The following is a 57,671-nucleotide window of genomic DNA, read 5'->3' as shown; positions in this document are numbered from 1 at the left end:
GATTTTGATGGCAGGTTTGCAAGGGGCCGGTAAGACCACCACCTCGGGCAAACTGGCCAAATTGCTCAAAGAGCAAAAGAAAAAAGTATTGCTTGCCAGTGCTGACGTGTACCGCCCGGCCGCGATCACCCAGCTGCAAACCCTGGCCAAGCAGCTTGAAATAGACTGCTTTGACTCTAACCCGCAGCAAAAGCCACTAGAAATCGCTGCGCAAGTCATGGGCCAGGCCAAAAAGAATTACTACGATGTGGTGATTTTCGATACGGCCGGTCGCTTAGCCATTGATGAAGCCATGATGGCCGAGATCAAAGATCTGCATAACTACCTCAAGCCCACCGAAACCCTGTTTGTGGTAGATGCCATGCAAGGCCAGGATGCCGTCAACACCGCCAAAGCCTTTGGTGAGACTTTGCCACTGACAGGTGTGATCGTCACCAAGCTCGATGGTGATGCGCGTGGCGGTGCAGCACTTTCCGTGCGCCACGTCACAGGCAAACCGATCAAATTTATTGGCGTGAGCGAAAAAGTGGATGGCCTGGAACCATTCCACCCTGACCGCATGGCCGGCCGTATTCTCGGCATGGGTGACGTGCTCAGCCTGATTGAAGAAGCGCATAAAAAAGTTGACATGGCTGAGGCGCAAAAAGTCGCCGACAAAATCAAGTCCGGTGCCAAGTTTGACCTCGAAGACTTCAAGGCGCAAATGCTGCAAATGCGCAAAATGGGGGGCATGGCCTCACTCATGGATAAAATGCCCAGCCAGATTTCTGGCATGGCACAAAAAATTAACACCGATGATGTTGATAAATCCATGCGCCGTATCGAAGGCATTATTAATAGCATGACGCCAGAAGAACGCCGCAAACCGGAGTTGATTAAGGCCACACGTAAAAAACGCATTGCCGCCGGCAGCGGTGTGCAAGTGCAGGATGTAAACCGATTGCTCAACCAGTTTGAAGAAACCCAAAAAATGATGAAGATGTTCAGCAAAGGCGGGATGGCAAAACTCATGCGAGGCATGGGCGGCATGATGGGTGGAAAATTCCCCGGAATGTAAAGCGGCAAAACGGGATGAATAAAAAAATAAACTTTTTATACAAAAAAAGCCAAAACAGCATTGACCAAATTTAATTCATCCCCCATAATCGCGTTCTTTCAAATTTGACGCAAAACACAGCGGCAAACAAGAAACAGATGGGGTGTTAGCTCAGCTGGTAGAGCAGCGGACTTTTAATCCGTTTGTCGTGGGTTCGATCCCCGCACACCCTACCAAATTATAAAAGACGGCTTGCAGGAATGTGAGCCGTTTTTTCTTTTCTCTATTCCGAATGATTAAACACAGCGCGGACTGATTGTCCGTTGGTACTGTGTTCGACTCATAGAGGGCCACTTAATGATGAGAGTCAAGGTTAACGCCGTGGGTCTCTTTTGTTTTGTAGTGCTTGTTGAAGGCATCAATTTAATGCATCGTTAGCAAAAGTTCAGAAGAGGCTGATAATGTCAGATAGTCATGTGCACCTTGTTTTAAAACGATCTGAGCAACTTGATGGAGAGATTATTTCTAGATTTACACCATACAAGTCTACAAATAATAAAGATCAAATCACACAAATCTGTAGTGATCTTTCCTTTCAGCATGCCAAATCATTACGCGTTTAGTATGATTTAGAGCTGGATGGGACTGCTACAGCAATACTGCGGATGCAGTTTGAGTCAGTCGTTAGGATGGTGTGGCTTCATTTCTCGGCGCCGAATAGCTTCATTGAAAGCTATGCAGGAAGCATTTTTGTTGATAATCCACCAAAGGAATTTCCTTCAGTTGCAGAGATGATAGCGAAAATAAAAAAGTGTGGTGTTAAAGGTCCAGGAGAAACTCTTGAAGAGTTCAAAGATATTGCATGGAAGGGTATGAATAATCATATCCATAATGGTTATTTAGCTCTCTCACGTCATGTTAATAGCTACCCTGAAAAATTGGTAATTCAAATTATCAGAAATTCAAACGCTCTTAATTTGATGGCGGCGATGGTTTTGGCAAGAATTAAACAGAGCAAAGATGACGTGAATTTTGTCAAGAATTTACAGTTAAGCTATCAAGACATAATGCCCGAGTTACGATTTAACTAATTTGAATATCAAAGAACATATGAATATTAAAGATTTAACAACAGTTCTATTCAGTATTGCTGCGATAGGGATTATTCTGCAATTACTATGTTGTATTCCTTTCAACAAGAGGGACTACTTCAAACAAGGTTCCTATATAGAAGTAATGAGAAATATAAAGAAAGAAAATACTCTTTTAGGGAATTTTGTTTACTTTCTTTCATACATGAACATTTTTGTTGTTATTGCAATGTTTGCATTGAGTTTTGTTAAATAAAACCACCCCCCTGATAACTTAGTCTCTAAAAATTCACGGCAATATTTCGTCGGGTTCTCAAGCCGCAACTAGCCCAATTTTCTGAAACTCACCACTTCGAAGCCACAAACCCTGCCCAAACTCGCGCGCCTTGAGCCATAGCCAAGCAATCAGTGGCTGGATGATACGACGATAATCCTAGTGACAATCGTTGACCATTATGTTGGCTTGGCGTGGGAAGTCGTATTTTTCGAGGCGGTAGTTTTAGTGTTGATGCTTAGTTCCGCTTGTTAGATGGGCAGTACATCGTGAAAGACTCAGGTTAACGCCTTGGGTCATTTTTTGTTTTGAGGTTGCAATGGGTAACTATGTTGTGGAACTGCTTAAGACTCGTCAGCTGAATGAGTGCAGCCCTCAAAAGCATGGACGTTGCCAAAGATATAGTTGAATAACCGGCAATGATCCAATGCACGATTGCTTTAGCCTACCTTTATCACTAGAATGAATTTTCCGAGTATCTCGAGGTGACAACATGGCGATTAATAAACGAATAGTTTCAGTTTTATTCTTTGGTGCGCTTTATTTGGGTGCCTCAACCAGCGTGATTGCTGAAGATAAATGGGCGGATGGCCATGTAGACGAACATGAACACCATCATGGGAAAGATGGTCATGCCGACGAGCACGAGCATCATCACGGCAAGGATGGTCATAAAGACGAGCATGAGCATCATCACGGTAACGACGGCCACGCCAACGAACACGAGCATCATCATGGAAAAGATGGCCATGCTGATGAGCATGAACATCACCATGGGGCGGGTAGCAAAGATGAGTCACATGAGCATCATCACAAGACTGGTAAGTAAGTCAGCGCTGTCAGTTTGGTTGGGTTGTAGCAGGGGCACACTTGTGTAATAAATTGAGGTATTAAAAACGGCCTGACGCATGGCAAGCCGTTTTTTTACTATGTAGTATGAAGATTAAACTTGGCTGGCATCAATCAAAAATAGGCATGTTGATTTGACTCTAATGTCAGACCAGGCATGTCTGTTGGCTTCCCAAGCAAGCAAAAAGTAAGCACCAGTCGGTCTCAATGAGTTCTATAGACGCCATGCTGGAGGTATTGCGGCAATATTTTGTATTTGCCAAGGCGGCAAGTTGCTTAGTGGGTTTTGTCGGTATATTTGTGATTTTCAAGCTTGATCACGGCCTTGCCTAGCTCAAGCCTAAGATCGTTTAATTCGTTTTCTTTATGCGTGATTTCAGCTTTTAATCGCACAACTTCCTGCTCGGTTTCTGCTAACAATTTATCCTCGGTCATGTTTTCCATCATTTTCTCCTCATATCGGCAATGATCATCCATTTAAACTCGGCACATCGGGTGCCTTATCTGGCTGGACTGAAAAGCCACGGTCAAATTTCCTGAATATTGAAGATAGCGTGGTTGACCAAGCTTGTTTATCAGAAGAATCCTATAGCGCTGTCGGAATTTCTTGGTTAACGGCAGCGATGAATAGTGGCAAAGCTAGCTCACTTTAGAAGTGAGTCATCGTCTTACAATGCAATCAGCCATATTCTGATAATCCCTGCTTGTCTATCTCTCTATGATCAGGGTGAACGATCAAAGGAACGGTGAAAGGTGAAATGCGATGACTACTGGCGTAATACTCGGCTCCAATGAACAGCCTGTTGACCAGAGTGAATACTTGGTGTTCAGTCCGAACAGAATTCAAGATACCAATATCGGGGATGTTCAAGTGGAGCAGAAAATGAAACCTAGCGATATTTCCAGAAACGATTTGAGTGGCCGCCCCAATATTGAGTTGTAGACAACTATTTAGTTAAGGGTGGAAGTGATAGTCATAGGAGATCAATATGGCGATAAACAGGAAGACTGTTCACCGATTGGATAAGCGGCTACGAGATCAACAAATAGATGCACATCAAAAAGCAGTGATTGATGGCGAGGTAGGAAGCCCTCCCAAGCCAATTAGAAAAATTGTGGACTTGCGCAATGAACCGCAAGTCAGGCCGGGCGAGATGCTTGAGGATGACAAGTTCACTCAAACCTAAGGCTGAAAGAGAAGCCAGTTGACTGGCTCTGCATTGTCCCGGTTTTTATTCCAGAATCTTGCACTCCCCAGCCATGGGGATCTCCGAAATGTTACCTTGCCCTATGCATTGCAGGCGGATACTTTGGCCTGGTTGCAGTTCCGCGGCTTGGTCTTTTTCACTTTGCTGAAATGCAAACTGTGGCTCCTTGCCAGGCTCTGTGCCACCCTCCAGGCTGACGAAGGGCTCCTTGATGAAATTCTTGCTGGTGTCCGCAATGATGCCACTGACATTGAAAGTTGCGTCCTTAAATTTATTGTCCGCGGCAACAGGATTATCGGCGTACTCTTTGGCGATCTCATTTGCTGTAGTTTCAAAGGGCGTTTGCTCCTGGTGCAGTTGATCGGCGGACTGCTCTGCAATTTTCTCCGGTGGCTTGTCGCAGGAGGCCAGGCTTAAAATCGTCAGGCCAGCGATCATGGCGTATAGATAGAGATAAGTTTTTTTCATTACAGACTCCTTTTGTTATGCGTTTTGGTCATCAGGTATTAAAGCTCTTCAAATGGAATAAAGTTTTCAGGGGTGTCAGTCGGAACATCCATAATGCCACTGCCAAAGGGTGGAGTTGATTTATCCAAGCTAACAGCGGCCGGCTTGGTCTCGTTGGGAGGCTGCAAAACGATGACTGATTGCGTAGAGATGTCCCGGGTCATCAATGCCTCCTTGTTTGCCTTCTTTTATTCCACTCTTAAGCCGATTTTCAGTACATAAATGATAGAGGTGACGGTCGCATGACATTATCCGAACCATGCTGATTGTGCTGTCAGAAAATCCCGCAAGCGCCAGTTGCAGGGCTTGCATAGTGCTACGAGTGAGGGGACGATAGAGCGTTGCGAGTCTGTAGTTTAAGATTCAGACACGCTGAACAGCTTGAGTTATAATAACGTTTCCCTGCGCACTACCAATCAGCGCAGCGGTTCTGAAATTCCCCCTCATTATTTGCCCGTTAGTCCAGATTGGTGTTGCTCACGCAACAGACCAACGCCCGATGAATTCATTGCATGAAAATTCATGCAATCTCTATAAGTTGAACAACCTTGTCACAAGAAAACACACCTGCAAACGTCACGTTTGCTGATTTAAATTTATGCGCGCCTGTGCAGCGCGCGATTGCCGATGCCGGCTATACCTCACCCACGCCTATCCAGGCGCAGGCGATCCCTTATGTATTACGCGGTGGTGATTTGCTCGCCGGGGCGCAAACCGGTACCGGTAAAACCGCTGGTTTCACCTTGCCGATTTTGCACCGCTTGTCTGAAGCGCCTTTGACCAACCAGGCCAAAGGCAGGCCACGTTGCCTGATTTTGTCGCCCACCCGCGAGCTGGCGGCACAAATTGGCGAGTCAGTGATCACCTATGGCAAATATTTGCCATTGAAAAGCATGGTGGTGTTTGGCGGCGTCAGCATTAATCCGCAAATCAACCGCTTGAGCAAACCGTTGGATATCCTGGTGGCGACGCCGGGCCGCTTGCTCGACCTGGTGCAGCAAAAAGCGCTGGATTTATCTGGCATTGAAATCCTGGTACTGGATGAAGCCGACCGTATGCTGGATATGGGTTTTATCCACGACATTAAAAAAGTGCTGGCCTTGCTGCCCAAAAAACGGCAAAACCTGTTGTTCTCGGCGACATTCTCTGACGAGATCAAGCAGCTGGCAGATAATCTGCTGAATACGCCTGATCTGGTGGAGGTGGCCCGGCGGAATGCGTCGAACGCGCTGATTGAGCAGAGTGTGCATATGGTGCCGCAGGCGCATAAGCGCGCCATGGTCAGCCACTTGATCAAGCAGAACCAGTGGAGGCAGGTATTGATTTTTACGCGTACCAAGCATGGCGCTAACCGCCTGGCAGAAAAGCTGGTGAAAGACGGCATCCCGGCGATGGCGATTCACGGCAACAAGAGCCAGAATGCGCGTACCGCTGCACTGGCACAATTCAAAGCTGGTGAGATTCCAGCCTTGGTCGCGACCGATATTGCCGCTAGAGGACTTGATATAGACCAGTTGCCGCAAGTGGTGAATTTTGAATTGCCCAATGTGCCGGAAGACTATGTACACCGCATAGGACGTACCGGACGTGCCGGTGCCAGCGGCGCCGCGATTTCACTCGTGGATCGCGAGGAACTCAAATTGTTGAAAGACATTGAGCGCTTGATCAAGCGGGAAATCCCCAAGGTGCCGGTAGAAGGGTTTGTGGCACCGGAAAAGGGTAGTGAACAGCCTGACCGTCCGCCGCGTGGACAGCAGCCGCGAGGGCAGAATCCACGTGGGCAGAATCCACGTGGAAAAAATAATGCTCGTCAGCAACAGGGCGCATCGCAGAAGTCTGGAGTAAATGCCGCCAGCCAAAAAGCCCCACAATCGCAACAGCGTCAGCCGCAGGTGAATAACCCACGTCCGGCGCAATCCCATGGTGACAAGGTTGCGAAGGGCAGCAATCCACCTGCCAATGGGCATCGTCCTCAAGGGGCGCTATTTGCGCCCAAGCCAGGCGCATCCTCGCAGCATCAGCCACAAGGTCAGAGCCGCCATAAACCGAAAGCCCGCTGATGCAGATTTTGGTGGATGCCGATGCGTGCCCGGTGGTGATTAAGGAAATCCTGTTCCGTGCCGCTGATCGCGCCAAAATCACCACCGTTTTCGTCGCCAACAAGCTGTTGTATGTGCCGCCTTCAATGTACTTGAAGGCGATACAAGTGGCCAAAGGCTTTGATGTGGCAGATAACGCGATTGTGGCCATGCTGGAGGCGGGTGATCTTGTGATCACGGCGGATATTCCGCTAGCGGCGCAAGTGATAGACAAGGCTGGTCATGCCTTGAATCCCCGCGGTGAGTTTTATTCGATTGAAAATATCCGTGAGCGCCTGGCAATGCGCGACTTTATGGAATCATTACGTGCCAGCGGCGTCGATACACAGGGGCCTGCTGCCATGCAGTCTTCTGATCGCCATACGTTTGCTGCGCAGCTGGATCAATTCCTGGCCCGTCATCAATCCAGACTGAGGTAAGCCTGGTCCGCGGCTGACAATATGATTTTTATTCGATTGTAATGAATTGAAAACCCTTTTGTTCTAACTGGTTATTTTCAAAGGCTTGTATTAGCATGAGTTAAAACAATGTAGCTAAGGCTATATGTAAAAGAAGAGGTCTGGACTCATGAGTTTGCAAACTCGGATTGACGAAGCACTATTTCACCGACTGTTATCGGGGGCGCGTATTCCTTTGCTGGGGAGTGCATTTGGTGGTTTGCTTATTGCGTTGTCACAGCTGGGCTCAGAAAACAGTCGTTGGTTCCTGCTCTGGTGCGCAGTTGTGTATATCGTGATTATCTTCCGCGTCTATTGTCTCAAGCGCTGCAAACACATGCTGGCCAAACATGGGTTCAGTTATCCCCTGGCCTATCAATATTGCCTGACCCTGGCGCTCTCGGGGTTGGCCTGGGGAGCATTAGGTTTCCTGGCAAAAGATGCACCCCCCATGACGGTGATTATTGTCATCACGGCTATCCAGGCCATGGTAATGGGTGGGGTAGTGACGATGGCTTCCTGTATCCCTGCTTTTTTTGCTTTTAGTTTGCCAGCCATGCTGCCAACCGTGCTGGTGTTTTCATTCAGCGAAAACCTGTCGAGTTTCATCATGGCAGTGTTTAGCGTGATTTTTTACCTGTTGATGATAGGCGTGGCTTACCGTTTTAACCAGTCTTTACGACAGGCGGCACGCATCAGTTTTGAGAACGAGGATTTGATTGGCTCTTTAAAAGAGGCTTACCACAAGATTTCTTTGCATAACGAGGAACTCAATCATGTCGCGCATCATGATGCATTGACGGGATTGCCTAACCGCAAATTGTTGTCTTTACGTTTGCAGCAGGCGATGGAGTTGGCCAAGGCCAAAAAGAATGGGACGGCTATTCTGTACCTCGACCTGGATGGCTTTAAGGCGGTGAATGACCAGTTGGGGCATGAAGCGGGGGATTTAGCCCTGGTGGAAGTGGCCCAGCGGTTGAGTAGTGTGATTCGCGGGAGCGATACACTGGCCCGTGTGGGAGGGGATGAATTTGTGGTGGTGCTCTCTGATTTGCCCACGCAGAGCAAGGCATCAGTAGAAATGGTGGCCCAGAAATGCCTGAGGGTATTTGAACGGGAATTCCAGATTCTTGATCACATTTGCCAGCTGGGGACCTCGATAGGGTTAACTTTGTGTCATGAGGGCGATGCGATAGAGGCAGTTTTGTCTGCCGCAGACAAGGCCATGTACCAGGCCAAGTTACTGGGGTGCGGACAAATGTCCTGGGCACCCGAGTGTTAGGCACCTGGTCATACTGTTCAGTTGTCATTGCTGAGAGCATTTTATTCGTTGCGCAAGCAAGCTTGCCGTGGTTTGTCATAGACGGTAACTGTGTTGCACATCCAGGCTAAATTAGCCAATTTACCGGGGATTTGCATGCGTGTTTTGGGATTTGATTTCAATCACATCCCTTACAGTAGTGGACGGGGGCTTAGGCTAAACATCCATGACTGCACAACAATTCACATCTGCAGGGCGGGACAGGCTTATCAGACATTTATGGCTGATGGTGCTGTTTGCGCTGTTGATTTGCCTGTTATTGCTCATCTACTCAGATCTGTTTGCGCCAGTGCATTTCGCCGCTATCGTGCTGCTCGCGATTGGAATCGGCTTATGGTGCCTGGTGACTGTCCTCGCCTGGCGCCAGCGCCGCCTGCTCTTGGCCAGGCAGGCTGCCGATCTCCAAACATTGAACCAGGTACTGGCACATGCTTTTTCCAGTGAAGAGTTTTCCCCGGTCAAATTTTCCCCGGCGCAAGAGGAAAGCGTGCAAGCCGGCTGGCAGCAATTGCTTGACCAGAGTCAGGAATTAAGTGCCTTAGACCCATCTGGCAGGCAGCATCCTCAGCATTTGAATCAGCTTTACCTAGCATTATCCCAATGTAACCATGCGATTGTGCAAAGCCAGGATAAATATATCCTTTTTGAGCAAATTTGTCGCATCATCGTTAACCTGGGCCATGCCAATATGGCCTGGATTGGCGAGCTGGGTGCCGATCATAAGCGCATCACCGTCCTCAGCGCATATGGTTCAGGCATTCATTACCTGGATGAAGTCGAGATCTCGGCTGACCCGGCCCAGCCCAGTGGTAAAGGGCCTTGCGGTTTAAGCCTGATTTCCGACCATCCCTACTGGGTGCATGACTTTCAAACCAATCCTATGACTGCCCTATGGCACGAAAAAGCCAGGGAGTTCGTCTGGAAATCTGCCGCTTTTTTACCCTTGCATATTGAGGGCAAAGTGATTGGCTGTTTGGCGCTCTATGCTGGAGAAACTCATGCGTTTGAGCCCGACACCCAGCGCTTGCTGCAAGGCATGGCGGCCAATATTGACTTTGCCCTCGACCGCTTTGAAGTACAGGCACAGCGTAGCCTGATCCAGAGCCATTTACAAGACAGTGAGCAACGAGCACGACTGGTGCTGGAAAATGCACTGGATGCGATTGTGAATATTGATATGCAGGGCCTGATTGTGGAATGGAACCGGGCTGCGGCACATATCTTCGGCTATACGCGCGCCGAAGTGTTAGGCCGCCGGCTCGAAGACCTGATTGTGCCGCCAGAGCACCGAGACGCACATCACCAAGGGATCCTCAGGTTGCAACAAACAGGGCAGTCCCGCCTGTTGGGCAAGCTGATCGAGATTAAGGCTTTGCGCAGGGATGGCAGCGAATTTCCTATCGAGTTAACCATTGTTGAAATTGAGCGTGGTCACGAACATTACTACAGTGCGTTTATCCGTGACATTACCAAGCGCAAAGAGGCGGAAGAGCGTATCCGTGTACTGGCAAATTACGATACCCTCACTGGGTTGCCAAACCGAAATTTGCTCAATGAACGGGTGACGGTTGAAATTGAAAAAGCCTGGGACCAGGATGGCCAGTTCGCGTTGATGTTCCTTGATCTTGACCATTTCAAGGATGTAAATGACAGCCTGGGGCATCGCTATGGCGATAACTTGCTTATTGCCTTGACCAAGCGTTTTGAAAGCCTGGTGCGGCCGCAGGATACGATTTGCCGCCTGGGTGGAGATGAATTTGTGTTTTTGCTGGCAGAAGCAGACCATGTGATTGCCAGGGAAGTGGTAGAACGCTTGTTGAAAGCTGTTGAACAGCCGTTTGTCATAGACCAGTATGAACTCACCATTACGGCATCCATCGGGGTGGCGATTTATCCTGATGACGGCCTGGATATGGAAAGCCTGCAACGCAATGCCGATGTGGCGATGTACCGCACCAAAAAAGAGAGCCGCAACAGTTACCGCTTTTTTAGCAATCATATGCAGGTGCAAACAGCGCGTAACTTGCAATTGGTCAATGCCTTGCGCCAGGCGATTTCACTGGGGCAACTGGCAGTGTACTACCAGCCGCAAGTGGCGCTGGATACTGGCCGTTTGCTAGGTGTGGAAGCCTTGCTGCGCTGGAAGCATCCCCAGCTCGGTTTTATTTCACCCGCTGAGTTTATCCCGCTGGCAGAATCGAGTGGTCTGATTATTTCCATAGGCAGCTGGGTGCTGGAGCAAGCAACACAACAAATTTATGCCTGGCGGCTGGCAGGCTTGCACGGTATCTCGGTGTCAGTCAATTTATCCAGTATCCAGTTCCGCGACCCTAAGTTGCCTGCGCTGGTGAAGTCTACCCTGGAGCGTTACAACGTTTCACCAGAATGCCTGGAACTGGAGCTTACCGAAGGCGTGGCACTGGAAAACCCGGAAGGGGCTGTGGCCATGATGGATGCCTTAAACAAACTCGGTGTGCGCCTGTCGATTGACGATTTTGGGACCGGGTATTCTTCATTGAGCTACCTGAAAAAATTTAAAGTCTACAAGCTCAAGGTCGACCAGACCTTTGTCCGCGATATCAGTACTGACGATGAAGACAAGGCGATTGTCATTGCGATTATCCAGCTGGCCCGCAGTCTGGGGCTCAAGACCATCGCTGAAGGGGTGGAAACGCCCGAGCAGAAAGCATTCTTGCAGGCACAGAGCTGTGACGAAATGCAGGGCTACCTGCTCAGCAAGCCTCTGAACAGTGACGATGCGACGGCATTCTTGCTGTCATATGTTCCACCTGCTGTGCCCTGACCTCAGGATTCAATTCAACCGCTATATCTATCGCTTCTTTTCTCCTCTTACTAGCAATGTAAATCCGCTTGACAATGTAAATGATAATTATTATCATTTACTGAAGGTTTAGCAAAGGAGCGTCATGATGAAACGTCAAACAGTGGTTGGAAAAACGATGTTGGCTGGAAAGACTGCCTGCAAGGTGCTTTACCATCAGTCTTCGGACATGGTGGAACTGGAGGTTGGCGGTACCACACTCAAGTTTGACGCCGATCACTTTATTGTGATCAATGAAATGTTGCGCAAGGCCGCGGCGCGCATTGTGATGCAAACCGAAATTGAGATGATTGTTTAAAAAGAAAGGCTGCCATGAATACCATGAATATCCATCCCATACGTTACGATCCCAGTCTGCCTGATGCCGAGTCTGTGATGGCGTCATTGCTGTATGTCGCGACGCTCTATATCAAAAAGCCAACCTATGACTTGGCCAAACAGGCATTGCGCTTGGCCGAAACCCTGACGGCACCAGAGTATGCCGATTCGGAACTGATTTGCAGCGTTTCTCGGCGCATGTGCGTGCAATGGACCTTACTGGTCAACGAACATGAGCAGACCACCACCCAGCTGCGCGCATAACAATAAAACGAGGGATAAATTGTGAATGAGAAAGCTATGTGTAAAAAGATTCTCTTGTCTGGCCAGGCCGGATTCCGTGTGCATTACTGCGAGACACACCGTACCATAGAGCTGGAAATTGGCGCCATGAGCTTGCGGCTGGATGAAGATGCGCTGGAGCTATTGAGTGATGCCCTAGATGAGTCCGTGACTAAATTGCAGGCTCTGCATGCGACCAGAGGCTCTTTTAGGGCATTTATGCGGCAATTGAATATGCCTGATTGATTTGGACCTGTTGTGAGAAATGCTCACAGGCATCTGCGATCAATAGATGGCAGGCACTGCTAAAACAAAAGAGGAGCATAAGCTCCTCTTTTGTTTGATAGGATTTGCTTGCAAGGATGACGGTTGATTAAAGTTTTTCTTGGTGACTTAATAGCTTGGAATTTTTGCTGTCACGCTTTTGGTTAGCACATTCAGCGTTTTGTTCAGGTTATCAAAGGCGGCACTGTTCAGACCTGTATCGCAAGCGACGCGCTTTTGCACATCAGAAAGCTTGCTACGCAAGGCTTGTCCTTCTTCAGTCAGGCTGACAATCACCACGCGCTCATCATCCTTCTGTCGTGTACGCTTGGTCAGTTTTTTTGCTTCCAGACGTTTGACGACCGGGGTAATGGTGGCAGGTTCCAGCATTAACTTTTCGGCAATATCTTTAATCGAAAGCTGCTTGTATTGCCAGAGTGCGACCAATACCAGGTATTGTGGATAGGTCAGGTTTAGTTTGTCCAGATCAGGCTTGTAAGAACGCAGTAATGCATGGGTAGCCGAGTAAAGCGAAAAGCACAACTGGTTTTCCAGATATAAGTTAGGCATGAAGTTAAAATTATATTGTCATTAATATGTAATTGATAATTACAGCATCAATTGAGGAGGGTGTCTATAGGTGTTTTGTAGGAGAAACACTGGTTTTGTATAAGATATGAAATATCACATATAAGAATTTGCTGGTTAATAGCAAATCTTCTCGCTGAAGTAGGGTTTTGGCGCTATTTCTTTGAACGTCATGAAATGATTAAAGTACGATAAAATCACGTCTATCCCAGCCAAATTGTGTGCCGTAGAAAGCCTTTCCGCGTAATGTTGCCTTCCGTGACTTTTCTTGACCTCGAAACCACCGGGGCAACCCCTTTAAGAGACCGTATTACAGAGATTGCTTTGGTAAGGTTTGACGATGGTGTGGAAACTCTGCGCTGGCAAACACTGATCAATCCGCAGCAACCTATCCCGCCTTTTATCCAGTCACTGACCGGGATTAATGATGCCATGGTGGCCGATGCCCCGACGTTTGCCGAAGTGGCGGACAAGTTGCTGGCTTTACTGGAGGGTTCTGTGCTGGCCGCGCATAATGTGCGCTTTGATCATGGTTTCCTTAAGTCTGAATTCAAGCGGATAGGCTTCAATTTTCGCACCAAAGTCCTATGCACAGTCAAATTGTCACGCCTGTTATATCCGCAGTATTACAGCCACGGTATTGATGCGATTGTTGAGCGCCACCGGATCACGGGCTTAGCACGCCACCGTGCCATGGGCGATGTGGAGGCGATTCTCATCATGCTCAATGACGCCAGGCGTGACCTGGGCGAAGAGCTAGTACGTGCAGCCGCGCTCAAGCTAATGTCAGCGCCTACGTTGCCACCTCATATCGACGCCAGTCTGGTGGGTGAGCTGCCGGAGGCGCCCGGGGTCTATCTGTTCTACGGTGAGAACGATTTACCGCTGTATATCGGTAAAAGCATTAATCTGAGGGCTCGTGTGCTGTCGCACTTTAGTAGCGATCCTGCTTCCAGCAAAGAAATGCGCATGAGTCAAGAAATGAAGCGTTTTGAGTGGATCCCGACTGCAGGCGAATTCAGCGCTTTGCTGCTGGAGTCGCGGTTGGTCAAGGAGCGTCTGCCCATCTATAACCGGCAGTTGCGGCGTGAGCGCCAATTATGCAGCTGGCGCTTGGCGTTAGGCGATACGCCGCAGCCCTTACTCACACTTGTGCATGAAGACGAAATTGACCCCAGCCGGTTGACTCAACTGTTCGGCACCTTTAAAAGCAAGCGCCAGGCGGTGGAAACCTTGCGTAAGATTGCTGAAATGAGTCATTTGTGTGTCAAAGCGCTGGGGTTGGAGCCAGGGCGCAATGGCCCGTGTTTTGCCTATCAGTTAAAACGTTGCAAAGGCGTGTGTTGTGGTCAGGAATCGGCTGAAATGCATGCTTTACGCGTACAGCAGGCATTGATTGCGCATAAACTCAAAATCTGGCCATATCCTGGCAAGATTGGGATTGAGGAATATAACCTCGAAAATGATTTGCGCCAGATTCATGTCTTTGAACATTGGGTGTATCTCGGTGTAGCGGTGGATGATGACAGTTTGCAGGAACTAAGGACGCAAAAAACAGCGCTCAAGTTTGATCTGGATACCTACAAGTTATTATTGAAAATGCTGGCGCAAAAAAAGACCCGCGTGCTCGACCTGGCGGGTTGAATCAAGGTTGGTCAACCTAAACTTCAACCTGCCAGAACACGCGGGACAAGGAGTAGTTGTTCAATCAGGGCAGGTAGAATGTACTGTCCGTTGGGACTGTTTCGCCGCTAGAGATTTGCATCACTTCGATTTTGATGCGCTGGCTACCACGTTGCTCGCTAGAGGGCAGTGACAAACTTAACGGCAGCAATACTTCCTCGGTCGGGCCGGCAGTTAGTGTTTGCTCACTTTCTATACGTAGGCCGCTAAGACCTCTGGCCTGTACCCGGTAGCGTTGTCCCTGCTCGGTGGCATTGGTCAGGTGTAGCTGATACAGGTTCTCGACGCCATGGCTGGTTTCCCGGTACATGATATTGCGGTCACGTATCACATCCACCTTAAAGTCGGGCTTGTGTAATAAGCCATAACCCAGCCACGCCAGCATGAGCGCAAATAATGCGCTGTAAATCAAGACGCGCGGACGCAGCAGGTGCTGGCGCAATTTGTGTTTTCCACTCTGGCCTGCGGCAGAGAAGCGGATCAGGTCGCGCGGATATCGCATTTTATCCATGACGTCATTGCAGGCATCAATACACAATCCGCAGCTGATGCATTCGTATTGCAGGCCATTGCGAATATCAATGCCGACCGGGCATACCTGCACGCAGATATTGCAATCTATGCATGATCCCAAACCTTGTGCCTGGTAGTCTTGATTTTTGCTGCGGCCACCGCGGGGTTCGCCCCGCGCACTGTCATAAGCCACAATTAATGTGTGATTATCAAACATTGCACTCTGGAAACGTGCGTAAGGACACATGTGCTTGCAGACCTGCTCGCGTAAAAAACCGGCATTGCCATAAGTCGCCAGGCTGTAAAAGCCTAACCAGAAGCACGACCAGCCACCCAGTTGCCATTGCTGGATATCACCCAATAATTCACGTATGGGTGTGAAGTAGCCGACAAAGGTGAATCCTGTCACCAGCGAGAAGGCCAGCCATACACCATGTTTGCTCAGTTTGATGCCGGCTTTGCGGGGCCCCCAGGGCTGGGCATCCAGTTTCTGTCTTGCCATGCGGTCGCCCTCTATGCTGCGTTCCATCCACAAGAAAATTTCGGTATACACAGATTGTGGGCAAGAGAAGCCGCACCACAGTCGGCCTGCAACCGCCGTAAACAAAAATAATCCGATCGCACAAATGATGAGCAGCATGGCCAGGTAAAACAGATCCTGCGGAAAGATCACCAGCCCGAACAGGTAAAAGCGATGCGTATCAATGTCCAGCAAAAATGCCTGGCGGCCACCGTATTGCAACCATGGCATGCCGTAGAACACCAATTGAGTCAGCCAGATCATCAGCCAGCGCCAGTTCTTGAAGTAACCACTGACAGAACGCGGATATACCTTGCGCGTTTTCTGGTAAAGCGAAATGGTTTGCTCGGCCATGGGGGCGGCCACAATCGGAATCACTGGTTTGCTGCGTGTGGATGACATAAGACGCTCGAATCAATCAGATTGCGAGCAGTTTAGAAGAAGGGGTGCGTTTAAAACAGATTCAGTTTTTAATTAAAAAACCATATCAGATGTGCATTGTCGTATGGACTGTTCAGTCGCGGCGAATGAGTTGACCTAGCGTCTCAATCGCGTGTTGATTGGCCGCAGTGAAAGGGTGGCCGTAATTGAGCCGGATGTAACATGCATATTGCTGTTGTGAAGAGAACATATGGCCTGGTGCCAGGCTGATATTGTGGGCGATGGCCTGCTGGAATAGTTTCAGGCCGTCTTTTTGCGCTGGTAATTGCAGCCATAAGAAATAACCTCCTTGCGGCAGGGTAAAACGTACTTCTGCTGGCAAGTGCTGGTGGATGGCTTGCGAAAATTGCAATTGTTGCAACATGAGCTGGTGTCTAAGCTGGCGTAAATGCTTGTCGTAGCCGCCTTTGACCAGGTAACTGGCCAGTGCCTGTTGCGCTGGAATAGAGGTGGCGAGCGTGGTGGAGATTTTCAGGCGTGTAATTTTTTCGCTAAAGCGCCCGGCAGAGACCCAGCCGACACGGTAGCCAGGCGCCAGTGTTTTCGAAAAGGAGCTGCAATGCATGACCCAACCGTCGCTGTCCCAAGTCTTGGCTGGCAGAGGGCGCTGCTTGCCAAAATACAATTCCCGGTAGACATCATCTTCGATCAAGGGGAGCTGGTAACGCGTGATGAGCGCAATCAGTGCCCGCTTTTTGTCTTCTGGCATCAGGCTGCCTGTTGGGTTCTGGAAGTTGGTCATAAGCCAGCAGGCTTTAGGTCTATGCTGAATAATCGCGCGCTCAAGTGCTGCCAGATCTATACCCAGCTCTGGGTGGCTGGGGACTTCTATTGCTTTTAGCCCCAAGCGCTCAATCGCCTGCAAGGCGGCATAAAAACTGGGGCATTCAATAATCACGCTATCGCCAGGCTGGGTCACTGCTGCCAGGCAAAGGTTAAGCGCTTCCAGGGCGCCATTGGTAATCACAATCTCATCCAGATCGGTTTGCTTGCCATCCAGTTGGTAACGCAAGGCAATTTGTCGCCTGAGTTCGAGATCCCCCTGGCCGATATCACTGACCGTATCCTGCGGCTGCATATGCCGCACGGCGCTAGCCATGTGATCTGCCAGTTTAGGCAGTGGAAACAAGTACGGGCTGGGAAAGGCCGAGCCAAAAGGAACATGCTGCGGATCCTTGATGCGTTCAAGTAAGTTAAACACCAGGTCACTCACTTGCAGGGTGGTGGGGATGCCGTCATCTTCTGCGGTATGTGGTACCAAACGCTCGTTTCGCAAAGGTCCGGCCACGTAATAGCCAGAGCGTGGCCGCGTCACAATCAGGCCACGCGCCTCTAATAAATAATAGGCTTGGAAGACAGTGGATGCATTGACCTGTTTGCTGGCCTGTATCTGGCGGATAGAAGGCAGCTTGTCACCACGCTTAAGTAGGCCTTGTTGAATGGCGCTGGCGATTTCTTCAGCAATAACTTCGTATTTCTTCAAGTGATCGTCCATTAAGTATCTGATATGGTTAATTTAATGCAAACTGCAGCTGTTATGCAAATCGCTCATCCATTAAGCTGCCCTTAACTAAATTAGGGAGTTGCAGATGGTTTCAAAAGCAGTCACTGAAAACGAGGTGCTGAGCGTGATGCAGTGGAATAAAAAACGTTACCAGGCATCACTGACTGATGGGCAGCACCTGGAACTGGTGGTGGATATGTTTAATGTGCAAGTCACGCATGCTGGCAGGCCTATCGCAAAAGCAACCTTCCAGCCGTTGAGTTCATTGAATAATCCTGAAATGCAGCCCGTGTATAAATTAGCCGCATTTCAAGATGGTGAGGGTGAAGATTTGCACGGTTGCCAGCCATTGCTGGAGACCGTGGTTGCGATCTATGCCTATTACACTAATGGCAGTATCCGTTCGTGGCGACAAAAGGTAATATAAGCACTTGTGTGACTAATGAGCGCCTCTAGGCCAGGTAAAAACATGCGCAAATATATTTGCATTCTCGAATAAATTGCGTATAATTGCGGGTTCTTTAAAAGGCGATGTTTAAGGCATTATTATGTACGCAGTGATTAAAACAGGTGGCAAACAGTACAAAGTAGCCGCTGGTGACAAAGTAAAAGTTGAGAAATTGACTGGCGACGTGGGCTCCACAGTAGTGATCGACAAAGTATTGTTGATTGCTGACGGCGAAACAACTACGATCGGTGCACCTTTGGTAGCTGGTGCAAAAGTGAATGCCACTGTGGTATCACATGGCCGTGGCGACAAAGTGATGATTTTCAAAATGCGTCGTCGTAAGCACTACCGCAAGACTCAAGGTCATCGTCAGAGCTACACAGAAATTCAAATCGACACTATTTCAGCAAAATAAGCACGTTCTGCTTGAGTAGAGCAGATTGCTAGAATAAGGAATCAATCATGGCACACAAAAAAGCAGGCGGTAGTTCACGTAACGGTCGCGACTCACAAGCCAAGCGCCTGGGCGTTAAAGCTTTCGGTGAAACAGTAGTTAACGCTGGCAGCATCATTGTTCGCCAACGCGGTACTAAAATGCACGCTGGCGAAAACGTTGGCATGGGTAAAGATCACACCCTGTATGCATTGGTAGATGGCAAAGTGAAATTTGCTGTTAAAGGCGCATTAAAGCGTCATACCGTGAGCATTGAAGCGGTCTAATCGCACTTTTATGAAAAAAGCCCTGTCGCTTGACGGGGCTTTTTACTTTATAGTTATCAGATTGTAGCCTTGTATGGTTGTGCCTTGGATTTGTCCGTGCGCAATTGGAATTTTAAGATGCAGTGCAAGGCGCACGGTAGCCAAAAGCTTGCAATCAACAAGACAGGTTTTTGCGCGCCAGGTTACGCAGTAATGCGCTTAAAAGGCAAATGGAATCATGAAGTTTATTGACGAAGCGACCATCAAAGTCTACGCCGGTGACGGTGGTAACGGTGTGGCGACGTTCCGCCGTGAAAAGTACGAGCCCATGGGCGGCCCTAATGGTGGCGATGGTGGCCGTGGTGGCTCTATCTTTGTCGTAGCTGACCGCAATATCAATACGCTGGTGGATTACCGCTATACGCGTACCTTTAAGGCCCAGCGCGGCGAAAACGGCAGCGGTTCCGACTGCTACGGTAAAGGCGGCGACGACATGATTCTCAGGGTGCCAGTCGGCACCACGATCAGTGATAAGGCCACTGGGCAAATGATGGTGGATTTGAACGCTGATGGCCAAAAAGTACTGATTGCCAAAGGTGGCAATGGCGGCCTGGGTAATATCCATTTTAAAACCAGTACTAATCGCTCCCCACGGCAGTGCACCAAGGGCGACCCCGGTGAATCCTTCGAGCTCTACCTGGAATTGAAAGTGCTGGCCGATGTTGGTTTACTGGGCATGCCGAATGCTGGTAAATCGACCTTTATCCGCTCAGTGTCTGCGGCGAAACCTAAGGTCGCCGATTATCCATTTACGACCTTGCACCCTAACCTGGGTGTAGTGCGTGTCGATAGCAACCGTAGCTTTGTCATTGCCGATGTGCCTGGCCTGATTGAAGGTGCTGCAGAAGGCGCTGGCTTGGGCCATCAGTTTTTACGCCACTTGCAACGTACCTCTTTGTTACTGCATTTAGTGGATCTTGCACCATTTGATGAGAGTGTTGATCCAGTGCAGGAGGCCAAAGCGATTGTCAATGAACTGAAAAAATACGACCAGGAGCTATACGACAAGCCACGCTGGCTGGTCCTAAACAAAATTGATATGCTGGAAGACAGTGCGAAAAAAGTCGCCGACTTTGTGAAGGCTTATGACTGGGACGGTCCTGTGTTTCCTATTTCGGCTATTAGTGGCGTGGGTTGCCAGGCACTGACTTATGCCATTATGGATCATATTGATCAGGCGCGTGTCCAGCGTGAGACCGAGGCAGAGCAGTCATCTGGCGTCACTGAATAATCATTATAAAAACGCATTCATTTTAAGAATTTCTTGGCAGGTATGAGTGTTTCTTTAATTCAAGGCAGCAAAACCCTGATTGTCAAAGTTGGCTCCAGTCTGGTGACCAATGATGGTCAGGGACTGGATAAAACTGCCATTGCTGCCTGGGCTGAGCAAATCAGTGCCCTGGTTAAACAGGGGCGGCAAATCGTGCTTGTTTCCAGTGGAGCGGTGGCTGAAGGCATGCAGCGCTTGGGCTGGAAAAAGCGCCCTGTCGAGATCAATGAGCTACAAGCGGCGGCGGCTGTTGGTCAAATGGGGCTGGTGCAAATGTATGAGCAATGTTTTGCCCAGCATGGCTTGCACACGGCGCAATTACTGTTGACGCACGAGGATCTGGCTGACCGCAAGCGCTACCTCAATGCACGCACAACATTACGTACCTTGCTTGACCTGAAAGTCATCCCAATCATTAATGAGAACGATACCGTGGTCACTGAAGAAATCCGCTTTGGTGACAACGACACCCTGGGGGCGCTCGTTGCAAACCTCATTGAGGCCGACGCGCTGATTATCCTGACCGATCAGCAAGGCTTGTATTCCGCGGATCCTCGTAAAAATCCTGATGCCGTATTTGTTAATTTTGAAACTGCCGGTAATCCTGAGCTAGAAGCGATGGCTGGTGGTGCTGGTAGTGCTGTTGGTACCGGCGGTATGCTGACCAAGATTCTGGCTGCCAAACGTGCTGCGAATAGTGGTGCGCATACGGTGATAGCTTCTGGTCGTGAACCCAATGTACTTGCTCGCCTGAGTCAGGGCGAAGCAATTGGGACGCACTTAAAAGCGGGAAAAATGAAAATACTGGCCAAAAAACAATGGCTTGCAGATCATTTGCGCGTGGGTGGTAAATTGGTGCTTGATGATGGTGCGGTCAATGTACTCACCAAGGATGGCAAGAGTTTGCTGCCAATCGGCGTGGTTGACGTCTTGGGTCAGTTTGAGCGTGGTGACGTGGTGGCGTGCATTGATGCGCAGGGTAAAGAGTGGGCGCGTGGTATTGTCAATTACAATGCTAACGAAGTACGCCGGATCAAGCGTAAACCAAGTAGTGAGATTGAGCAGACGCTGGGTTACGTAGAAGAAAAAGAATTGATTCACAGGGACAATCTTGTGTTGCTTTAGCAACGTAAAATTGCGGCGTAGGCTAACTTGCAAAGCAAGTTAGGCGAAGTGGCCGAAGCCACAATCGGCACAAGAAGCAACGTAAAATTGCGGCGTAGGCTAACTTGCAAAGCAAGTTAAGCGAAGTGGCCGAAGCCACAATCTGAACATGATGACGACGCATGAGCGTCCTGTTGTTTAGGCAGACAAATTCAATAAAAAGGCAATAGTATGAGTAAACCTTTGGTGGCTATTATTATGGGGTCGGACAGTGACTGGCCGGTGATGAGAAATGCCGCGCAAATGCTGGCCGATTTTGGCGTGGCTTACGAAGCGCGTGTGATTTCTGCCCACCGTACACCTGACCTGATGTTCCAATTTGCAGAGTCTGCTGCCAGCAATGGCTTTCAGGTGATTATCGCCGGTGCCGGTGGTGCAGCGCATTTGCCAGGCATGGTAGCGGCAAAAACCACATTGCCAGTGTTGGGCGTGCCTGTGCCTTCCAAACATCTGCAAGGGCAGGATTCCCTGTTATCTATCGTGCAAATGCCTAAAGGTATTCCGGTGGCGACGTTTGCGATTGGAGATGCCGGTGCCGCTAACGCTGGCTTGTTTGCAGTTGCCATGTTGGCAAATCAGGACCAGGCGCTGGCTGACAAGTTGGCTAGCTTCCGTAAGAAGCAGACCGAAAAAGTACACGCAATGGAGTTGAGCGAAAAACCATGACAACCACTGTGATTCAACCTCCTGCCATGTTGGGCATGTTGGGCGGCGGCCAGCTGGGTCGCTTTTTTGTGATTGCAGCCCATGAGATGGGCTATAAGGTGACAGTGCTGGACCCTGACAAAAACAGTCCGGCGGGCATGATTGCCGATGTACATTTGTGTGCTGCCTACGATGATGCCTCTGCTTTAAAAACGATGGCGGAAACCTGTCAGGCGATTTCTACCGAATTTGAAAACGTGCCCGCAGAAACGCTGGCAACCTTGGCAAAATCTACGATCGTGCATCCGAGTGCCGATGCCGTCGCCATTGCGCAGCACAGAGTCAAAGAAAAAACCTTCTTCAAGGAGGCTGGTTTGCCGATTGGGCCATTTGTGCCGGTCACCGCTGAGAGTGACTTGCCAGCGGATGGCGACATCTATCCGGCCGTGCTCAAAGTAGCCCGTTTTGGTTACGACGGCAAAGGCCAGGCGCGTGTTGCCAACCGCGAGCAGGCGGTGGCTGCCTTCCAGGGATTCAAGCAGGAAGTCTGCGTGCTGGAAAAGATGCTGCCCTTAGACTTGGAAGTCTCAGTCGTGTTGGCGCGGGATGTGCATGGCAATATCGCCGCGTTTCCCACGGCAGAGAACAGCCATTTGAATGGTATTCTCGATATCAGCATCGCACCGGCACGTTGTGCTGAAGTGATCAAGGCGAATGCCCAGGAACTGGCGAAGAAGCTGGCAACCAAGCTTAATTATGTAGGTGTATTGGGCGTGGAATTTTTTGTGGTCGGTAACCAGTTGCTGGTTAATGAAATCGCGCCGCGCCCGCATAACTCCGGCCATTACACCATTGATGCCTGCGTGACCAACCAGTTTGAACAGCAGGTGCGCGTCATTACCGGTCAGGCCTTGGGCAGTCCGCGCCTGCATAGCCATGCGGTGATGGTCAATATCCTTGGGGATAGCTGGCTATACAGTGGAAAACAAGTGGAACCAGCATGGCATATCGCGCTTGCACATGATCATTTGAAAATGCATTTATACGGCAAACACGAACCCCGCAAAGGTCGTAAAATGGGTCATTTCACCGTGATTGGGAACGACGCAAAGACTGTCCTCAATGCCGCCAAGATAGCACGCAGTGAGTTGCATATCGGTGAATAACAGCGAAACTAGCCCGTGTACATCCTTTTATACGGGTGCCACTTTTTCATGCAGATAGGTCAGTGCATAGTGTTCAAATAGTGTCGCAGACAGCGGTTTGCTGTAGAAATATCCTTGCGCTTCATCGCAGCCCTGATCCTTCAGAAACGCTAATTGTTGGTCGCTTTCAACGCCTTCTGCAAGTGTTTTTAGTCCAAGGCTTTTTGCCATGCTGATAATCGCGCTTACAATGGCTTCGTCATCTTTGCTATGCACTATATCACTGACAAATGAACGGTCGATTTTGATCTTGTTCACCCGCAATCTTTTCAGATAGCTCAATGAAGAGTAGCCAGTACCAAAATCATCAATGGCAATACGAATTCCAAGATCATTCAGTCTGTCAATGGTGGCAATGGCATGATCCTGCTCGTTCATTGATGCGCTTTCTGTAATTTCGATTTCTATGAGATGCGCAGGCATTTGTGTTTCTTCGAGGTATTTAGCCATCACTTCAGCCAGATTACGCTGCCTGAATTGCAAGGTCGAGATGTTGATCGCAATATTCATCTCTGGCAGTCCTTTCAGACGCCATGCATTTGCTTGCCGCAAAGCGTTGCGAATGACCCATTCACCCAAATCTAAAATCTGTCCTGTTTCTTCTGCGACAGAAATCAACTCGAGCGGTGAAATCGTACCTATTTGCGGATGTTGCCAGCGAATAAGTGCTTCTGCCCCAATCAGCCTGTGCTGATGAAGGCATAGCTGGGGTTGATAATACAATTCGAGCTGGTTGGTATCTATTGCACGTCGTAGCGATTGTTCAATCATCGAGCGTCGCTCAGAAGTGTTTTGTAATTCACGCGTATAAAAACGGTAAGTGTTTCTGAAATTGGCTTTGGCTTGATACATGGCTGTATCCGCTGCTTTGTATAGGGATTCCATGTCTTGTCCGTCTTGAGGAAATAGCGTGATACCAATGGATGGGGTGATATGCAGTTCGTGGTTTTCTATGTGAAACGGTTGAGAGATACTCTGCAGCAAAGTTTCAGCGGCACGTTGCGCTTCATCATGCTTGGCATGTTGTATTTTGATGAAAAACTCATCTCCTCCAAAACGCGCAACAATATCTTCTTCGCGAAGCAAAGTACGAATTCTGCTGGCCACTTCAATTAACAGGCGATCACCAATGCCATGGCCCAACGTATCGTTAATATTCTTAAAGCGGTCGAGATCAAGAAAAAGTAGGGCAAAACTCGCGGACTGCGTTGCAGTCGCCTGAATTGCCTGTTCGATATGTTCGGCAAATAATGTCCGGTTAGGGAGTCCTGTCAGTCCATCATAATGTGCCATGCGATAAATGCGTTCTTCTGATTCTTTTTGTTTGCTGATATCGATTAAAGTAGTCACATAGGCATTGCTGCCATCCTGCGGCAGTTGTACCTGACTTACAGAGACCAATGCCGGAAAAAGCGTGCCATCTTTTTTTCGGTTCCAGATTTCGCCTTGCCAATGGCCTTGCGTTTCAAGTGTTGCAGAAATGTCTGCATAAAACCGAGACTCATGCTTCTCAGAACGCAGAATGTGAGCGGAATCGCCGACCACTTCAGAACTGCTGTAACCTGTGATTTTGCTGAAGGACTGATTGACCAGAAGGATGTTGTCTGATTCATCGGTGACCATAAACGCTTCTGCGCTCTGTTCAAAAACCCTGGCGGCAATTTCTAATTGTCCTCGAGTTTCAAAGCGCTCGGTAATGTCTCGCGCCAGAATGACAAATTTGTCCTCGTTTTTTTCGCCATTTTTTTTACTCACTGAGAGTTCAAACCAGTGTCTGCCATCAGGCAGGTCAAGGGGATAATATTTTCCGTGAGAGTAGTGATGAGCATCGGCCTCCCGTATGGCCGACAGGATAACCTCGGCCACAGATGACGGGAGCAGATGATGGATGCTGTTACCCAGAATCTGTTCCGGTGGTACTGCCAGAAGGGAGATTTTGGGCGTGTGGAAATCGAGATAAATGCCTTCGCGATTCATCACAAATAATAAGTCTGGAATTGCATTGATAGTGGCTTTGAGAGCCGACTGCGTTTCCAGCAAGTCCAGCTCTTGTTGTTTACGCAGTGTGATATCTTGTACGATGCCGCACATCCGTATGGGTTGGCCAGAGGCATCCAGTTCCGCCTTGCCGAGCGAGCGCATCCAGCGTAGCTCGCCGGTGGCATCTATGATGCGATACTCGACATCATACTTTTCACCGGCTGTCAGGTGTTGTGCGGTCGCCTGCTCAATCAATGCACGATCTTCTTCGAAGACGATATTGAGAAAATCCTGCCATGTCGGGTTTTCAATACGCGGGAATTTTGTCAGCTGGTAAATTTCTTCTGACCAATATTGTTTGCCGCTGAGGAGGTCTGCATCCCAAGTGCCAATTTCTGCATATGCCTGACCCAGCCGTAAACGTTCCTCGTTGATTTCCAGCTTTTCTTGCAAGGCATATTCGGCAGTGACATCTCGAAATACAAGTACCACGCCAAACACTTCACCATGCTGTTTACGTATGGGGGCCGCAGAATCTGCAATCTGATATTCTTTGCCATCGCGCGTCAGCAATAGCGTGCTGTTTGCCAAACCCACTACTTCACCGGTGCGCAAAACATGCTCCACGGGGTCTGGGGCCGGCAAGCGGGTATGTGCATTAACAATGACAAAAACCTCTTTTAATGGTCTGCCAATCGCTTCTGCCTGTCCCCACCCTGTCAGGCGGTGAGCGACGCCATTCAGCAACGTTACTTTGCCCTCAGTGTCTGTCGCAATCACTGCGTCACCAATAGAGTACAAAGTCACAGCGAGCTTTTCTTCGCTGTCAGCAACCTGGCTCATCGCTTTCGACAGTGATGCCTGCATGGCATTGAATGCATTGCCAAGTATCGCCAATTCGCCGTCACCGCTCACATCCGCGCGTGCCAGCATATCGCCATTTTTTAAACGTTGGATCACCTGCAATAAATGGGATAGCGGGCGCGAGAGTGATTGGATGAGGAAATAGTTGAGGCACAAGATGAACACAATGGCGCTCAACACAATGAATAGGCTATTATTGACTAAATCGAGCCAGATATTGGCTCTTTTGGGCTGTAAATTGTATTTAACGAACAATAGGCCAGTTTGCTGTGAACGAATTTGGTTGCGAGTGGCGGGAAACTGAATCGGTTGCAATCCTAGCAATGCGTTCCCGTCTTCACACAAATGCAAAATCTGTCGACGGTTGATGAGGCTCTCTTCAGCAAGGGAGGCATTAAATAGTTTGTGGATCTGCGAAGCGGGCTGGCCTACCCACTCGCGGTTCGATGAGAAAAGCACATGTTGACGATGATCCAGTATTGATACTTCATCAATATTGTCCACGGTATGCAAATGCATAATCTCCGTCCGGGCAGACATGACTTTGTTTTCCGTAAGCAGGTGTTCAATTTGCCGTTGCGCATTGGCCAAGCGCTCGCCAAGCATGGAGCGGGTTTGCGCGGTGAGCTGTTGTTCAAGCTGATATTTCTCGTAACTAAAAAAAATCACCAGCCAGACAGCAAAGCTGGCCATGATAAACAAAGGCAGGATGGAGCGCAGGTTATAAGTTCGCATAAGAGGGTTGAGCGATTGTCAGCAACGTCTCCGGGGCGCACAAATGGCTTAAATCGCTCTCTTTCTGCAACAGATTGCGTTTTACCATCAGCGCCTGCAGTGGTGTGGCAACCGCCATCAGTTGGTCGCATGCTATTTGATGGCCCTTGAACATAGCCGTATTATCCGCCAGAGTATAAAGCTTTATTCCCTCGAATAAGGCAACGACTTCTCTTTCAGGCAATTGGAGCCGTTCTGCCATCATGCGGTTGGCACGTTCGGGTTGTGCTTGCCATACCTTAAGTGCTTTATAGTAACCTGTCATCAGATCCTTAACCGCTTCTGCATGGCTATCAAGTGCTTCTTTACGTATGACCAGCACATCCAGCAGGGGGAGTGGCAATCCACGGCTATCAAATAAGACATGGTTTTTTTGAAAAAGCAATGCACTTTTGACCGGCTCAAACGTGACAATGCCATCCAATGCGAAAGTTTTCCAGGCTTGCAGATGACTGTCTGCATTGATTGGTATCAAAGTAATATCGTTGACTGTCAAGCCTGCTTTCCTCAGTGCGGCATCCAGCATGTATGCGCCTACAGCATTGACCTCGGCACCAATTCGTTTTCCCTTCAAGTCAGCGAGGTGCAAGATATGATTACGGGTAATCAGTACATCTGCACCATGAGAGGCGTCAAAGACCATCGCTACCCGTATATCCACATTGTCCTGAAGTAGTGTCAACGCTTCATCCAGTGTCACGGCCCCTGCTTCTATAGTCCCGTTTCTCAATGCTCTGGACGTTTCGCTTGCCGAAGGAGAGTCAATAAAGCGGATATTTCCGCGATCATAAAAATTGAGCGAGCTTGCCAGATACAACAATTCGTAACCCGGCCAATCGTGGGCGGAAACTCTTAACGGATGGATTGGTTGCTTGGTACAGCCTAGTGTGACTAACGCGAATGTCAGCACACATATAAGAAAAAGAGGAGTTCTTATCATGTGTAAAGTCTAAAATGAAAAGGAAGCCGCACTGTTTCAATTTACACAATTTAAACACGCGGATGCTGGCCTAAGGGGAAGGTTGTCAGAAATGCAACAGTCTAGGCCTTGAATATTCATGACTGGGCCAAGCCGAGGTGTGGCTAATGACAATAAAAAAACCGGACATTGTCCGGTTTTTTTAGTATGCACCCCTACTGAAATTATTCAGCGGCTTTTTTCGCGCGAGGCTTGGCAGCAGCTTTTTTGGCTGGAGCAGCTTCGGCTTTAGCAGCAGCTTTTTTCGGAGCTGCTTTAGGGGCAGCTGCTTTTTTCACAGAAGCCAAAGTCACAGGTGCGTCACCGGACAATGCTTTAATAGCAGCAGTCAAACGGCTCTTATGACGTGCAGCTTTGTTTTTGTGAATGATTTTTTTGTCAGCGATACGGTCAATCACGCTCACGTTTTCCTGGTAAGAAGCCACAGCAGCAGCCTTGTCACCAGTTTGAATTGCTTTGATTACTTTTTTAATCGCAGTACGCAAAGTAGAACGCAACGCAGCATTGTGCGCATTTACTTTGACGGATTGGCGCGCGCGTTTGCGTGCTTGTGCGGTATTTGCCATATACGTTTATCCTGTCACTTTCAAAAGGGGTGTAATACGAAACCGTGCATCATACTGTTTTTGCTTTGTTTTTGCAAGATTAAAAACGCATTTTCGTCGATTGATTGTGGCTGCATGGTAAAATCGGCCAACTTTTTAATCTGCTGGCACCGACAGTCGTTGGCAAGCAGTCAAAAACAACGCAAGGCGCATATTTTCCACCATTTATGAATTTGCTCAAAGCACTGGCTACCGTAGGTGGCATGACGTTTATCTCGCGCTTGCTGGGATTTGTCCGTGACACACTGATTGCGCGTATTTTTGGTGCCGGCATGGCGACCGATGCTTTCTTTGTCGCGTTTAAAATCCCAAACCTGCTACGCCGTATTTCCGGGGAGGGCGCTTTCAGTCAGGCCTTCGTGCCTATTCTTTCCGAGTATCGCAAACAGCGCACGCCAGAGGCTACCAAGGCACTGATTAACCATGTCTCCAGTTTGCTAGGTTTATTTCTGGTGGCGATTACCATTGTTGGTATGCTGGCAGCGCCACTTATCGTACGCCTGACCTCACCAGGTTTTGTGCATGACCCGGCCAAGTTTGCGCTGACGACCGAGCTACTGCGTATTACCTTTCCTTATATCCTGTTTATTTCACTGGTTTCTATGGCGGGTGGCGTGCTCAATGCGTTCAGCAAGTTTCAGGTCCCGGCGTTTACGCCCGTCTGGCTTAATCTAAGTTTTATCACGGCTGCCTTGTTTATCGCGCCATATTTTAATAACTCCGTGTACGTGTTGGCTTGGGCAGTATTTGTCGGTGGCATTATCCAGTTGCTCTATCAACTCCCTTATCTGCGGAAAATCGGCATGTTGCCGCGTTACGAACTCAACTTGCAGGATGAAGGCGTGCGTCGAATTCTCAAATTGATGGGCCCAGCGATCTTCGGTGTGTCTGTCGCCCAGATTTCGATTGTGTTGAATAACATTTTTGCCTCGTTTATGCCCACTGGTAGCGTCTCCTGGCTCTATTACGCTGATCGTCTGATGGAGTTCCCGACCGGCGTGTTGGGGGTTGCGCTGGGGACCATTTTGTTGCCTAGCTTATCCAAGGCGCACGTGGATAAATCCAGCGCAGAGTTTTCCCAATTGCTGGACTGGGGCTTGCGGCTGACCTTTATGCTGGCAATTCCTGCAGCCGTCGCCATGGCCGTTCTCTCCAAACCTTTGGTCGCCAGCTTGTTTTATTATGGCAAGTTCACCGCTGTGGATGTGGCACAAACCGAGCGCGCATTGATCGCCTACAGCTTGAGCTTGCTAGGCCTGATTATGGTGAAGGTCTTGGCTCCAGGTTTTTATGCGCGTCAAAATGTCAAAACGCCGGTCAAAATTGCCATTTTTACACTGGTGATGACGCAGTTAATGAATGTATGTTTCCTCCTGTTTACCTCGTTGCAGCATGCCGGGCTGGCGCTCGCCGTTGGACTGGGCGCTTGCCTGAATGCCACCCTGCTTTGGCTTACCTTGCAAAAAACGGGCGCTTTCCAGCCCCAAACAGGTTGGTTAGTTTTCCTTTTTAAGCTGTTAATTGCCGTGACAATCATGGCGTTGGCACTTCATATCGCTGCCACCTGGTCTGGTGACTGGCTGGCGATGACTACGTTGAGCCGCATACTGCATCTTGCAAGTATCGTCGTGCTGGGCATGAGTGTTTACTTTGTGTCTCTTGGATTGTTGGGTTTTAGGCCTAGGGACTTTATGAAACGGGTAGCTAAATAATGGTCATGCAGATATTTCGGCATTTCCCAGACACATCAACACCGCAGGCAATTGCTATCGGCAATTTTGACGGTATGCACCTCGGCCATCAGGCCTTATTACGTCAACTGATTGCCTTTACGCAAACTTATAAAATTACCCCGGCAGTGATGACGTTTGAGCCGCATCCGCGCGAATTTTTCATGCCACAAAATGCGCCTGCGCGGTTGGCTTCCATGCGCGAAAAGCTGGAATATTTTGCCGAGTGCGGCGTGCAGCATGTCTATGTGCAGCGCTTTAACCAGGCGTTTGCGGCACAAAGCCCGGCCACGTTTATGCAAGTGCTGCGGGAGCGGCTCAATGCTAATGTAGTCATGGTTGGTGAGGATTTCTGCTTTGGCGCCAAGCGGGCGGGGTCGGTGCAAACCCTGATTGAAAACGGTTTTAATGTCATTCCTTTACCCGAAGTGCAGCTGCATGGCGAGCGTGTTTCCAGCACACTGGTACGTGATGCGCTGGCTGCGGGCGAATTGGTCAAGGCACATGCATTGCTTGGGCGCCCTTATAGCATTAGCGGTAAAGTGGTACATGGTGCCAAACTTGGCCGCCAGCTTGGTTTTCCAACCGCTAATGTGCATATGCGCCACGAACGGCCTGCACTGACCGGGGTTTATGCGGTAAAATTGAACAGTTTACCGGCAGTAGCCAATTTAGGTAACCGGCCCACGCTCCAAGGTATTCCCAAACTCAAGCTCGAAGTGCATGTGTTTGATTTTAATGGTGATCTGTATGATCAGCATGTGCATGTGCAGTTTTTTCATAAGCTGCGTGACGAACAAAAGTTTGCCGGGTTGGATGCATTAAAAGCGCAGATTGCGCTGGATGCCTTGCAGGCGAAACAATATTTTAGCCACGGATAACGCTGAACATTGATCAGCTATCATCTGTGGCTGATTTTTTTGGATATTTAAATGACTGACCAAAGCAAAGATTCAAAATACAAACTGAATTTACCGGAAACCACTTTTCCCATGCGCGGAGATCTTTCCAAGCGCGAACCCGCCTGGTTGAAAAGCTGGCAAGAGCGCAAGGTATACGAGCGTATCCGTGCTAAGCGTAAAGGCGCGCCAGCGTTCATCCTGCATGATGGCCCGCCGTATGCTAACGGTGACATCCACATTGGTCACGCGGTCAATAAAATCCTCAAAGACATCATCATCAAGGCCAAAACCATGAGTGGTTTTGACGCACCTTATGTGCCGGGCTGGGATTGCCATGGCCTTCCTATCGAGCTCGTTGTCGAAAAAAATCACGGCAAAAATATTGATCCAGCCAAGTTTCGTGAGCTATGCCGCACCTATGCGGCAGAGCAGGTCGAAAAGCAAAAGAAAGACTTTATCCGCCTGGGTGTACTGGGTGACTGGGATCAACCTTACCTGACCATGGCGTTTAATACCGAGGCCGATATCATGCGCGCCCTGGGTGAAATCTACCAGAATGGATATCTGTACCAAGGCTCCAAGCCCGTACACTGGTGTGTGGATTGTGGCTCTGCGCTGGCTGAGGCCGAGGTCGAATATGAAGACGTGAATTCACTGGCCATTGATGTGGGTTTCAAGGTGGTGGATAGCGCTGCGTTGGGTAAGGCTTTTGGCACAACAGTGAGCGGCGATGCGTATGCCGTGATCTGGACCACCACGCCATGGACTTTGCCTGCTAACCAGGCGGTAAGTGTCAATGCTGAGTTAGAGTACGATTTGATTCAGACCAGCAAAGGATTGTTGATCCTGGTACGTGACTTGGCAGAAAAAACCTTGGCCAGATACGCTGAAGAAAATACTTCTGTCGTTGCCAGCTGCAAAGGCGAAGCCTTGCGCGGCTTATTGTTGCAACATCCATTCGACAACCGTCAGGTGCCTGTGATCACTGGCGACCACGTCACGACTGATGCCGGTACCGGTTTGGTCCACACGGCCGCAGCGCACGGTAACGATGACTGGCTGGTCATGCGTGCTAATTTCCCTAACGAGAAACCACGTGTACTCATTGGTGGCGATGGCAAATTCTTTAGCAGCGAACTGGTTGAGCTGGCCGAGATCCGTGGATTAAGCCGCCAAGATGCGAATAAAGTGATCCTGGGTAAATTGCAGGAAAACGGCGTATTGTTCGCTTCTGCGCGTTTGAATCACAGTTTCCCGCATTGCTGGCGCCATAAAACACCACTCATGCAATTGGCGACGCACCAGTGGTTTATCGGTATGAATTCTGTTGGTAAAGATGGCAAGGCCTTGCGTGAGCATGCAAACACAGCAGTGGATGCGACGCAGTTCTTCCCGAGCTGGGGCCGTGCACGCCTGGAAGCCATGATCAAGAATCGTCCAGACTGGTGTGTCTCACGCCAGCGTAACTGGGGCGTACCTATGCCATTCTTTGTGCACAAAGAAACTGGTGATCCACATCCACAGACCATGCAATTGCTGGAAACTGTTTGCAAACAGGTTGAGCAGCAGGGCATTGAAGCCTGGTTTAGCCTGGATGGTGCCACTTTCCTCGCGCAACATGCGCCTGAAAATGCCGAGCAATACAAAAAAGTGACCGATACTTTAGACGTTTGGTTTGATTCTGGTGCCACGCATTACGCGGTGGTTCGCTCAGCACAACATCCGAGCTTGTCCGCTGCGGCAAATGTGCGTGAAGCCGAGCACCAGCCGGTGGCCGACTTGTACCTTGAAGGCTCAGACCAGCACCGTGGTTGGTTTCAGTCCAGCTTGTTGACCGGTTGTGCCATCGACGGCAATGCGCCATACAAGGCTCTGCTGACGCATGGTTTTGTGGTGGATGGTGCTGGCCACAAAATGAGTAAGTCTAAAGGCAACGTGGTTGCGCCACAAAAGGTCATGGATACCTATGGCGCGGATATTCTGCGCTTGTGGGTGGCTTCTACCGATTATTCCGGCGAGCTCACCATCAGTGATGAAATCCTTAAGCGCGTGGCCGATGGTTACCGCCGTATCCGTAATACGTTGCGCTTTTTGCTCTCCAACCTTGCTGACTTTGACGCTAGCAAAGATTTGCTGCCAGTTGATCAGTGGCTGGAAATTGACCGTTACGCGCTGCATCTGACACAGCAATTGCAAGCGGGTATTCTGGCCGATTACGACAAATACGAATTCCATCTGGCAGTGCAGAAATTTGTGAGTTTCTGCTCTGAAGACTTGGGTGGTTTTTACCTCGATATCCTTAAAGACCGTTTGTACACGAGCGGTGAAACTTCGCATGCACGCCGCGCAGCACAAAGTGCCTTGCATCAAATCACGCATGCCATGATGCGTTTGATGGCGCCTATTCTGAGCTTTACTGCCGATGAAATCTGGCAGACATTGGGTCTGGATAATGTGGCGACAGTGTTTGAAGAGGATTGGTATGAGTTACCGGCACATGGTTTAAGTCAATCCTTATTGGATGACTGGGAAAATCTGCGCCATTTCCGGGATATCGCCAACAAGAAAATAGAGGAAAAGCGTGGTGAAGGTGTGGTGGGTTCTTCATTGCAGGCTGAACTGGATATTCATGCAGATGACAAAATGTATGATTCACTCAGTCGTTTCGGAGAAGATTTGAAATTCGCTTTGATTACCTCGCGCGCGAATGTTTACAAGCAAGTTGGTGCTGGTGTGAGTGTAGACGTTAAGTCAAGCACACATACAAAATGTGACCGCTGCTGGCATTACCGTGCCGATGTCGGCAGTGATGCCGCGCATCCGACCATTTGTGGACGTTGCGTCAGCAATCTGTTTGGCAAAGGTGAAGTGCGCAAATATGCGTAATGTCCGTTCGGCTTTGCCCTGGCTGGTGTTGAGCGCGATCGTGATCGTGCTCGATCTGTACACCAAACATCTGATCCAGCAATCGTTTGTATATGGCGAGCATGCGCCGGTGACAGGTTTTTTTGACCTGGTGCGTTATCACAATACCGGCGCGGCCTTCAGTTTTCTGGCTGACGCCGGTGGCTGGCAGCATGGCTTTTTTACAGCGGTGTCCACAGTGGCTTCTGCTGTGATGGTCTATCTGCTGGTCAAGCACCCGCAAAAAAAACTGTTCTGTTTTGGGATCTCCCTGGTGTTAGGTGGCGCCTTGGGTAATTTATATGACCGGTTGACGCTGGGCTACGTGGTGGATTTTTTGCTATTTTATTACCAGCAATGGGCCTGGCCTGCGTTTAATGTGGCAGACAGTGCTATTTGTGTTGGCGTCGGTTTGCTGATGCTGGATAGTTTTAAGCAACCTGATACATCTCCCTGAAAACTCCCCCAATTTTTCCTGGCAGCCGACCTCAGAAAAGGGAAATGTGATGGATGGACTGAGTTACAGCTTTAACGATGTCATCAAACGATGGGTGGGGAGCAAAAGCACTTGGCACTATGTCAGTCTGCCACAGGCGATGTCTGATGAAATCCATACGCTGAGCCAATACCATCAAACCAAACGTCGCGGATGGGGAGCGGTGAAGGTGGACGTTACGGTGCAAGGCCAGCAATGGCAGACATCTATATTCCCGGCCTTTGAATATGGCCGCTATGCCTTGTTTCTCAAGGCTGACATACGTAAGCAGTTGGGGGTTGCTGCTGGTAGCGAAATCGCCGTTACATTAACGCTTCTTTGGTAGCTGGCCGGTCAGTCGTCATGGCATCAGGCAACAAGGCGTGGATGTCTTCAATATGCATAGGCTTGCCGAGCAGGAAGCCTTGAATGCAGTCACAACCAGTTTGGCGCAAGAAGTCGAGTTGAGCCTGGGTTTCTACGCCTTCAACCACGACTGAAATTCCCAGAATACCGGCAGTTTTGACGATGGTGCTGACTATTTCACTATCAGCACTGCTCTCTGGGACATCCACCATAAATGCACGGTCTATCTTGAGTTCATCAATCGGCAAGTGTTTGAGTTTAAACAGTGACGAGTTGCCCACGCCAAAGTCATCCAGAGATATCCGTACCCCAATCGCTTTTAGCTGTTTAAGCATTTCCAATGCCTGCTCCTCATGTTCAAACACTGCGCTTTCGGTGATTTCGAGGGTAATGCGGGCAGGTGAAATGGCATGTTGTTTTAATTGCTGGGCAATCCTTAATGGCAGGCCATGGTCTCGGAATTGTCTGGGGGAAATGTTGATGGAAAGCCCCACTGATTGGGCTCCGTGATTGGTGAGGTCTGACAAACGACGGAAGGCTTCGGCAATCAGCCATTCTCCCAGTGGCAGAATCAAGCCCGATTGCTCTGCATAAGGAATGAATTCAGCAGGAGGGATGATATCTCCCTTGTAGTTTCGCCAGCGAATAAGCGCTTCAATTTTAACCATGCGGGGTGTTTGCTTATCCAGGCAGAAAATAGGCTGGAACTGCAGGAAAAACTCTTGTCTGCGAATAGCTTTGCGCAATTGCACATCCAGCTTGAAGCGGTTTTGCGCCTGCTTGGTTTGCTCTTTGCTGTAAAAAAGAAACAGATGCTGGCTTGAGCGTTTGGCATGCGAGAGGGCGGTATTGGCATTGCGTGCGAGCTGTTCGCTGTTGTTGCCATCGCGTGGATACAGGCTGATTCCTATACACGCATCCAGCATGAGCTCGTGATTTTCGATCATCACAGGTTTATGCACGATTTTGCATAGGTTATGGGCCAGGTGGACTAACTCCGCATCGGTTTTGCGTCGGGTGATAATGAGGGCAAATTTATCGCCGTGTACGCGTCCCAGTTCACCGCAGTCATGCGCAATATATTGCAGGCGATGGGCAGTCTCAATCAAGAAAAGATCGCCGGTTTTGTGGCCAAAACTGTCGTTAATGCTCTGGAAATGCTTCAGGTCTATCATCATCAAGGCCACCATGCCGCTCTCACTGGCTGCACCAATAATGGCATGTTCGAGCAAATTCAGCATGGCAAGCCGGTTAGGCAGGTGGGTCAGAGGGTCATGCCGAGACAGCTGCTGGTACTCCAACTCCTTTTCGGCCAGGCGCTTCTCGGCATGCAATAACCGCTCACTTTCACGCAGCAGGATACTTTGCCTGATTGTTGCAAAAATCAGGATGGCTGTCACCGAACCGATGGCAATGTGATAGGCATAAGGATGTGGGCCACTTTGCCACCAGATGAGCATTAATGAACTGATGCTAAAGACAAAAGCAAGCACCGGGATCCAGCTGCGGAGCCTGCGGCACTGCCGGTGATAACTGACGTTTTTGGCGATACGCACCTGCCAGCCATACAGGCCTGCGCCTATGAGTATGTCAGCGGCAGAAAAGCCGTAATTAATCCACAAACTGGTCTGTGGCGTGTGGTTGAGTGCATTCAGGTTCCATTGCATCCAGCAGATGCCCAGCAGCGAGAGCCCGGCACTCAGCATCAACCAGGGCCGCAAACCAGTGGGCCTTAAATACGGGATCAGCAAAAGTGACACCAGGGCCGCGCTGAGCATACTGGCAGGATATGCGGTGAGGACCGTTAATTCCAGCGCACTGACTTCTGTGGCCTTGGGCAAATAAGAAATCAATATATACCCGATGACGGCCACACTAAAAGATAGTGCATCAATTGTAAAAGCCAGTGTTTTAGCGCGAGAGAGTTGGCTACGCAAGGCAACGACGAAGCCGACGATGAGACAGGGGCCCATCAGTGGGTAAAAGATATCAGAATGGGCCGGGAAGGTAGTTTGATCGCTGAGTACTTCAAATATCCATAACAGGCCGCCAGTAAAATAGACGAATGTGCCAATGACAAACCAGCGTTTACAGGGGCGATGCGCCGGATTGGCACGGAAATAACCCAAAGTGGCCAGCGTCAGGCAGGCGGTAATCGTTGCAAACCAGTGGATATTATCCAGCCACAGCACAGTTTCGGGTGTTGCATTGAAGGTTGCCAGCAGGCAAATGCATGAAACGGATAATGCAACAACAATGACTTGACGAGAAAGTGTCATGAAGCCCCCTTGTTTTTGTTAATTCTAACAAGGGGTTAGAAAAAAACTAGTGCTTGTTAATAATTAACTTAACGATATTTATTAAGCACGTAAGAATTGCACCCACAAGCACGCCAACAGTCATATTCAAAAGCAAAGACCATTGGGGAAACTGCTCAACGAATGTGTGTAACGGATGGATGCCGTGGACGATAATGCCGCCGCCTACCAGAAACATGGCAGCCGTGCCTAACACGCTCAGCAGGCGCATCAGGTAAGGGACCGCTTGCACCAACCCCCAGCCGAATTTGCGTGTGGCTTGTGACATCACACTTTGGCCTTGACGCTGCATGAGCCACAGGCCGATATCGTCCATTTTGACGATAAGGGCAACGAGGCCATAGACCCCTATGGTCATGAGGATCGCAATCAAGGAAAGCACCAGGATGCGCTGCGTCAACGCTGCTTCGGCCACAACCCCCAGGGCAATCACAATAATTTCGGCTGAAAGGATAAAGTCAGTACGCACTGCCCCCTTTATTTTTTCATTTTCCAGGCTCACTAAATCAGTGGCTGGCTGCAGCATTGCGCTATGCACGGCCTGTGTATGCGCATCCTCTTCTTTGTCATGACGCAATTTATGCCAGATCTTTTCAAAACCTTCAAAACACAAAAAAGCACCACCCAGCATGAGTAAGGGCGTAATCAGCCAGGGTAAAAAGGCGCTGATCAATAAAGCGGCAGGCACTAAAATCAGTTTGTTGATGAACGAACCACGTGCCACCGCCCACACCACCGGAAGCTCCCTTTTTGACGCAATCCCTGTCACCTGTTGAGCATTGAGGGCCAGGTCATCCCCCAGCACGCCCGCGGTTTTCTTGGCAGCCAGTTGGCTCATGACCGATACATCATCGAGCATGGTGGTGATGTCATCAAGTAATGCCAGTAAGCTGGATCCGGCCATGGTTTGTCCTGTGTCAATTGAAACGCTTGTCTATTCTAAAGGATTGTCGTTAAAATGCCCGGATGGTAACAGTCAAATTTCAACGTTGGATGGCGCACATGGCCTTGATGGCAATCATGCTGGCCTCACTTATGCCAACATTGACTGTGGCTTTCCCCATGCAAAGTGGTAAAACTTTTGTGCAGGAAGTGTGTTCTTCACAGGGCAACAAACTCTTCATTCAGGTCATTACCACAGAGGGCAAGCTGCGCTCCACCCTGATTGATTACCAGCCTTCGCAAAAACCGGTGTCATTGAGTCATCATCTTAATCATTGCCCGTTTTGCCAGATGGCGCTGGATCAGGTGACTATCCCAGCCCATAGCCCTGCATATATTCTGTTTCAGAAAACACAGGCAACAATCGCCTTAAGCGAGTATCAGGCGCCTGTTGTTGCCAGTTTTTATCCTACTGCGCATCTTTCACGCGCTCCCCCATTGACTCCACACTCAGTCTAGTTCCGTCAGGTGATCTGACGGCTTATGAGTCTGCCTGCAACTCAGGCAATGATGGAGTCATCTCATGATTATTATCAATCTACAGGCAATGATATTTGCCAAACAGGTGGAGTGGAAACGCCACATCACCCTCAAAGAAGTCGCTGACGCTACCGGCATCAGCCGTATGACCCTGCACCGCATGATCAAAAATCCTACCTACAACGCATGTACCGAGCATCTGGGCAAGCTATGCACCTATTTTTCCTGTGATATCAGTGCATTGATACGTTGGCAGCCTGAAGCGGATACCAGGCAAGTCTTCGCAGCATGACGAAGTCAACACCAAAATAATTAAAAGAGAGTTCAGCCGCAGCCTATCCATGACTGTGGCGCTCCGGGAGTTTGTATGCAATCCAAACTATATTTGCCTGTTTTAATGGCCTTGCCCATGATGGCACATGCCGAGTCCATAGACATTGAGAAAATTGAAGTCACTGCGACCAAACACACAGCCTCTGTACAACAACAAAATGCAGCCCAAGCAGGCGGGGACAGCGCCAGCGTGTTAAGCGACCTGTTTGGTTTGCAGTTGCGCCGTAATGGCGGTGTTTCGAGTGTACCCATGATGCAGGGATTGGCTGATGACCGTATTCGCATCAAGGTGGATGGCATGGATTTGATTTCGAGTTGTGCCAATCACATGAATCCGGCACTTTCTTACATTGCGCCGACCAATATTGCTGATGCGAAGGTTTATAAAGGCCTCGCCCCCGTCAGTGTCGGTGGTGACAGCATTGCAGGTAGCATCATTGTCAACTCGGCTGCACCCGAATTTGCTATGGATGATCAGCTATTGAAGCATGCCAGCCTGAATACGTTTTATCGCAGCAATAACGACGCATTTGGCGTCAATGCCTCTGCATCTGTCGCTAACCAGCAAATGTATTTGCGTTATACCGGTGCAACCGTTGATGCAAATAATGCACGTGCAGGAGGCGCATTCAAGTCCGCTGGTCTGGCAGCGACTGGCCGAGGGTGGCTGGATGCGGACGAGATTGGCTCGACTGCATACCGGTCAACCAATCATGCCCTGGCCTTGGGATTTCAAGTCGACAACCATTTGTTCGAATTTAAATTGGGTCTGCAAGATATCGGCAAGCAAGGCTTTCCTAACCAGCGCATGGATATGACAGGTAACCGTAGCGAGCAATATCAGCTCCGGCACGAGGCCAAATATGACTGGGGAACATGGCAAAGTCGTCTGTATTATGAGCACACACGGCATACCATGAATTTTGGTGCCGATAAACAATTCTGGTATGGCAATGCCCCAGGCATGCCGATGAATGCCCGTGGCAACACCACTGGCTTTAATACCCAGTTGGACTGGCTATTCAGCCCGCGCGACACCCTGCGACTTGGACTGGACCTGCAGCGCTATGGACTGGAGGATGATTGGCCACCCTCAGGTACCGGCATGATGATGGCGCCCAATACCTTTCAAAATATCAACAATGGCAAACGTGATCGTAATGATATCTATGCCGAATGGGAGGCTACATGGTCATCGCAATGGTGGACGCAAGCAGGTCTGCGTTTGAGTCAGGTGAAATCAGATGCAGACAATGTGCAAGGTTATAACCCCACATTGGCCGGCATGGCTGGTTATGGTGCGGCGGCAGCTATTTTTAATGCCAATGATAAAAGCCAGACCGACAACAATGTGGACAGCACCCTGCTCGCCAGATACAACCCGGATGCTATCCAACACTATGAGTTTGGCTACGCCCTCAAAATGCGTTCTCCCAATCTTTATGAACGCTATACCTGGGCAAATACCAACACCATGGTCATGAACATGAACAATTGGTTTGGGGATGGTAACGGTTATGTGGGCAATCTCAATCTGGCCCCTGAAAAGTCGCACACCTTGCAACTCACGGCGGACTGGCATGATGCTGAACGTCGGAACTGGCAAGTGAAAGTGACACCATTCTACCGCTATGTGCATGACTATATCGACGCCGCTACCTGTGCCAGTGTAGGCGTTACTTGTGCTACACGTACCGACGGCTTTTCCAACCTGACACTGAGCAATCAAAACGCAAGGATGTTTGGTGTTGATTTAAACGCCAAAAAAACATTGGTGGCAGACAGTGCATGGGGGAGTCTGGGTCTGCAACTGGATGTGAATTATGTGCGCGGCAAAAACACGGTCAGCAATGATGACCTCTACGCCATCATGCCACTCAATGCCAAGTTAGCTTTGCTGCATGCTGATGGCGCTTGGAAAAACCGGGTTCAAACACGTATGTTCAGCAACAAGTCTCGTGTTCAAGCAATCCGTAATGAAAACGAAACGCCTGGTTATATGTTACTGGACATATACACCAGCTATGAGTGGAAAAAAGCGCGATTGGATTTAGGGCTGGAAAACTTACTGGATAAACTTTACTTTGATCCGACAGGAGGCGCCTATCTAGGACAAGGGGCAACCATGGTTGCAACCATACGCCAAGGTTTGCAGGTGCCTGGCTGGGGACGTTCGGTAAATATCGCAGTCACATTCTTTTACTAAAAACATGATGACATCAGGCGTCCGATTTACCCAGGGAGGGTCACAATGAACAAAACAAAAATCGCATTGGTCATCGTATCTGCAATGCCCTGGCTGGCATATGCCGATCACGACAAGCCAATCGAACTCGATGAAGTTGAGGTAACGGCGGCACCATTGGATAGCCGCATTACCAATCACCCCGCTGCCGTGGAAACCTATAGCCGCAAACAGATTCAAGAGACGGTAAATGCGACAACTGCGCAGCAAACATTAAAATACCTGCCAAGTTTCCAGGTGCGTGAGCGTTATATCGGCGATAGAAACGGGCCCATTGCCACGAGGACCACAGGGACGCTGTCAAGTGCGCAAACTTTATTATATGCAGATGGGGTGCTGCTCTCTAATTTGCTGGGGAATTCATTTAGTTTTCCGCCACGTTGGGGCTTGGTGAGCCCTGAGGAGATTGAAAGTGTGAGCATTTTGTATGGTCCATTTTCAGCGCTGTATGCGGGCAACTCAATGGGCGGGGTGATTAACCTGAACACGCGTATGCCCTCCAAGTTTGAGTCGCATGCAAGCGTGCAGTCCTTTGCGCAAAGTTTTAAGCGATATGGCACGGACTCGACTTTTAGAGGCAATCACGAAACCGCGTCTATGGGCAATAAAATTAACGATTTCAGTTTCTGGATAGACGTGGACAGGCTTGAGAACCAGAGCCAGCCCATGCAGTTTGCCAATGCGGTGAGTGCTGGTACCGCGGCGGGTGGCCGTACTGGCGTCACAGGCGCGTTTAGGGATACTGACCCGCTAGGCAGGAATCGCGTGACTTTTGGGGCAACGGGACTGGATGATAGTACCCAGCTGACCACCAAAATTAAACTGGCATATGACATCACCCCCAACTTAAAGGCCGCATACACCGTTGGCGTGTGGGATTTGGATAGCCGCGTGGATGTAAAAAGTTATGTCCGTGATGCGGCGGGCAATGCCATATACAACGGTAGGGTGTCAGCCAATGGAGTGAATTATGATGTCAGTGGTTTTACGCCCGGCAGGGGCAGTGCTTTGCATGTGATGCAGGCGTTTGATCTGAAAAGTAATACAAAGGGTTTTTTTGACTGGCAAGTGACTTTGTCTGATTACGATTACCAGAAAGATAAAACCAATAACTCTTTTTTAACCCAAAATGGCAATATTGCGACGGCGGCGGGCAATCCATACATCAATCGCGCTGGACGGTTGACCGATTTGGAAGGCACGGGTTGGAAGGCACTGGACGTGCGAGGTATTTTCCGCCCGGAACATCACCACATTGAGTTTGGCTATCACATTGATGATTACGAGTTGCGTAGCAAAACCAATGATACGGCGGATTGGAGCAGTAGCACCAGAGGCGCATTATTCGGTTCCTCGCGCGGCCAAACGCAAACACAGGCGGTGTATGTGCAGGATAAATGGCAGATGGATCCGCACTGGGCACTAACACTGGGTGGCCGTGCAGAACACTGGCAAGCAGAGGATGGTCGCAATCAGGCAACCTTGGGCGGCAGTCTTAGAACGGTCAGTTATGACACGCAGTCTGAAACCAAGTTTTCACCCAAACTATCATTAAGTTTTGAACCACAGCCGGAGTGGGGCTTCCGTGCGTCAGTCGGTAAAGCTTACCGTTTTCCTACAGTCTCAGAGCTGTACCAGCAATTGAGCCAGGGTAACACCCTCATAGAAAACAACCCCAATTTAAAAACAGAACAAGTGATTTCTGGTGAGTTTAGTGTTGAACGCCGCTTTTCGAATGGCCTGATTCGTGCCAGCCTTTTCCACGAAACCAAGCTGGATGCGCTGGTGAGCCAAACCGCAATTAATGGTGCAGCGATTCCTTTTGGCACCGGGACTTGTACCGCTGCGGCTGGGTGCAGCTTTATCCAGAATGTAGATCACGTGCGTACCAATGGCATTGAAATTTCATCCGTTTGGGAAGACGTCTTAATCAACGGATTGGACCTGTTGGCAAATGCCACGTTGACAGACGCTGAAATACTGCAAAACGACCTCGCACCAACGACGCAGGGCAACAAACCATTACGTATCCCCAAACAGCAATACAAGCTGGCGGCCACCTATCATCAAACCCCAAACCTGACATATTCACTTGGCGCGCGGTACAGCGGCAGGCAGTACAACACGCTGGATAATAGTGACAGTCACCCGGATACCTTTGGCGGCACCAGCAAGTTCTTTTTTGTCGATGTAAAAGTCAATTACAAGCTGACAGACAGGTTCACCGCGAGTGTGGGCGTGGATAACCTGAACAACTACAAAGCGTATGTGTTCCACCCTTATCCGCAGCGCACGGGTTACGTGCAATTGAAGTTTGATTACTAGGGCAACACGAGACTATTGGTAAGGATTGATCACGAAAAGCTATTTCATAAAATCGCCATGGCTGGGATACAACACAGTATGGCGCTGGCATTTTTATGCAGGTCTGTTTTGCATGCCGTTTATTGTATTGTTAGCGGTCACGGGTGCCATTTACCTGTTTAAACCGCAGTTCGAGGCGTATCAAGAGGCGGCTTATCAGGTAAAGGCCAATGAAAAAGTCCCGCAGTCTGTCACTTCACAGGCGCTGGCCGCCGTAAAGGTTTTGCCACATGCGCAATTTAATGCCTACCAATTGCCAGCGAGCCCTCAATCTCCGGCCCACGTCATGCTCATATACCAGGGTGAACTCAGGCGGGTGCTGGTCAACCCATATACGTTGCAAGTGATGAATGTCGCCACTGAGGAAGACAGGTTTATGCCATGGATTCATCGCCTGCATGGGCGGTTGCTGATGGGGGATAAAGGCTCGTATCTCGTTGAACTAGCTGCCTCCTGGGCGATTGTAATGATAGTGACCGGGTTGTTTTTGTGGTGGCCGCGCGATGCAAAAGGGCTGGCTGGCGTGCTGTATCCACGCTTGCACATTGCAAGTGGTCAGCCCCTATCTGGCAAGGTTGCCCGGCGTATATTCTGGCGCGACCTGCACGCAGTCATCGGCTTTTGGATTGCTTTGTTTGTCTTGTTTTTATTGATTTCTGGCTTGCCGTGGACCAAATCCTGGGGTGGGTTATTAAAAGAGGTCCGCCAGTTTGGTGCAACGAGCCAGACGCAAATCAAACAAGACTGGTTCACCAGCCAGAAGGAATTGCAGGAGGCCAACAGCATGCTTGCGCCAGGTGAGGAGCATGCGCATCACCGACATGACCGGCAGCTCACTGCAGATATCCCTGAACAAACCGTCTTGCCAGCCTCACTCGATACCATGGTCAGGAATGTGGCCGGGCTGCAATTACCCCCCCCAGTGATGATCGCCGCACCTTCCAGACGCAATGCTGGCTGGGTAGGTAAGTCGGATACTCAGCATCGGCCCTCGCGCGTCACCGTAAACCTTGACCCACAAAATGGCGCGATTTTGTCGCGCACCAATTTTGAAGACAAACCCATGCTTGACCGGGTGGTTGGCTATGGCGTCGCAGTGCACGAAGGTCAGCTGTTTGGCTGGTTTAATCAACTATTGGGCTTACTCACGGCGTTGGGGCTGGTGGCTGTCGTGGTCAGTGGTGTGGTCATGTGGTTGCGCAGGCGCCAGGCCAGTACATTAGGGGCGCCGTTTGCGCAAACCAGACTAAACACGCGTATGCCAGTAGCAACAGTGGTGGCAACGGTGCTATTGGCGATATTGTTGCCATTTTTGGGGCTGTCGCTGATTGCGGTACTGATGGTTGAACGCTTGGTGCTGGTGTACTTGCCTAAAGTTGCCCAGTTTCTGGGATTGCCAGCCAGGACGACTTAACGAAGCTGAATTAAGTTAGCGTGATGGTCGGTTGCAAGGTCATGCAGTCATGCGCAGCATGGCCTTACATAAGACAGAGTTAGGTTAAGAGGATGCGTAAATCTTGTCCAGGAAGTAACTGGTACGCTGTTTCAACCTTAACATGCTCTGCAGGGCATTTGGTAGCTGTTCAGGTTTCAGGCATTGAATAATATTGATATCCAATGCTTGCCTGAGGTCGATAATTTCCCCTTCTTCCTCGCGGTCATCACTCAGCATCTGGATAAATGGGCGCAAAGGTTGTTGCGGATTGGTGGAGAGCACCGTGGCCAGTTTCTGGTCAGATAGGCGCACGACGCTACCGGGCGGGTAAATACCCAGGCACTTGATAAACCGGCGCAGGATAGACTGGTCAAACTGGTGGCGTTGTTGCGCAAACATGACGCTCAGCGCTTCATAGGGGGTTTTGGTCAATGCCGGATTAGAGGGATTGCACAAGTTGTCGTACATGTTGGCAATAATCAGGATGTGGGATAACGGATCAATCTGGTCGCAATGCAGCCCTTTTGGGTAGCCGCTACCATCTGCAAACTCATGGTGCTGTGAAATCAGCGTCAGTATCCTTCTTGGCACGGCCACGTCGCGCAGCATATTCAGGCCAAGCAGGACATGGGTCTGATAAATCGCGGTTTCACGTACACTGAGTGGATCTTTCTTAAGCAGGATCTTGTCACTGATCTGGCGCTTGCCGATATCATGCAAAATAGCTGCCATGCCCAGCACCACTGCGTCGTCGTCCGTGATATCCAGGTTCTTCGCCAGTAACATCGCCACCACCAGGGTGTTCAATTCATGCTGGAAGTGCTGGTCACCAATACGGTGGCCATTCATGGCGTGAATCGCCACATCACCCTCTGTCAGCGTGCTGCTGACCAGGTCTTCAACCAGCTTGGACGCCATGCCATAAGCCTGCTCCGGGCGCTCGGTTGATAATTTCTGGATGGTTTTGACTTCAGCGCTGGTCTTCATGAACTTCTGTTCACTTTCCGCAATTGCTTGCCTGAGTGCCAGCTGTTTCTTTTGCGACGGGCTTAATTCCGGCGCATCATCAATGATCTCAATTTTTGGTGAGGCTGCTTTCCTCAGCGGGAATTCAACCACATTCTGGTAAGCAGCATGCCTGAGCGGGGTATTGGAGCTGCGTCTTGGGTCATAACGTAGTTGTTTTAGTCCGAGGGATTTAATGGTCTCAATTTGCGAGTCATCCGTGATCTTGAAGTTACTCACCGAAAAAGGATGATCCATCCAACCCAGGTCGAGATGGATGTATAGACCAACCTGCAGCTGGTCTATGTCTATGTAAAAGGTGTCGGAGGCTTGATTAGGCATGGCGTTTTATTTTTCTTTGATTGTTTAAGACTAATAACTGCAGAAAATCCTCGGCATTGACCGGATAAGCATAGAGGTAACCTTGCGCTGTCTGGCACCCCAGTTTCTGTAAAAACTTTTCCTGTTCTTCGGTTTCGACACCCTCGGCAACCACGCTGAATCCCAATTGCGTTGCCATCGCGTAGATAGCACTGGTGATGGCCGCATCATCTTTGTCATCAGGCAAGTCTTTGACAAAACTGCGGTCGATCTTGATCTGGTCCAGCGGCAAACGTTTCAGGTGGGACAATGAGGAGTAGCCAGTGCCAAAATCATCAATGGCAATGGTCACTCCCAGCAGCTTGAGCTGGTTAAAGGTACTCACCACGTGCTGGGTATGCTGCATCAGCGTACTTTCAGTGATTTCCAGCTCAATGATGGAAGGGTCACATTCGCTGTCCATCAAGATGCCATAGACGGTGTCAGCAAATTTGCTTTTCATGATTTGCACGCCAGACACATTAATGGCGATCTTCCTGAACTCAGGATGCTGTTTATGCCAGGTATGGGCTTGGCGTACGGCCTGGGTCAAGGCCCATTCGCCTATGCTTAGAATCAGCCCGGTTTCTTCGGCCAGCGGGATAAATTTGGCGGGCGAAATCATGCCTTGGGTAGGATGCTGCCAGCGGATCAAGGCTTCAGCACCGATAATCATGCCGGTCTTCAAGTCAATCTGTGCCTGGTAGAACATTTTGAGCTGATTTTTCGTCAGTGCCTGGCGTAACTCAGTTTCCAGCTGGAAGTGTTCAACCGCATCGCGACTTAAGGAGGCGTCGTAAAACGACACATGGTTTTTACCATTATTCTTGACATGGTACATGGCCAGGTCAGCCGCTTTGATCAGGCTTTCTACATCCTGGCCATCCTGCGGATACATGGAAATGCCGATACTGGCGCCGACAAAAATCTCATGATGGTCTATCAAGAACTCGCGCCTGAGGGCATCCAGGATATCATGGGCTTTTTGGGCTGCATCAGATTTGCCGTGCAGGTTTTCCAGCAAGACAATAAATTCGTCTCCACCGAGTCGGCCAACAATGTCCGATTCGCGCAGGGAGGCGCGCAAACGCTCGGTCACCCCCAGCAGGAGCTGGTCGCCAGAGTAATGCCCCAGGCTGTCATTGATGTTTTTAAAGCGGTCCAGGTCGATAAACAACACGGCGGCTTGTTGTGCATTGCGGTTGGCACGCTGGATCGCATGCGTAAACAAATGATTAATCAGGCGGCGGTTGGGTAACCCGGTCAATGGATCATGGTTGACCAGTGAGTTCAGCTGCTTTTGTGATCGCTTCATTTCACTGATATCTGCAAACACGCCCACGTAATTGGTAATCACATTGGCGTGGTTGCGTACTGCAGTAATGGTCATCCACTCGGTATAGCTGTCGCCATTCTTGCGGATGTTCTCAATTTCGCCTGACCATTTACCATCGCGTTTCAATGCGCCAAATAAACCGCGTGGACGCTGCTTGAAAATTTGTGGTTTTGTACCCAGCACTTCTGACTCTTCGAAGCCGGTGATTAACGTGTAACCCTGATTGATCCCAACCAGTTCGCCCGCCGGATTGACGATCATAATGCCTTCTGTGGTGCTGTCGAAAGCGATCTTTGCCAGCTTGAGGTGCTTGCCGGTACGCTCACGGTCAATCGCAACACTCAGTGTACGGCCAATGGCCATCAGTGAGCCCAGCTCCTGTGAGCTGGTATTCTCGGCATCGAAACAGCGCTCGATGACCACGGAGCCCCACCACTCATCGTCTATCATGAGCGGCACAATCACCAGGTTGACGGTGTCGTGTGATTTGAGCAAGGCCCGCTCTGTTTCGGGTAGCATGAGCGCATCACACATCACAGGTTGCCCTTTCGAGAGCAGGGCATACCAGCGCTGCAGCTCGGGCGACAGGAATGAAATCTTTTCCCAATGCTGGTAAGTGTGATGGAAGCCGTTGATCGCCCAGTGGAACAGTGCTTTTGAGCGGATTTCAGTTTTTTTACGCGTAGTAATGGTTTCGTGTTGTAACAATACCGCGCGGCTGAAGCGGAAAGACAGGCAGCATTGCTGTAGCACATTTTCTGCCACGCTTTGCCAGCGTTCTGCCGAGTGCAACATCCAGTCGCACGAAATCAGGGTGTCCAGGACTGCACTACGGTTTTGTAACTGGGTTTCAATGAACTTCTGTTCACTGACATCGCGTGCCACAGTAATCAGGTGGCTGGGTTGATCTTTCTGGTCGTGGTAGGCAACCTTGTTCACTTCCAGGGTTTTGTAGCCACCTTGCGGCAAATGTACCAGCTCCTCGTTGTGGTAAGCCTGTCTGGACTGCCAGACCTGCTGGTCAGACTTTTCGTGGTGTTCAAAACTGTTACGGAAGACTGGGTGTAAAGTGTCTGCAATTTGCAGATTATTCAGAAACTCAAAGTCAAAACTATCCATCTGGAAAGTGTTGAGCATCTGCTGATTGGCCATCATCCAGCGATTTTCATGGTCCTTGATACAAATCAGGTCCGGACTCATCTCAATCAACGAGCGCACGATGGATTGCATGTGTACCAGCTGGTCAGCTAGGGTATGCTCTTTTTCCTCAAGCATTAGGCCGACGGCACGTCGGTCAGATGTGGGATAAAACAGGCGGCATTTGAAATCTCGCTTTAAACCATGAATCACGAGGGTGATACTGAGTTCAGTACGGCCTTCGCGCATGGCTTGAACCAACAGCTGGCAAGTTTCCTTGGGTAATGCCCCATTACTTTCTCCCAATAGCGCCTGGGCAGCGGTGCTGGCCGCAATGCAGTGTGCCCGGCGATTAAGCGCCAGCATAGGCATCTCAGGCATGGTTGCGGCCAGGGGCTGCAACCATGCTGTGCTATGATGATCAAAAGCTGTTGGTAATGACATAATTAAAATCTGCTTTGCTGCAATGTGAGTGTTGGCACAGTTAAGTGGGTTAACGGCGCAATTGGCGCTAAACTTTAGCGAGTTTCACTTGTGTTAATGAACGTCAATCTTATCGGTAACAGTAGCCTGCACAGGCTGAGTTTAAACGTGTTTTTGAGCCTGTTTCTGCTGGTGACAGCGTGGCTGGATTGTGCACACGCCCATGAAGGGCATCATGGACATGCTGAAGCGCCGTCCACAGCGCTGTCGGTCAGCGTGGCCTCTGATGCTGCAGGCCGGATCTGGCTGGCACAAAGCAGGCAAGGGCAGGTTTGGGTGGCATCGCTGGATGCCAATGGTAAGTTGCTTGGCCGAGAGATAGTGGTTAATCCGGTGGCAATGAAAGTGGCTGCGGATGGCGAAGCCCGCCCTAAAATCGCGGTCGCGCCCAACGGTAACCTTTATGTTACCTGGACCGAATCCCTGAAAAAACCCTATGGGGGATACATCTGGTTTGCGCGCTCAGTCGATGGTGGCAAAAGCTTTGAGGCGCCATATATCGTGCATCAGCACCGCGATGAGATCACCCATCGTTTTGACAGCTTGCAGGTTGCGGCCAATGGCACCATTACCGTGGCCTGGATCGATAAGCGGGATTTGCTGGCAGCCAAGGCGGCAGGTAAAGCTTATGACGGTGCAGCGATTTACTACGCGGTTTCAACTGATCACGGCAAAACTTTTGCGCCAGAACAAAAGTTGGCGGATAGCAGTTGCGAATGTTGCCGGATTGCCATGACCAGCAAGCCGGATGGGACGGTAGCGGTGCTCTGGCGGCATGTGTTTGAAGGGAGTGAGCGAGATCACGCCATGGCTGAAATTGGCTCATCGGGCAAGCCGGTGCTGGTGCGTGCCAGTTATGGCCACTGGCAAGTGGATGGCTGTCCGCACCATGGGGCGGCGATTGCCGTTGGGGAGGGCTTTGGCTATCACCTCGCTTATTTTGATGGCGCAGGAGATAAACCGGGATTGCGTATCGTCCGCATGGATGACCATGCATGGGTAACCTCACCGCCAAGGCGCATCGGCGACGCTAAAAGAAATGCCGGTCATCCGGCCTTGTTGAGTATCGGCGATAAAGTCTGGCTGGCTTGGCTAGAACGTGACACAGGAGGGTACGAAGTCTGGGCCATGGCTTCACTGGATGGTGGCCGGACCTGGGGCTCCGCGACCGTCTTGTTGCACAGTGCTACCAAGCTTGACTATCCGCAATGGTTAAATCTGCAAGGCAAAGTGATGCTGGCAGTGAACACTGTGGATAAAGGGCTGCAACTCGTTCCTTTGACTCAATAGCAATACAAAATCTTACAAATTTGATCTATATCTATTGAAAACGCTAAAACCCGCCGCATTATAGGGTTATCCAGCCGCAAGGGTGCGGCATGACTTTAATAATGAAAGGGTTTGCAATGCGTTTTGATAAACTCACAACCAAATTCCAGCAGGCACTCGCCGATGCCCAGAGCATGGCCGTGGGTGCCGATCATCCCACCATAGAAGCACCACATTTGTTACTGGCCATGCTAAACCAGGACGACAGCAGTGTTGCTGCGCTCTTGTCACGTGCCGGTGCGCAGGTAAGTGCGCTTAAAACCAGCCTGCAACAGGCCATTGATGACTTGCCGAAGGTCAGTGAAAACAGTGGAGATGTCAGCATTTCGCGCGATCTCAATAACCTGCTGAATGTCACTGATAAACTCGCACAGAAGAGTGGCGATAGCTACATCGCCAGCGAAATGTTTTTGCTGGCATTGGCTGATGACAAAGGCCATACCGGCAAACTGCTCAAGCAACATGGCGTAAACAAATCAGCGCTGGAGCAGGCTATCAAAGCTGTGCGTGGCAATGAGTCCGTCAATAGCCAGGAAGCCGAAGGCCAGCGTGAAGCATTGAAAAAATACACGCTGGATCTGACCGAGCGTGCGCGTGCAGGCAAGTTGGATCCTGTGATTGGCCGTGATGATGAAATCCGCCGTGCGATCCAGGTGCTGCAACGCCGTACCAAAAACAACCCGGTACTGATTGGTGAGCCTGGCGTGGGTAAAACGGCTATTGTGGAAGGTCTGGCCCAGCGGATTGTGAATGGCGAAGTGCCTGACTCGCTCAAGAACAAAAAAGTATTGAGTCTGGATATGGCCGCGTTGCTGGCTGGTGCCAAATACCGTGGCGAATTTGAAGAGCGCTTGAAAGCGGTACTTAAAGAGCTGGCGCAAGATGAAGGCCAGACTATCGTTTTTATTGACGAAATTCATACCATGGTGGGTGCGGGTAAGTCTGAGGGTGCGATGGACGCGGGCAATATGCTCAAACCGGCCCTGGCGCGCGGTGAGCTTCATTGTGTAGGTGCGACCACACTGGATGAATACCGCAAGTACATCGAAAAAGATGCAGCGCTGGAGCGCCGCTTCCAGAAAGTGCTGGTGGACGAGCCCAGTGTCGAAGCCACCATTGCCATTTTGCGCGGTTTGCAGGAGAAGTACGAATTGCACCATGGCGTGGAAATTACCGACCCGGCGATTGTTGCGGCCGCTGAATTGTCCAACCGCTACATCACAGACCGCTTTTTGCCCGATAAAGCCATCGACCTGATCGACGAGGCAGCCTCACGCATCAAGATGGAAATTGACTCGAAACCGGAAGTGATGGACAAGCTGGACCGACGCCTGATTCAGCTCAAGATCGAACGGGAAGCCGTACGCCGCGAAAAAGACGAAGCCAGCCAGAAACGATTTAGCCTGATTGAAGATGAAATCGCCAAGCTGGAAAAAGAATATGCCGACCTCGAAGAAGTCTGGAAGGCCGAAAAAGCAGCTGTGCAGGGGTCTGCGGGCGTCAAGGAGGCGATTGAGAAAATCAAGCTGGATATGGAAGCAGCCAAACGCAAGGGCGATTGGCAAAAAGTCTCTGAGCTGCAGTATGGCAAATTGCCACAGCTGGAAGCACAGTTGAAGCATGCTTCTTCGGCTGAAGCCCATGGCGCGGTCAAACATAAAATGTTGCGTACCGAGGTGGGTGCCGACGAGATTGCTGAAGTGGTGAGCCGTGCCACAGGGATTCCTGTCAGCAAGATGATGACGGGTGAGCGTGAAAAACTACTTAATATGGAAAGCCGCTTGCATGAGCGCGTAGTGGGCCAGGATGAGGCCGTGCGCCTGGTGTCGGACGCCATCCGCCGCTCGCGTAGCGGCTTGAGTGACCCTAACCGTCCGTATGGCAGCTTCCTGTTCCTGGGCCCAACGGGTGTGGGTAAAACCGAGTTGTGCAAGGCGCTGGCCAGCTTCCTGTTTGATAGTGAAGAGCACTTGGTGCGCATTGATATGAGCGAGTTCATGGAGAAGCACTCCGTCTCCCGCCTGATCGGTGCGCCACCGGGCTATGTTGGCTATGAAGAAGGGGGCACCCTGACCGAGGCCGTGCGCCGCAAACCTTATTCGGTGGTATTGCTGGACGAGGTGGAGAAAGCGCATCCAGATGTGTTTAACGTGTTGCTGCAAGTGCTGGATGATGGCCGTCTAACCGATGGTCAGGGCCGTACGGTAGACTTTAAAAATACCGTGATTATCATGACCTCGAACCTGGGTAGCCAGATGATACAAAGCATGGCAGACCAGGATTACCAGGTGGTGAAACTGGCCGTGATGGGTGAGGTAAAAACGCATTTCAGGCCGGAATTTATTAACCGGATTGATGAAGTGGTGGTATTCCATTCACTGGGTGAGGCGCATGTGAAATCGATTGCCAATATCCAGTTGCAGTTGCTGGCCAAACGCCTGGCAGCGATGGATATGCAGTTGGACATCAGTGATGCGGCACTGGCCGAGATTGCCAATGCCGGGTTTGATCCGGTGTATGGCGCGCGTCCGCTCAAACGTGCCATCCAGAGCGAGATTGAGAATCCGCTGGCAAGGGAAATCCTGGCTGGACAATTTGCAGCCAAAGACACGATCCGTGTTGATTTCCAGGCCGGAAAGATGCAATTCCGCAAAGGCTGACACAGGCGGTGACTGAACCTTGAACCAGCGCAAAGGGTCGTACTCGTATGACCCTTTGCTTTATCGGGTAGAATGGACCCTTATGCACTCTTCAAATTACGTTGCTTTAATGGTTGTGTTGGCTTTGTTGGCTGGTTGTGCCACCCAAGCGCCACAACCTGTGCAAATTGAACGCATCTCCCCTGAGCAACTTGCTGCGCTCGTGCCACCACCGCAGTCAACTTTGACGCTGGAAGAAATTGTCACCATGAGCAAGCAGGGCAAGACGGATGCCGAGATAATAGAAGCGATCAAGCAGTCACAATCCCGCTATGTATTGACGCCTTCACAAGTCTTGTCATGGCATCAAAAGGGTATTTCCAAAGGTGTGCTGGATTATATGCAGCAGGCCAACGCGCTGGCCGAGCAAAATGCCATTGCCGATGAAATCAACAAACGCGAAAAAGCACGCGTTGAAAATGAAACCAAGCTCAAGCGTGAACGGGATGCCGCCAGGTTGCGTAGTATGGATCCATGGTTTTATGGCCCCGGCTTTTATGGCGGCCCATGGGGATACCGTCCTTATTGGGGTGGTGGCTGGCGTTACTGGTAATCCAGGCTAGCGGTTCACGCGATAAGCCGGTTTTTTGGGTTGAGAATCTTGCATGCGACAACAGCACGAAACACTTTCGATTAATGCACAGGGTCGGCGACTGTATGATATTACGCCGCAAGTCCTGCAGTGGGTACAGCAGTCAGGCATCCAAACCGGTTTGCTGACGCTTTATATTCAACACACTTCTGCCAGCCTGTTGATCAATGAAAATTATGATCGCGATGTGCTGGTAGATATGGAAGCCTTTTTCAATCGCCTGGTCCCTGACGGGGATGATTTGTTTATTCATACCGTGGAAGGGCCTGACGATATGCCGGCGCATGTGCGCACGGCATTGACGCAAACCAGTCTGTCTATCCCTGTTTTGCAGGGGCGGGTAGCGCTGGGCCAGTGGCAAGGCATCTTTCTGTTTGAGCACAGGCATTTGGCTGCTCGCAGGCGGTTGCTTATGCATGTGATGGGTGAGTAAACCCAGATTTTTATAACTTAGTAAAACACAAAAGAGGAGATGCGTATGAAGTGGATCACATGTTTGTTAACGATATTCCTGGCATTGGGGCTGATCTCTTGCAGCAAGGAAGAGGAAATGCCTGTTCCGGAAACTGCACCAGCGGCTGAACCGGCAGCCCAGGAGACCCCTGCACCCACAAAATCATCTGGCGGAGGTGGTTATGAGCCGACAGCAGATGAGCGTGTGCCGGGTATTACCATGTCTCAGGAAGAGATTGATAAACAGAATGCAGAAGCGCTTGCAAACACGCCTATGCCTGACATTCCAGGTGAGTCATCCTCTGAGAAATAGTCTTTAGTCTGTTATCAAGGGCGTGAATCAACGTCCTTGTCTCACTTTTTTCTCGCGCCAGTCACGGTTTTCTGGTTTTATTTGACAGTGCTCCACTGCAAGGGATCAAACGGGACGCTGTTACGGCGTAATTCATAATAAACGCCATTTTCTGCGTTACCGCCGCTGTTACCCACGGCTGCAATGGTGTCTCCGGTTTTGACGGCTTGACCTGAGGATTTGTACAAGGCTTCGTTATTGCCATACAAGCTCATGTAGCCATTGCCATGGTCAATCACAATCAGGTTGCCAAACCCACGCATCCAGTCAGCAAATACCACCTGGCCGCCAGCCACGGATTTCACCTCGCTACCTTCTTTGGCACGGATAAAAATGCCTTTCCAGCTGACGCCCGTGTCGGCGCGTGCGGTCCCAAAACGGTTAATCACATCGCCACGCACCGGCAAACGCAAGCGTCCGCGCAGTTGGGCAAAGTTTTCTTTGCTGGCGCTGTATTCAGGCAAGGTTTCATTTTTGGCGATGACGGTGCTGGAGGAGCTACTTTCGCTGTCCTCGACATTGGTTTGCGGTGAGCGCTCAAATGTACGACCAGCAGACTTTTTCTTGCGGGCCTGTTCTGCTGCACGTTGGGCGGCAAGTTTCGCTGCTGCTGCTTTTTCGCGTTTGGCTTTTGCCAGCGCTTCCTGTTCACGCTTTTTCGCTTCCGCAAGCAAGCGCTGGAACAGTTGTGACAACGCCTCTTCGTCTTTTTTCAGGCGCACCATCTGTTGCTCTTGCGTTTCAATCTGTTTGGACAGTTCGTTGAGTGCTTCCGTACGACGCGATTTCTCGCCTTCTAACTTTTGCGTCGTTTCGCTATATTGGTTCGCCAGGCGTTCGGTTTCATGCAGCTGTTCGGTCGTGGCTGCACGGACACGGGCGATGGCTTCCTGGTTGTCTTGCAGTGATTGAATTTGTTGCTGGTGTGCTGCGGTCAGGTAACCCAGATATTTGAGGTTGCGTGTGGTGTTGGCAGGGTCCTGCTGTTGCAACAGCATTTGCAATGGGCTGTTGTTGCCGTGGCGGTATTGCTGGTTAAGTTGCTCACTCAGCGTGTTGCGTTGCTGGTTGACCTGGCGCTGCAGCAGAGATAACTGCTTTTGCAGGTCCTGCAGTTTGCTGCGGTTTTCTTGTTGTGCATCCTGGATCTCACGCAGTTTTTTGCGAGAGGCGCTGATCGCCGTTTCAGAGGCTTTCAAGGCCTCGTGTGCATCCTGCTTGGCGACGCGAGAAGCCTTGAGCGCGTTGGCTAGTTGCTGTATTTTTTCTTTGACCTGCTCCAGGTCGCCTTTAGTCGTCTCCGCTTTGTCATTTGCTGCGGCACTCGCAGGCAGGGCTAAAGTGCCCAGCCATAGACAGAGGCAAACAGTGCAGCAGGAGGTCCATCTTGAGGACTGCTTGGATAGGGCGAAAATGCTGAACTCAGACATGCATCAGGCTTAGCGGCTTAAGCCATTGCATTGAGGGTGATCAAGTTCTTGCCTGTCATTTCTGAAGGTTGGGGAATGCCCATCAGTGACAGCAACGTCGGCGCAATATCAGAAAGCGCACCACCTGCAGCAATGCTCCCTGGGCGGCCAATATAAATAAACGGCACCAGGTTGGTGGTGTGCTGCGTGTGTGCCTGATCGCTGGCATGGTCAAACATGCTTTCTGCATTGCCGTGGTCTGCGGTAATAATCACTTCTGCACCCATTTTCTGCGCAGCGGCTACCACACGGCCAATACAGGTATCCAGTGTTTCCACAGCTTTAATCGCCGCCTGCAGGTTGCCGGTATGGCCGACCATGTCGCCATTGGCATAGTTGCATATCACCGCCTGGTATTGCCCAGACTCAATTGCGGCCACCAGTTTGTCGGTGACTTCAGGTGCGCTCATTTCAGGTTGCAAGTCGTAAGTGGCGACTTTAGGCGAAGGGACCAGGATACGGTCTTCACCATCAAATACCGTTTCTTCACCGCCATTGAAGAAAAATGTCACGTGCGGATATTTCTCGGTCTCGGCGATACGTAGTTGTTTGAGGCCAAGCTTGGAGACGTACTCACCAAACGTGTTAGGAACCGTGTAGGGGGCAAAAATCGGTTCAGCCAGCGTCTGGTTTTTGTCATACTGGGTCAGCGTAAAGTAGTGACTGAAGTGAGGGATGCGGCTACGGGAAAAACCGGTAAATTGCTGGTTGAGCAAGGCGTCAGTCAATTGGCGGGCGCGATCACTCCTGAAGTTCATAAACACCAGGCAGTCACCGTCCTCCATCCGGATCGGGGCGTCATTGGCGGCGCGGATGGCGGTGCATTTGACAAACTCGTCACTCTCATCACGCGCATAAGCCTGTAGTAATGCGGTGAGGCTATCGGGTGCAACATGGTCTGCAATGCCATTGACCAGTAACTCATACGCGACCGAAACGCGCTCCCAGCGTTTGTCCCTGTCCATGCCATAGAAACGGCCACCCACAGAGGCCACTTTGCCTACGCCAAGGGTTTTCAGGTGATCTTCGAGTGCTTGCAGGTAAGGTTGCGCGCTCTTTGGCGGTGTGTCACGGCCATCTAGGAAGGCATGCACATACACTTTGTTCAGGCCTTGCTGTTTGGCCATATCGAGCATGGCGTGAATGTGTGGCTGGTAGCTGTGTACGCCACCGTCAGACAGCAGGCCCAGGATGTGCAGGGCTTTGTCGTTGGCTTTGAGGTCTTGCATGGCATTCACCAGTGCGGGTAACTGGAAAAACTCACCGGTGTGTATGCTGTTATTAATGCGCTCGAAGTCTTGAAAGACGATACGTCCCGCCCCAATATTCAAGTGGCCCACTTCTGAGTTGCCCATCTGTCCGTCCGGCAGGCCAACGTAGTGTTCAGAGGCATTGATCAAGCTATGCGGGTACGTCGCTCTAAGTCTGTCCAGGTTGGGGGTGTTCGCTTGCAGGACGGCATTGAATTCAACGGTCTCGCTGTGACCAAAAC

Annotated in this window: 49 protein-coding genes and 1 tRNA gene (2 of these 50 only partly in view); 35 read left to right on the top strand and 15 right to left on the bottom strand. The window is 50.1% G+C overall.

The genetic code is table 11. The features are described from left to right. From ffh to F463_RS0105800, 4 genes are all read left to right on the top strand, one after another. Positions 1-1,057 carry the 3' portion of a signal recognition particle protein gene (gene ffh, locus F463_RS0105820; RefSeq protein ID WP_018986120.1) on the top strand. It extends 305 nt beyond the left edge of the window, so 1,057 of the gene's 1,362 nt are visible here — the last part of the coding sequence; its start codon lies off the left edge, out of view; the stop codon is at positions 1,055-1,057. Between the two features lie 139 nt (positions 1,058-1,196). Continuing rightward, positions 1,197-1,272: transfer RNA gene (locus F463_RS0105815), tRNA-Lys, on the top strand. A gap of 399 nt (positions 1,273-1,671) precedes the next feature. Beyond that, positions 1,672-2,127, top strand: coding sequence for a DUF6988 family protein (locus tag F463_RS0105810; RefSeq protein ID WP_425411190.1), 456 nt, complete (start codon positions 1,672-1,674; stop codon positions 2,125-2,127). A 767-nt stretch (positions 2,128-2,894) separates the two neighbouring features. Continuing rightward, complete coding sequence (locus tag F463_RS0105800) at positions 2,895-3,230, top strand: hypothetical protein (protein ID WP_018986117.1); 336 nt, start codon at positions 2,895-2,897, stop codon at positions 3,228-3,230. Positions 3,231-3,526: 296 nt separating this feature from the next. Here the strand turns inward: F463_RS0105800 and F463_RS0105795 are convergent, their stop codons facing one another. After that, the gene (locus F463_RS0105795) at positions 3,527-3,697 is read right to left on the bottom strand and encodes a hypothetical protein (RefSeq protein ID WP_154650016.1); all 171 of its coding nucleotides are present in this window, start codon (positions 3,695-3,697) and stop codon (positions 3,527-3,529) included. A 316-nt stretch (positions 3,698-4,013) separates the two neighbouring features. On the opposite strand from F463_RS0105795, the gene F463_RS0105790 reads away from it, so the two are divergent. Further along, positions 4,014-4,193 (top strand): hypothetical protein, encoded by a 180-nt coding sequence (locus F463_RS0105790; RefSeq protein WP_018986115.1) that lies wholly within the window; start codon positions 4,014-4,016, stop codon positions 4,191-4,193. Positions 4,194-4,482: 289 nt separating this feature from the next. Here the strand turns inward: F463_RS0105790 and F463_RS14145 are convergent, their stop codons facing one another. Further along, a complete protein-coding gene (locus F463_RS14145) occupies positions 4,483-4,926 on the bottom strand; it encodes an OB-fold protein (protein WP_018986113.1) in 444 nt (147 codons plus the stop codon). A gap of 38 nt (positions 4,927-4,964) precedes the next feature. After that, positions 4,965-5,129 (bottom strand): hypothetical protein, encoded by a 165-nt coding sequence (locus tag F463_RS14950; protein ID WP_018986112.1) that lies wholly within the window; start codon positions 5,127-5,129, stop codon positions 4,965-4,967. Between the two features lie 384 nt (positions 5,130-5,513). Here F463_RS14950 and F463_RS0105770 point away from each other — a divergent pair, with 384 nt between their 5' ends. The 7 genes from F463_RS0105770 (at position 5,514) to F463_RS0105740 (ending at position 12,510) form a co-directional block, all read left to right on the top strand. Then, positions 5,514-7,025, top strand: a complete 1,512-nt coding sequence (locus F463_RS0105770; protein WP_018986111.1) for a DEAD/DEAH box helicase — start codon at positions 5,514-5,516, stop codon at positions 7,023-7,025. After that, entirely contained in the window at positions 7,025-7,483 is a 459-nt protein-coding gene (locus F463_RS0105765; protein ID WP_018986110.1) for a YaiI/YqxD family protein, read from the top strand. Before F463_RS0105770 ends, F463_RS0105765 begins: the two co-directional genes overlap by 1 nt. A 148-nt stretch (positions 7,484-7,631) precedes the next feature. Further along, the gene (locus F463_RS0105760; RefSeq protein ID WP_018986109.1) at positions 7,632-8,783 is read left to right on the top strand and encodes a GGDEF domain-containing protein; all 1,152 of its coding nucleotides are present in this window, start codon (positions 7,632-7,634) and stop codon (positions 8,781-8,783) included. A gap of 205 nt (positions 8,784-8,988) precedes the next feature. Then, positions 8,989-11,625: a putative bifunctional diguanylate cyclase/phosphodiesterase gene (locus tag F463_RS0105755; protein ID WP_018986108.1), complete on the top strand. Its 2,637-nt coding sequence runs from the start codon at positions 8,989-8,991 to the stop codon at positions 11,623-11,625. A gap of 124 nt (positions 11,626-11,749) precedes the next feature. Then, positions 11,750-11,962 (top strand): hypothetical protein, encoded by a 213-nt coding sequence (locus tag F463_RS0105750; protein ID WP_231587237.1) that lies wholly within the window; start codon positions 11,750-11,752, stop codon positions 11,960-11,962. A gap of 14 nt (positions 11,963-11,976) precedes the next feature. Next, entirely contained in the window at positions 11,977-12,246 is a 270-nt protein-coding gene (locus F463_RS0105745) for a hypothetical protein (RefSeq protein WP_018986106.1), read from the top strand. Between the two features lie 36 nt (positions 12,247-12,282). Continuing rightward, complete coding sequence (locus tag F463_RS0105740) at positions 12,283-12,510, top strand: hypothetical protein (protein ID WP_018986105.1); 228 nt, start codon at positions 12,283-12,285, stop codon at positions 12,508-12,510. Between the two features lie 147 nt (positions 12,511-12,657). Here F463_RS0105740 and F463_RS0105735 read toward each other — a convergent pair whose 3' ends face one another. Further along, a complete protein-coding gene (locus tag F463_RS0105735) occupies positions 12,658-13,098 on the bottom strand; it encodes a MarR family winged helix-turn-helix transcriptional regulator (protein ID WP_018986104.1) in 441 nt (146 codons plus the stop codon). Positions 13,099-13,362: 264 nt separating this feature from the next. Between F463_RS0105735 and F463_RS0105730 the strand changes: the two genes are divergently transcribed. Next, positions 13,363-14,760: a 3'-5' exonuclease family protein gene (locus tag F463_RS0105730; RefSeq protein WP_018986103.1), complete on the top strand. Its 1,398-nt coding sequence runs from the start codon at positions 13,363-13,365 to the stop codon at positions 14,758-14,760. A gap of 64 nt (positions 14,761-14,824) precedes the next feature. Here the strand turns inward: F463_RS0105730 and ccoG are convergent, their stop codons facing one another. Next, positions 14,825-16,234 carry a cytochrome c oxidase accessory protein CcoG gene (ccoG, locus tag F463_RS0105725; protein ID WP_018986102.1) on the bottom strand — a complete coding sequence of 470 codons (1,410 nt, stop codon included), beginning with the start codon at positions 16,232-16,234 and terminating at the stop codon, positions 14,825-14,827. 112 nt (positions 16,235-16,346) lie between these two features. Further along, positions 16,347-17,756 carry an aminotransferase-like domain-containing protein gene (locus F463_RS0105720; RefSeq protein WP_026295345.1) on the bottom strand — a complete coding sequence of 470 codons (1,410 nt, stop codon included), beginning with the start codon at positions 17,754-17,756 and terminating at the stop codon, positions 16,347-16,349. A 106-nt stretch (positions 17,757-17,862) separates the two neighbouring features. Here F463_RS0105720 and F463_RS0105715 point away from each other — a divergent pair, with 106 nt between their 5' ends. The 7 genes from F463_RS0105715 (at position 17,863) to F463_RS0105685 (ending at position 23,229) form a co-directional block, all read left to right on the top strand. Next, positions 17,863-18,204, top strand: coding sequence for a hypothetical protein (locus F463_RS0105715; protein WP_018986100.1), 342 nt, complete (start codon positions 17,863-17,865; stop codon positions 18,202-18,204). A gap of 121 nt (positions 18,205-18,325) precedes the next feature. Beyond that, entirely contained in the window at positions 18,326-18,640 is a 315-nt protein-coding gene (gene rplU, locus F463_RS0105710) for a 50S ribosomal protein L21 (RefSeq protein ID WP_018986099.1), read from the top strand. A 47-nt stretch (positions 18,641-18,687) separates the two neighbouring features. Beyond that, entirely contained in the window at positions 18,688-18,945 is a 258-nt protein-coding gene (rpmA, locus tag F463_RS0105705; protein ID WP_018986098.1) for a 50S ribosomal protein L27, read from the top strand. A gap of 217 nt (positions 18,946-19,162) precedes the next feature. After that, positions 19,163-20,215, top strand: a complete 1,053-nt coding sequence (cgtA, locus tag F463_RS0105700; protein ID WP_018986097.1) for an Obg family GTPase CgtA — start codon at positions 19,163-19,165, stop codon at positions 20,213-20,215. 42 nt (positions 20,216-20,257) lie between these two features. Next, on the top strand, positions 20,258-21,379 hold the full coding sequence (gene proB, locus F463_RS0105695) for a glutamate 5-kinase (RefSeq protein ID WP_018986096.1): 1,122 nt from the start codon (positions 20,258-20,260) through the stop codon (positions 21,377-21,379). Positions 21,380-21,589: 210 nt separating this feature from the next. After that, positions 21,590-22,084 (top strand): 5-(carboxyamino)imidazole ribonucleotide mutase, encoded by a 495-nt coding sequence (gene purE / locus F463_RS0105690; RefSeq protein WP_018986095.1) that lies wholly within the window; start codon positions 21,590-21,592, stop codon positions 22,082-22,084. Continuing rightward, positions 22,081-23,229 carry a 5-(carboxyamino)imidazole ribonucleotide synthase gene (locus F463_RS0105685; protein ID WP_018986094.1) on the top strand — a complete coding sequence of 383 codons (1,149 nt, stop codon included), beginning with the start codon at positions 22,081-22,083 and terminating at the stop codon, positions 23,227-23,229. The genes purE and F463_RS0105685 overlap by 4 nt, the downstream gene beginning before the upstream one ends. Positions 23,230-23,256: 27 nt before the next feature. Here F463_RS0105685 and F463_RS14605 read toward each other — a convergent pair whose 3' ends face one another. The 3 genes from F463_RS14605 to rpsT all read right to left on the bottom strand — a co-directional run bounded on the left by F463_RS14605 (position 23,257) and on the right by rpsT (position 28,431). Further along, the gene (locus F463_RS14605) at positions 23,257-26,847 is read right to left on the bottom strand and encodes an EAL domain-containing protein (protein WP_018986093.1); all 3,591 of its coding nucleotides are present in this window, start codon (positions 26,845-26,847) and stop codon (positions 23,257-23,259) included. Continuing rightward, positions 26,834-27,826 (bottom strand): ABC transporter substrate-binding protein, encoded by a 993-nt coding sequence (locus F463_RS14135; RefSeq protein ID WP_081620787.1) that lies wholly within the window; start codon positions 27,824-27,826, stop codon positions 26,834-26,836. Before F463_RS14135 ends, F463_RS14605 begins: the two co-directional genes overlap by 14 nt. A gap of 203 nt (positions 27,827-28,029) precedes the next feature. After that, positions 28,030-28,431, bottom strand: a complete 402-nt coding sequence (rpsT, locus tag F463_RS14760) for a 30S ribosomal protein S20 (RefSeq protein ID WP_018986091.1) — start codon at positions 28,429-28,431, stop codon at positions 28,030-28,032. Positions 28,432-28,637: 206 nt separating this feature from the next. Between rpsT and murJ the strand changes: the two genes are divergently transcribed. From murJ to F463_RS0105645, 5 genes are read left to right on the top strand one after another with little or no spacing between them, the layout of a single operon-like run. Beyond that, positions 28,638-30,182, top strand: a complete 1,545-nt coding sequence (gene murJ, locus F463_RS0105665; protein WP_026295343.1) for a murein biosynthesis integral membrane protein MurJ — start codon at positions 28,638-28,640, stop codon at positions 30,180-30,182. Positions 30,183-30,187: 5 nt separating this feature from the next. Continuing rightward, positions 30,188-31,081 carry a bifunctional riboflavin kinase/FAD synthetase gene (locus tag F463_RS0105660; protein ID WP_026295342.1) on the top strand — a complete coding sequence of 298 codons (894 nt, stop codon included), beginning with the start codon at positions 30,188-30,190 and terminating at the stop codon, positions 31,079-31,081. A 51-nt stretch (positions 31,082-31,132) separates the two neighbouring features. Next, the gene (gene ileS, locus F463_RS0105655; protein WP_018986088.1) at positions 31,133-33,988 is read left to right on the top strand and encodes an isoleucine--tRNA ligase; all 2,856 of its coding nucleotides are present in this window, start codon (positions 31,133-31,135) and stop codon (positions 33,986-33,988) included. Then, positions 33,981-34,463, top strand: coding sequence for a signal peptidase II (gene lspA / locus F463_RS0105650; protein WP_018986087.1), 483 nt, complete (start codon positions 33,981-33,983; stop codon positions 34,461-34,463). Before ileS ends, lspA begins: the two co-directional genes overlap by 8 nt. Positions 34,464-34,512: 49 nt before the next feature. After that, positions 34,513-34,827, top strand: coding sequence for a DUF1905 domain-containing protein (locus F463_RS0105645; RefSeq protein ID WP_018986086.1), 315 nt, complete (start codon positions 34,513-34,515; stop codon positions 34,825-34,827). Here the strand turns inward: F463_RS0105645 and F463_RS0105640 are convergent. Next, positions 34,805-37,126: a putative bifunctional diguanylate cyclase/phosphodiesterase gene (locus F463_RS0105640; protein WP_018986085.1), complete on the bottom strand. Its 2,322-nt coding sequence runs from the start codon at positions 37,124-37,126 to the stop codon at positions 34,805-34,807. The genes F463_RS0105645 and F463_RS0105640 overlap by 23 nt on opposite strands. A 46-nt stretch (positions 37,127-37,172) precedes the next feature. Beyond that, a complete protein-coding gene (locus F463_RS0105635; protein ID WP_018986084.1) occupies positions 37,173-38,069 on the bottom strand; it encodes a DUF808 domain-containing protein in 897 nt (298 codons plus the stop codon). Between the two features lie 98 nt (positions 38,070-38,167). Between F463_RS0105635 and F463_RS0105630 the strand changes: the two genes are divergently transcribed. From F463_RS0105630 to F463_RS0105610, 5 genes are all read left to right on the top strand, one after another. Continuing rightward, on the top strand, positions 38,168-38,566 hold the full coding sequence (locus F463_RS0105630) for a DUF2946 family protein (RefSeq protein ID WP_245545134.1): 399 nt from the start codon (positions 38,168-38,170) through the stop codon (positions 38,564-38,566). A gap of 64 nt (positions 38,567-38,630) precedes the next feature. After that, complete coding sequence (locus F463_RS0105625) at positions 38,631-38,879, top strand: helix-turn-helix domain-containing protein (RefSeq protein WP_018986082.1); 249 nt, start codon at positions 38,631-38,633, stop codon at positions 38,877-38,879. A 75-nt stretch (positions 38,880-38,954) separates the two neighbouring features. Then, positions 38,955-41,126 carry a TonB-dependent receptor gene (locus F463_RS0105620; RefSeq protein WP_018986081.1) on the top strand — a complete coding sequence of 724 codons (2,172 nt, stop codon included), beginning with the start codon at positions 38,955-38,957 and terminating at the stop codon, positions 41,124-41,126. A 45-nt stretch (positions 41,127-41,171) separates the two neighbouring features. Continuing rightward, positions 41,172-43,490: a TonB-dependent receptor gene (locus F463_RS0105615; RefSeq protein ID WP_018986080.1), complete on the top strand. Its 2,319-nt coding sequence runs from the start codon at positions 41,172-41,174 to the stop codon at positions 43,488-43,490. 25 nt (positions 43,491-43,515) lie between these two features. Further along, positions 43,516-44,943: a PepSY-associated TM helix domain-containing protein gene (locus F463_RS0105610; protein WP_281163653.1), complete on the top strand. Its 1,428-nt coding sequence runs from the start codon at positions 43,516-43,518 to the stop codon at positions 44,941-44,943. A gap of 84 nt (positions 44,944-45,027) precedes the next feature. Here F463_RS0105610 and F463_RS0105605 read toward each other — a convergent pair whose 3' ends face one another. Beyond that, positions 45,028-46,311 carry a cyclic di-GMP phosphodiesterase gene (locus F463_RS0105605; protein WP_018986078.1) on the bottom strand — a complete coding sequence of 428 codons (1,284 nt, stop codon included), beginning with the start codon at positions 46,309-46,311 and terminating at the stop codon, positions 45,028-45,030. Beyond that, positions 46,304-49,246, bottom strand: a complete 2,943-nt coding sequence (locus F463_RS0105600; protein WP_018986077.1) for a sensor domain-containing protein — start codon at positions 49,244-49,246, stop codon at positions 46,304-46,306. The genes F463_RS0105605 and F463_RS0105600 overlap by 8 nt, the downstream gene beginning before the upstream one ends. Positions 49,247-49,342: 96 nt before the next feature. Between F463_RS0105600 and F463_RS0105595 the strand changes: the two genes are divergently transcribed. The 5 genes from F463_RS0105595 (at position 49,343) to F463_RS0105575 (ending at position 54,671) form a co-directional block, all read left to right on the top strand. Continuing rightward, positions 49,343-50,575, top strand: a complete 1,233-nt coding sequence (locus F463_RS0105595) for a sialidase family protein (protein WP_018986076.1) — start codon at positions 49,343-49,345, stop codon at positions 50,573-50,575. 116 nt (positions 50,576-50,691) lie between these two features. Beyond that, positions 50,692-53,274, top strand: coding sequence for an ATP-dependent chaperone ClpB (gene clpB, locus F463_RS0105590; protein WP_018986075.1), 2,583 nt, complete (start codon positions 50,692-50,694; stop codon positions 53,272-53,274). Between the two features lie 82 nt (positions 53,275-53,356). Continuing rightward, on the top strand, positions 53,357-53,866 hold the full coding sequence (locus F463_RS0105585; RefSeq protein ID WP_026295338.1) for a hypothetical protein: 510 nt from the start codon (positions 53,357-53,359) through the stop codon (positions 53,864-53,866). 52 nt (positions 53,867-53,918) lie between these two features. Next, entirely contained in the window at positions 53,919-54,338 is a 420-nt protein-coding gene (locus tag F463_RS0105580; protein ID WP_018986073.1) for a secondary thiamine-phosphate synthase enzyme YjbQ, read from the top strand. Between the two features lie 45 nt (positions 54,339-54,383). Then, on the top strand, positions 54,384-54,671 hold the full coding sequence (locus F463_RS0105575; protein WP_018986072.1) for a hypothetical protein: 288 nt from the start codon (positions 54,384-54,386) through the stop codon (positions 54,669-54,671). A gap of 77 nt (positions 54,672-54,748) precedes the next feature. Here F463_RS0105575 and F463_RS0105570 read toward each other — a convergent pair whose 3' ends face one another. Both F463_RS0105570 and gpmI read right to left on the bottom strand, forming a co-directional pair. After that, positions 54,749-56,140 (bottom strand): murein hydrolase activator EnvC family protein, encoded by a 1,392-nt coding sequence (locus F463_RS0105570; protein WP_018986071.1) that lies wholly within the window; start codon positions 56,138-56,140, stop codon positions 54,749-54,751. 17 nt (positions 56,141-56,157) lie between these two features. Then, a protein-coding gene (gene gpmI / locus F463_RS0105565; protein ID WP_018986070.1) for a 2,3-bisphosphoglycerate-independent phosphoglycerate mutase crosses the window boundary here: on the bottom strand, positions 56,158-57,671 show its 3' portion. It continues 37 nt past the right edge of the window; only the last 1,514 of its 1,551 coding nucleotides appear in the window; its start codon lies off the right edge, out of view — the gene reads right to left on this strand; it ends in the stop codon at positions 56,158-56,160.

The organism is Methylophilus methylotrophus DSM 46235 = ATCC 53528 (genome assembly GCF_000378225.1).
Taxonomy (GTDB): domain Bacteria; phylum Pseudomonadota; class Gammaproteobacteria; order Burkholderiales; family Methylophilaceae; genus Methylophilus; species Methylophilus methylotrophus.
The sequence above is the reverse complement of the archived record's forward strand: the minus strand, read 5'-3'. Positions and strand labels throughout refer to the sequence as shown.

Excerpts from the sequence above, each read along its gene's own strand:
- F463_RS0105620 (WP_018986081.1), top strand. The coding sequence starts at position 38,955 with ATGCAATCCAAACTATATTTGCCTGTTTTAATGGCCTTGCCCATGATG.
- F463_RS0105790 (WP_018986115.1), top strand. The coding sequence starts at position 4,014 with ATGACTACTGGCGTAATACTCGGCTCCAATGAACAGCCTGTTGACCAG.
- F463_RS0105635 (WP_018986084.1), bottom strand. The coding sequence starts at position 38,069 with ATGGCCGGATCCAGCTTACTGGCATTACTTGATGACATCACCACCATG.
- F463_RS0105600 (WP_018986077.1), bottom strand. The coding sequence starts at position 49,246 with ATGTCATTACCAACAGCTTTTGATCATCATAGCACAGCATGGTTGCAG.
- F463_RS0105735 (WP_018986104.1), bottom strand. The coding sequence starts at position 13,098 with ATGCCTAACTTATATCTGGAAAACCAGTTGTGCTTTTCGCTTTACTCG.
- purE (WP_018986095.1), top strand. The coding sequence starts at position 21,590 with ATGAGTAAACCTTTGGTGGCTATTATTATGGGGTCGGACAGTGACTGG.
- rplU (WP_018986099.1), top strand. The coding sequence starts at position 18,326 with ATGTACGCAGTGATTAAAACAGGTGGCAAACAGTACAAAGTAGCCGCT.
- F463_RS0105715 (WP_018986100.1), top strand. The coding sequence starts at position 17,863 with ATGGTTTCAAAAGCAGTCACTGAAAACGAGGTGCTGAGCGTGATGCAG.
- F463_RS0105760 (WP_018986109.1), top strand. The coding sequence starts at position 7,632 with ATGAGTTTGCAAACTCGGATTGACGAAGCACTATTTCACCGACTGTTA.
- F463_RS0105630 (WP_245545134.1), top strand. The coding sequence starts at position 38,168 with ATGGCCTTGATGGCAATCATGCTGGCCTCACTTATGCCAACATTGACT.
- F463_RS14605 (WP_018986093.1), bottom strand. The coding sequence starts at position 26,847 with ATGCGAACTTATAACCTGCGCTCCATCCTGCCTTTGTTTATCATGGCC.
- F463_RS14145 (WP_018986113.1), bottom strand. The coding sequence starts at position 4,926 with ATGAAAAAAACTTATCTCTATCTATACGCCATGATCGCTGGCCTGACG.
- F463_RS0105570 (WP_018986071.1), bottom strand. The coding sequence starts at position 56,140 with ATGTCTGAGTTCAGCATTTTCGCCCTATCCAAGCAGTCCTCAAGATGG.
- F463_RS0105745 (WP_018986106.1), top strand. The coding sequence starts at position 11,977 with ATGAATACCATGAATATCCATCCCATACGTTACGATCCCAGTCTGCCT.
- F463_RS0105795 (WP_154650016.1), bottom strand. The coding sequence starts at position 3,697 with ATGATGGAAAACATGACCGAGGATAAATTGTTAGCAGAAACCGAGCAG.
- proB (WP_018986096.1), top strand. The coding sequence starts at position 20,258 with ATGAGTGTTTCTTTAATTCAAGGCAGCAAAACCCTGATTGTCAAAGTT.
- F463_RS0105585 (WP_026295338.1), top strand. The coding sequence starts at position 53,357 with ATGCACTCTTCAAATTACGTTGCTTTAATGGTTGTGTTGGCTTTGTTG.
- F463_RS0105595 (WP_018986076.1), top strand. The coding sequence starts at position 49,343 with ATGAACGTCAATCTTATCGGTAACAGTAGCCTGCACAGGCTGAGTTTA.
- ileS (WP_018986088.1), top strand. The coding sequence starts at position 31,133 with ATGACTGACCAAAGCAAAGATTCAAAATACAAACTGAATTTACCGGAA.
- F463_RS0105740 (WP_018986105.1), top strand. The coding sequence starts at position 12,283 with ATGTGTAAAAAGATTCTCTTGTCTGGCCAGGCCGGATTCCGTGTGCAT.
- F463_RS14950 (WP_018986112.1), bottom strand. The coding sequence starts at position 5,129 with ATGACCCGGGACATCTCTACGCAATCAGTCATCGTTTTGCAGCCTCCC.
- clpB (WP_018986075.1), top strand. The coding sequence starts at position 50,692 with ATGCGTTTTGATAAACTCACAACCAAATTCCAGCAGGCACTCGCCGAT.
- F463_RS0105685 (WP_018986094.1), top strand. The coding sequence starts at position 22,081 with ATGACAACCACTGTGATTCAACCTCCTGCCATGTTGGGCATGTTGGGC.
- F463_RS0105750 (WP_231587237.1), top strand. The coding sequence starts at position 11,750 with ATGATGAAACGTCAAACAGTGGTTGGAAAAACGATGTTGGCTGGAAAG.
- F463_RS0105800 (WP_018986117.1), top strand. The coding sequence starts at position 2,895 with ATGGCGATTAATAAACGAATAGTTTCAGTTTTATTCTTTGGTGCGCTT.
- F463_RS0105730 (WP_018986103.1), top strand. The coding sequence starts at position 13,363 with ATGTTGCCTTCCGTGACTTTTCTTGACCTCGAAACCACCGGGGCAACC.
- murJ (WP_026295343.1), top strand. The coding sequence starts at position 28,638 with ATGAATTTGCTCAAAGCACTGGCTACCGTAGGTGGCATGACGTTTATC.
- lspA (WP_018986087.1), top strand. The coding sequence starts at position 33,981 with ATGCGTAATGTCCGTTCGGCTTTGCCCTGGCTGGTGTTGAGCGCGATC.
- rpmA (WP_018986098.1), top strand. The coding sequence starts at position 18,688 with ATGGCACACAAAAAAGCAGGCGGTAGTTCACGTAACGGTCGCGACTCA.
- F463_RS0105660 (WP_026295342.1), top strand. The coding sequence starts at position 30,188 with ATGCAGATATTTCGGCATTTCCCAGACACATCAACACCGCAGGCAATT.
- F463_RS0105645 (WP_018986086.1), top strand. The coding sequence starts at position 34,513 with ATGGATGGACTGAGTTACAGCTTTAACGATGTCATCAAACGATGGGTG.
- rpsT (WP_018986091.1), bottom strand. The coding sequence starts at position 28,431 with ATGGCAAATACCGCACAAGCACGCAAACGCGCGCGCCAATCCGTCAAA.
- ccoG (WP_018986102.1), bottom strand. The coding sequence starts at position 16,234 with ATGTCATCCACACGCAGCAAACCAGTGATTCCGATTGTGGCCGCCCCC.
- cgtA (WP_018986097.1), top strand. The coding sequence starts at position 19,163 with ATGAAGTTTATTGACGAAGCGACCATCAAAGTCTACGCCGGTGACGGT.
- F463_RS0105605 (WP_018986078.1), bottom strand. The coding sequence starts at position 46,311 with ATGCCTAATCAAGCCTCCGACACCTTTTACATAGACATAGACCAGCTG.
- F463_RS0105575 (WP_018986072.1), top strand. The coding sequence starts at position 54,384 with ATGAAGTGGATCACATGTTTGTTAACGATATTCCTGGCATTGGGGCTG.
- F463_RS0105580 (WP_018986073.1), top strand. The coding sequence starts at position 53,919 with ATGCGACAACAGCACGAAACACTTTCGATTAATGCACAGGGTCGGCGA.
- F463_RS14135 (WP_081620787.1), bottom strand. The coding sequence starts at position 27,826 with ATGATAAGAACTCCTCTTTTTCTTATATGTGTGCTGACATTCGCGTTA.
- F463_RS0105625 (WP_018986082.1), top strand. The coding sequence starts at position 38,631 with ATGATTATTATCAATCTACAGGCAATGATATTTGCCAAACAGGTGGAG.
- F463_RS0105755 (WP_018986108.1), top strand. The coding sequence starts at position 8,989 with ATGACTGCACAACAATTCACATCTGCAGGGCGGGACAGGCTTATCAGA.
- F463_RS0105615 (WP_018986080.1), top strand. The coding sequence starts at position 41,172 with ATGAACAAAACAAAAATCGCATTGGTCATCGTATCTGCAATGCCCTGG.
- F463_RS0105640 (WP_018986085.1), bottom strand. The coding sequence starts at position 37,126 with ATGACACTTTCTCGTCAAGTCATTGTTGTTGCATTATCCGTTTCATGC.
- F463_RS0105765 (WP_018986110.1), top strand. The coding sequence starts at position 7,025 with ATGCAGATTTTGGTGGATGCCGATGCGTGCCCGGTGGTGATTAAGGAA.